General features: G+C 71.8%; 49 protein-coding genes, 2 tRNA genes and 1 pseudogene (1 of these 52 cut by a window edge). 26 read left to right on the top strand and 26 right to left on the bottom strand.

Going from position 1 to position 57,096, the window contains the following annotated elements:
* From BJ971_RS06095 to BJ971_RS06060, 8 genes are all read left to right on the top strand, one after another.
* Positions 1-168, top strand: the 3' end of a protein-coding gene (locus BJ971_RS06095) for a DUF1996 domain-containing protein (protein WP_184990598.1). The gene continues 1,200 nt to the left of window position 1, outside the view; the window shows 168 of its 1,368 coding nt (coding positions 1,201-1,368); its start codon lies beyond the left edge, outside the window; it ends in the stop codon at positions 166-168.
* Positions 169-235: 67 nt separating this feature from the next.
* A complete protein-coding gene (locus tag BJ971_RS06090; protein WP_184990596.1) occupies positions 236-871 on the top strand; it encodes a GntR family transcriptional regulator in 636 nt (211 codons plus the stop codon).
* A 31-nt stretch (positions 872-902) separates the two neighbouring features.
* Positions 903-2,564, top strand: coding sequence for an allophanate hydrolase (atzF, locus tag BJ971_RS06085; protein WP_275411377.1), 1,662 nt, complete (start codon positions 903-905; stop codon positions 2,562-2,564).
* Positions 2,561-3,253: a biuret amidohydrolase gene (gene biuH, locus BJ971_RS06080; RefSeq protein WP_203709315.1), complete on the top strand. Its 693-nt coding sequence runs from the start codon at positions 2,561-2,563 to the stop codon at positions 3,251-3,253. Before atzF ends, biuH begins: the two co-directional genes overlap by 4 nt.
* 1 nt (position 3,254) lies before the next feature.
* Positions 3,255-3,908, top strand: coding sequence for a cysteine hydrolase family protein (locus BJ971_RS06075; RefSeq protein WP_184990592.1), 654 nt, complete (start codon positions 3,255-3,257; stop codon positions 3,906-3,908).
* Positions 3,909-3,917: 9 nt separating this feature from the next.
* On the top strand, positions 3,918-5,540 hold the full coding sequence (locus tag BJ971_RS06070; protein WP_184990590.1) for a SulP family inorganic anion transporter: 1,623 nt from the start codon (positions 3,918-3,920) through the stop codon (positions 5,538-5,540).
* 66 nt (positions 5,541-5,606) lie between these two features.
* Positions 5,607-5,981: an AtzH-like domain-containing protein gene (locus BJ971_RS06065; RefSeq protein WP_184990588.1), complete on the top strand. Its 375-nt coding sequence runs from the start codon at positions 5,607-5,609 to the stop codon at positions 5,979-5,981.
* A gap of 57 nt (positions 5,982-6,038) precedes the next feature.
* On the top strand, positions 6,039-7,772 hold the full coding sequence (locus BJ971_RS06060; RefSeq protein WP_184990586.1) for an IPT/TIG domain-containing protein: 1,734 nt from the start codon (positions 6,039-6,041) through the stop codon (positions 7,770-7,772).
* On the opposite strand, the gene BJ971_RS06055 is transcribed toward BJ971_RS06060, so the two are convergent.
* Positions 7,709-8,605 carry an RNA polymerase sigma-70 factor gene (locus BJ971_RS06055; protein WP_184990585.1) on the bottom strand — a complete coding sequence of 299 codons (897 nt, stop codon included), beginning with the start codon at positions 8,603-8,605 and terminating at the stop codon, positions 7,709-7,711. The two genes, BJ971_RS06060 and BJ971_RS06055, sit on opposite strands and share 64 nt — an antisense overlap.
* 1 nt (position 8,606) lies before the next feature.
* Positions 8,607-9,785, bottom strand: a complete 1,179-nt coding sequence (locus BJ971_RS06050; protein WP_184990584.1) for an NAD(P)/FAD-dependent oxidoreductase — start codon at positions 9,783-9,785, stop codon at positions 8,607-8,609.
* A gap of 158 nt (positions 9,786-9,943) precedes the next feature.
* On the opposite strand from BJ971_RS06050, the gene BJ971_RS06045 reads away from it, so the two are divergent.
* The 3 genes from BJ971_RS06045 (at position 9,944) to BJ971_RS06035 (ending at position 11,570) form a co-directional block, all read left to right on the top strand.
* The gene (locus BJ971_RS06045) at positions 9,944-10,324 is read left to right on the top strand and encodes a MerR family transcriptional regulator (RefSeq protein ID WP_184990583.1); all 381 of its coding nucleotides are present in this window, start codon (positions 9,944-9,946) and stop codon (positions 10,322-10,324) included.
* Complete coding sequence (locus tag BJ971_RS06040) at positions 10,306-10,653, top strand: thioredoxin family protein (RefSeq protein WP_184990582.1); 348 nt, start codon at positions 10,306-10,308, stop codon at positions 10,651-10,653. The genes BJ971_RS06045 and BJ971_RS06040 overlap by 19 nt, the downstream gene beginning before the upstream one ends.
* Positions 10,654-10,883: 230 nt before the next feature.
* Positions 10,884-11,570, top strand: coding sequence for a hypothetical protein (locus BJ971_RS06035; protein WP_184990581.1), 687 nt, complete (start codon positions 10,884-10,886; stop codon positions 11,568-11,570).
* Here BJ971_RS06035 and BJ971_RS06030 read toward each other — a convergent pair.
* The 7 genes from BJ971_RS06030 to BJ971_RS06000 all read right to left on the bottom strand — a co-directional run bounded on the left by BJ971_RS06030 (position 11,567) and on the right by BJ971_RS06000 (position 20,058).
* The gene (locus BJ971_RS06030; protein WP_184990580.1) at positions 11,567-13,654 is read right to left on the bottom strand and encodes an MMPL family transporter; all 2,088 of its coding nucleotides are present in this window, start codon (positions 13,652-13,654) and stop codon (positions 11,567-11,569) included. The genes BJ971_RS06035 and BJ971_RS06030 overlap by 4 nt on opposite strands.
* A gap of 132 nt (positions 13,655-13,786) precedes the next feature.
* Positions 13,787-14,554, bottom strand: a complete 768-nt coding sequence (locus tag BJ971_RS06025) for a hypothetical protein (protein ID WP_184990579.1) — start codon at positions 14,552-14,554, stop codon at positions 13,787-13,789.
* A 56-nt stretch (positions 14,555-14,610) separates the two neighbouring features.
* The gene (gene ligD, locus BJ971_RS06020) at positions 14,611-15,570 is read right to left on the bottom strand and encodes a non-homologous end-joining DNA ligase (RefSeq protein WP_184990577.1); all 960 of its coding nucleotides are present in this window, start codon (positions 15,568-15,570) and stop codon (positions 14,611-14,613) included.
* 17 nt (positions 15,571-15,587) lie between these two features.
* Positions 15,588-17,426, bottom strand: a complete 1,839-nt coding sequence (locus BJ971_RS06015) for a sensor domain-containing diguanylate cyclase (protein ID WP_184990575.1) — start codon at positions 17,424-17,426, stop codon at positions 15,588-15,590.
* A gap of 86 nt (positions 17,427-17,512) precedes the next feature.
* Entirely contained in the window at positions 17,513-18,097 is a 585-nt protein-coding gene (locus BJ971_RS06010; RefSeq protein ID WP_184990573.1) for an antibiotic biosynthesis monooxygenase, read from the bottom strand.
* 87 nt (positions 18,098-18,184) lie between these two features.
* Positions 18,185-18,820, bottom strand: coding sequence for a LuxR C-terminal-related transcriptional regulator (locus tag BJ971_RS06005; RefSeq protein WP_184990571.1), 636 nt, complete (start codon positions 18,818-18,820; stop codon positions 18,185-18,187).
* Entirely contained in the window at positions 18,772-20,058 is a 1,287-nt protein-coding gene (locus BJ971_RS06000) for a sensor histidine kinase (protein ID WP_184990569.1), read from the bottom strand. The genes BJ971_RS06005 and BJ971_RS06000 overlap by 49 nt, the downstream gene beginning before the upstream one ends.
* A 131-nt stretch (positions 20,059-20,189) precedes the next feature.
* On the opposite strand from BJ971_RS06000, the gene BJ971_RS05995 reads away from it, so the two are divergent.
* Positions 20,190-21,221, top strand: coding sequence for a fatty acid desaturase family protein (locus BJ971_RS05995; RefSeq protein WP_184990567.1), 1,032 nt, complete (start codon positions 20,190-20,192; stop codon positions 21,219-21,221).
* Between the two features lie 442 nt (positions 21,222-21,663).
* Here BJ971_RS05995 and BJ971_RS05990 read toward each other — a convergent pair.
* From BJ971_RS05990 to BJ971_RS05975, 4 genes are all read right to left on the bottom strand, one after another.
* Positions 21,664-21,738: transfer RNA gene (locus BJ971_RS05990), tRNA-Met, on the bottom strand.
* A gap of 2 nt (positions 21,739-21,740) precedes the next feature.
* Positions 21,741-21,814, bottom strand: a tRNA-Lys gene (locus BJ971_RS05985).
* A gap of 237 nt (positions 21,815-22,051) precedes the next feature.
* Positions 22,052-23,056: a TAXI family TRAP transporter solute-binding subunit gene (locus tag BJ971_RS05980; protein ID WP_184990565.1), complete on the bottom strand. Its 1,005-nt coding sequence runs from the start codon at positions 23,054-23,056 to the stop codon at positions 22,052-22,054.
* An 89-nt stretch (positions 23,057-23,145) separates the two neighbouring features.
* Positions 23,146-25,311, bottom strand: coding sequence for a TRAP transporter permease (locus BJ971_RS05975; RefSeq protein ID WP_184990563.1), 2,166 nt, complete (start codon positions 25,309-25,311; stop codon positions 23,146-23,148).
* Positions 25,312-25,460: 149 nt separating this feature from the next.
* On the opposite strand from BJ971_RS05975, the gene BJ971_RS05970 reads away from it, so the two are divergent.
* On the top strand, positions 25,461-26,321 hold the full coding sequence (locus BJ971_RS05970) for a CDP-alcohol phosphatidyltransferase family protein (RefSeq protein ID WP_239087466.1): 861 nt from the start codon (positions 25,461-25,463) through the stop codon (positions 26,319-26,321).
* A gap of 19 nt (positions 26,322-26,340) precedes the next feature.
* Here the strand turns inward: BJ971_RS05970 and BJ971_RS05965 are convergent, their stop codons facing one another.
* Complete coding sequence (locus BJ971_RS05965) at positions 26,341-26,994, bottom strand: response regulator transcription factor (RefSeq protein WP_184990558.1); 654 nt, start codon at positions 26,992-26,994, stop codon at positions 26,341-26,343.
* Positions 26,985-28,082, bottom strand: coding sequence for a sensor histidine kinase (locus BJ971_RS05960; RefSeq protein ID WP_239087467.1), 1,098 nt, complete (start codon positions 28,080-28,082; stop codon positions 26,985-26,987). Before BJ971_RS05960 ends, BJ971_RS05965 begins: the two co-directional genes overlap by 10 nt.
* Before the next feature lie 149 nt (positions 28,083-28,231).
* Here BJ971_RS05960 and BJ971_RS05955 point away from each other — a divergent pair.
* The 4 genes and pseudogenes from BJ971_RS05955 to BJ971_RS05940 form a co-directional block, all read left to right on the top strand.
* Positions 28,232-28,969, top strand: a pseudogene (locus BJ971_RS05955) (ABC transporter ATP-binding protein); the annotation flags it as partial.
* A gap of 2 nt (positions 28,970-28,971) precedes the next feature.
* The gene (locus tag BJ971_RS05950; protein WP_184990552.1) at positions 28,972-29,724 is read left to right on the top strand and encodes an ABC transporter permease; all 753 of its coding nucleotides are present in this window, start codon (positions 28,972-28,974) and stop codon (positions 29,722-29,724) included.
* A 551-nt stretch (positions 29,725-30,275) separates the two neighbouring features.
* On the top strand, positions 30,276-31,493 hold the full coding sequence (locus tag BJ971_RS05945) for an alpha/beta hydrolase (RefSeq protein WP_184990550.1): 1,218 nt from the start codon (positions 30,276-30,278) through the stop codon (positions 31,491-31,493).
* Positions 31,490-33,262, top strand: coding sequence for an AMP-binding protein (locus BJ971_RS05940; RefSeq protein ID WP_275411378.1), 1,773 nt, complete (start codon positions 31,490-31,492; stop codon positions 33,260-33,262). The genes BJ971_RS05945 and BJ971_RS05940 overlap by 4 nt, the downstream gene beginning before the upstream one ends.
* Positions 33,263-33,416: 154 nt before the next feature.
* Here the strand turns inward: BJ971_RS05940 and BJ971_RS05935 are convergent, their stop codons facing one another.
* The 6 genes from BJ971_RS05935 to BJ971_RS05910 are packed head-to-tail and all read right to left on the bottom strand — an operon-like array spanning position 33,417 to position 39,537.
* A complete protein-coding gene (locus BJ971_RS05935) occupies positions 33,417-34,607 on the bottom strand; it encodes a glycosyl hydrolase (protein WP_184990548.1) in 1,191 nt (396 codons plus the stop codon).
* A gap of 36 nt (positions 34,608-34,643) precedes the next feature.
* Positions 34,644-35,528 (bottom strand): carbohydrate ABC transporter permease, encoded by an 885-nt coding sequence (locus tag BJ971_RS05930; protein WP_184990546.1) that lies wholly within the window; start codon positions 35,526-35,528, stop codon positions 34,644-34,646.
* The gene (locus BJ971_RS05925) at positions 35,525-36,433 is read right to left on the bottom strand and encodes a carbohydrate ABC transporter permease (RefSeq protein ID WP_184990544.1); all 909 of its coding nucleotides are present in this window, start codon (positions 36,431-36,433) and stop codon (positions 35,525-35,527) included. The genes BJ971_RS05930 and BJ971_RS05925 overlap by 4 nt, the downstream gene beginning before the upstream one ends.
* Positions 36,433-37,854: an N-acetylglucosamine/diacetylchitobiose ABC transporter substrate-binding protein gene (gene ngcE, locus BJ971_RS05920; RefSeq protein ID WP_184990542.1), complete on the bottom strand. Its 1,422-nt coding sequence runs from the start codon at positions 37,852-37,854 to the stop codon at positions 36,433-36,435. Before ngcE ends, BJ971_RS05925 begins: the two co-directional genes overlap by 1 nt.
* 16 nt (positions 37,855-37,870) lie before the next feature.
* On the bottom strand, positions 37,871-38,620 hold the full coding sequence (locus BJ971_RS05915) for a sugar isomerase domain-containing protein (protein WP_184990540.1): 750 nt from the start codon (positions 38,618-38,620) through the stop codon (positions 37,871-37,873).
* Positions 38,617-39,537 carry a MurR/RpiR family transcriptional regulator gene (locus tag BJ971_RS05910; protein WP_184990538.1) on the bottom strand — a complete coding sequence of 307 codons (921 nt, stop codon included), beginning with the start codon at positions 39,535-39,537 and terminating at the stop codon, positions 38,617-38,619. Before BJ971_RS05910 ends, BJ971_RS05915 begins: the two co-directional genes overlap by 4 nt.
* Before the next feature lie 96 nt (positions 39,538-39,633).
* Here BJ971_RS05910 and BJ971_RS05905 point away from each other — a divergent pair, with 96 nt between their 5' ends.
* A complete protein-coding gene (locus tag BJ971_RS05905; protein WP_184990536.1) occupies positions 39,634-40,614 on the top strand; it encodes an N-acetylglucosamine kinase in 981 nt (326 codons plus the stop codon).
* A gap of 208 nt (positions 40,615-40,822) precedes the next feature.
* Positions 40,823-42,001, top strand: a complete 1,179-nt coding sequence (locus tag BJ971_RS05900; protein WP_184990534.1) for a sensor histidine kinase — start codon at positions 40,823-40,825, stop codon at positions 41,999-42,001.
* On the opposite strand, the gene BJ971_RS05895 is transcribed toward BJ971_RS05900, so the two are convergent.
* Positions 41,998-43,614 (bottom strand): AMP-binding protein, encoded by a 1,617-nt coding sequence (locus BJ971_RS05895; protein WP_184990532.1) that lies wholly within the window; start codon positions 43,612-43,614, stop codon positions 41,998-42,000. The genes BJ971_RS05900 and BJ971_RS05895 overlap by 4 nt on opposite strands.
* 72 nt (positions 43,615-43,686) lie before the next feature.
* Here BJ971_RS05895 and BJ971_RS05890 point away from each other — a divergent pair, with 72 nt between their 5' ends.
* Positions 43,687-44,718, top strand: coding sequence for a LacI family DNA-binding transcriptional regulator (locus tag BJ971_RS05890; RefSeq protein ID WP_184990531.1), 1,032 nt, complete (start codon positions 43,687-43,689; stop codon positions 44,716-44,718).
* A 1-nt stretch (position 44,719) separates the two neighbouring features.
* Here BJ971_RS05890 and BJ971_RS05885 read toward each other — a convergent pair whose 3' ends face one another.
* The gene (locus BJ971_RS05885; RefSeq protein ID WP_377885287.1) at positions 44,720-45,721 is read right to left on the bottom strand and encodes a LacI family DNA-binding transcriptional regulator; all 1,002 of its coding nucleotides are present in this window, start codon (positions 45,719-45,721) and stop codon (positions 44,720-44,722) included.
* A 247-nt stretch (positions 45,722-45,968) separates the two neighbouring features.
* Here BJ971_RS05885 and BJ971_RS05880 point away from each other — a divergent pair, with 247 nt between their 5' ends.
* Genes BJ971_RS05880 through BJ971_RS05870 form a run of 3 tightly spaced genes read left to right on the top strand, consistent with a single transcriptional unit; the run spans position 45,969 to position 49,945 of the window.
* Positions 45,969-47,234 carry an RNA-guided endonuclease InsQ/TnpB family protein gene (locus tag BJ971_RS05880; RefSeq protein WP_184990530.1) on the top strand — a complete coding sequence of 422 codons (1,266 nt, stop codon included), beginning with the start codon at positions 45,969-45,971 and terminating at the stop codon, positions 47,232-47,234.
* Positions 47,231-48,250 (top strand): zinc-dependent alcohol dehydrogenase, encoded by a 1,020-nt coding sequence (locus BJ971_RS05875; RefSeq protein ID WP_184990529.1) that lies wholly within the window; start codon positions 47,231-47,233, stop codon positions 48,248-48,250. The genes BJ971_RS05880 and BJ971_RS05875 overlap by 4 nt, the downstream gene beginning before the upstream one ends.
* 39 nt (positions 48,251-48,289) lie before the next feature.
* Positions 48,290-49,945, top strand: coding sequence for a GMC oxidoreductase (locus tag BJ971_RS05870; RefSeq protein WP_184990528.1), 1,656 nt, complete (start codon positions 48,290-48,292; stop codon positions 49,943-49,945).
* Positions 49,946-50,103: 158 nt separating this feature from the next.
* On the opposite strand, the gene BJ971_RS05865 is transcribed toward BJ971_RS05870, so the two are convergent.
* On the bottom strand, positions 50,104-51,246 hold the full coding sequence (locus BJ971_RS05865; RefSeq protein ID WP_184990527.1) for a glycoside hydrolase family 12 protein: 1,143 nt from the start codon (positions 51,244-51,246) through the stop codon (positions 50,104-50,106).
* A 296-nt stretch (positions 51,247-51,542) separates the two neighbouring features.
* Here BJ971_RS05865 and BJ971_RS05860 point away from each other — a divergent pair, with 296 nt between their 5' ends.
* On the top strand, positions 51,543-51,893 hold the full coding sequence (locus BJ971_RS05860) for a histone-like nucleoid-structuring protein Lsr2 (RefSeq protein WP_184990526.1): 351 nt from the start codon (positions 51,543-51,545) through the stop codon (positions 51,891-51,893).
* Between the two features lie 75 nt (positions 51,894-51,968).
* The gene (locus BJ971_RS05855) at positions 51,969-52,694 is read left to right on the top strand and encodes an SDR family NAD(P)-dependent oxidoreductase (protein ID WP_203709765.1); all 726 of its coding nucleotides are present in this window, start codon (positions 51,969-51,971) and stop codon (positions 52,692-52,694) included.
* A 166-nt stretch (positions 52,695-52,860) separates the two neighbouring features.
* Here the strand turns inward: BJ971_RS05855 and BJ971_RS05850 are convergent, their stop codons facing one another.
* Positions 52,861-53,157, bottom strand: a complete 297-nt coding sequence (locus tag BJ971_RS05850; protein ID WP_184990522.1) for a hypothetical protein — start codon at positions 53,155-53,157, stop codon at positions 52,861-52,863.
* 123 nt (positions 53,158-53,280) lie between these two features.
* On the bottom strand, positions 53,281-56,355 hold the full coding sequence (locus tag BJ971_RS05845; RefSeq protein WP_184990520.1) for a putative bifunctional diguanylate cyclase/phosphodiesterase: 3,075 nt from the start codon (positions 56,353-56,355) through the stop codon (positions 53,281-53,283).
* A 78-nt stretch (positions 56,356-56,433) separates the two neighbouring features.
* Here BJ971_RS05845 and BJ971_RS05840 point away from each other — a divergent pair, with 78 nt between their 5' ends.
* Entirely contained in the window at positions 56,434-57,078 is a 645-nt protein-coding gene (locus BJ971_RS05840; protein ID WP_184990518.1) for a class I SAM-dependent methyltransferase, read from the top strand.
* The last annotated feature ends 18 nt before the right edge of the window (positions 57,079-57,096 follow it).

The raw sequence follows: 57,096 nt of genomic DNA, 5'->3' as shown, positions 1-57,096 counted from the left end.
ATCGCGTACCCGACGAGCGGCTCGGCGGACGGCTTCCAGCTCTCCTCCAAGATGGCGTCCTCGATGCACGGCGACGTGTTCCTGGCCTGGGACAATGCCGCGCTCGGGCACCGCGTGAAGAACTGCGTCGTGCAGCGCGCCAAGTGCAACACCGCCGGCGACTTCTGATCCGTACGCCGTGAGCGCCGACCGGACCGGTCGGCGCTCTGCGGCGCGGTGCTGGCACACTCGACGCGTGGGCGACGAGGAGCTGGAGAGTCACAGCCTCGTCGACCTCGCGTACGACCGGCTCAGCCGCGAGATTCTCAGCGGCCGCACCGACCCCGGCGAGCGACTCGTCGAGGAGCAGCTGACCCGCAGGCTCGGCATCAGCCGGGCGCCGCTGCGCGAGGCGCTGCGGCTGCTGGCCCAGCAGGGCCTCGTCGAGCACATCCCGCGGCGGGGAGTCCGGGTCGCCACCCTCTCCGACGACGACGTCCGCGAGCTCTACGAGGTCCGCGACGTCCTGGAGCGGCATGCCGTCGCGTGCATCCCGCCCGATGCCGACCTCGCCGCGGTGCGCGCCGCGCTCGAGGTGATGCGCAAGGCGACCGAGGCGGGCGACCGGCTGGCGATCGCCGACGCGCACCGGCTCTTCCACGTCGCGGTGGTCGCGCTCGGCGGCAACCGTCAGCTGTCCGCACTGTACGAATCGGTGCTGGTCCGGCTCCAGCTCTACATGGCGGTCAACCTGCGCCGCGAGGCCGAGGTCGCCGAGCCGTCCGACGGCGTGCACCGGCACGAGCGCCTGCTCGCGGCGCTCGCCCAGGGCGACACGGACACCATCGTCTCCGCACTGAGCGCACACGGGGCCCGCACCTACCTGCCCTAGATCACTTCACGACATCAGGCCGTTACCTGGCGTGGACTCGACCGAAACAGAACGGTCGACAATCGACAGAATGAAGGAAGTCCTCCAGCGCATCCGCGACCGCGGCGACGACGGAGTCTGGATCAGCACCGTCACCGAGGCGGAGCTGCGGGACCGGGCCGCCGCCGTGAACGCCGATCTCCCCCTGGCCGGGCTCACCTTCGCCGTCAAGGACAACATCGACGTCGCCGGCGTGCCGACCACCGCGGCCTGCCCCGACTTCGCCTACGTTCCGGAGCGGACCGCGCCCGTCGTGCGGCGGCTGCTCGACGCCGGCGCGCTGCTGGTCGGCAAGACCAACATGGACCAGTTCGCCACCGGGCTGACCGGCGCCCGGTCGCCGTACGGTACGCCGGAGAGCGTCTTCGGCGGCGGACTGATCTCCGGCGGCTCCAGCTCCGGATCGGCCGTCGCGGTCGCCGCCGGGCTCGTCGACTTCTCCCTCGGCACCGACACCGCGGGCTCCGGACGGGTGCCCGCGGCGCTCAACGGCATCGTCGGCGTCAAGCCGACCCGCGGGCTGCTCAGCACCAAGGGTGTCGTGCCGGCCTGCCGCTCGCTCGACTGCGTGTCGATCTTCGCGCCGGACGTGGCCCGGGCCGCGGCCGTCCTGCGGGTGGCGAAGGGGCCGGCCACCGGCGACGCGTGGGGCCGCACTGGCTCGTACCCGCTGCGGAACCCGGCCGAGCTGCGCGTCGGCGCGGCCCGCGGCCTCGACTTCCTCGGCGACGCCGGCCAGGAGAAGGCGTACGCCGCCGGGCTCGACCGGTTCGGCGGCGACGTCCGGACCGTTGACGTCGAGCCGCTGCTCGAGGCGGGCGACCTGCTGTACCGCGGACCCTGGGTGGCCGAGCGGCTGGCCGACCTCGGCGACTTCCTGAGCGCGCATCCCGGCTCGGTGCTGCCGGTGACGCGCCAGGTGCTCGAGACCGGGCTGCGGTTCACCGCGGTCGACGCCTGGCGGGGCCTGCACCGGCTGCGGGAGCTGAAGGCGTGGACCGAGCGGCTCTTCGAGACCGTCGACGTGCTGGTCCTGCCGACCGTGGCGACGACGTACACGCACGCCGAGATCGCCGCCGACCCCATCGGCCGGAACCTGAACCTGGGCCGGTACACGCAGTTCGCGAACCTGCTCGACCTCGCCGCGGTGACCGTGCCGAACGGGTTCACCGCGGAGGGCCGGCCCGCCAGCCTGACGCTGTTCGGCCCGGCCTTCAGCGACGAGACCCTCGCCCTGCTCGCCGAGGAGCTCGGCCGGACGCAGGACCTCATGACCGTCGCCGTCGTCGGGCTGCACCTCAGCGGCGAGCCGCGCAACGCCGAGCTGACCGACCGCCGGGCGACGCTGATCGGCGCGGCCCGCACGGCGCCCTGCTACCGGCTCTACGCGCTGCCCTCGGGCGCGCCGGGCCTGGTCCGCGACGACACGGGCGCCGCCATCGACATCGAGCTGTGGCAGCTACCGGCCGCGACCGTCGGCAGCCTGCTCGCCGGCATTCCCGCGCCCCTGTCGCTCGGCCGGGTCGTGCTGGCCGACGGCACCGAGGTGACCGGCTTCCTCTGCGAGGCCTACGCGGTCGCCACGGCACAGGACATCACCGCCGGCGGCGGCTGGCGGGCACACCGTTCCACACCGGAAAGGCAGGACATATGACCGCGATCATCGGCCCGGTAAAAGCCACCCCCTATCTATGGCCCTACGACGGCTCGGTTCCGGTCGAGCGCACCGCCTTGATCTGCATCGACTGGCAGACCGACTTCTGCGGCCCCGGCGGCTACGTCGAGTCGATGGGCTACGACATCGCGCTGACCCGGGCCGGCCTGCCGGCCACCGCGCGGCTGCTCGCACACGCCCGCGGCCTCGGCATGCTCGTCGTGCACACCCGCGAGGGCCACGACCCCGACCTGTCCGACCTGCCGGCCAACAAGCGGTGGCGCTCGGCGCAGGTCGGCGCCGAGATCGGCGCACCGGGACCGTGCGGCCGCATCCTGGTCAAGGGCGAGCCGGGCTGGGAGATCGTGCCCGAGGTCGCACCGGTGGCCGGCGAGGTGATCGTCGACAAGCCCGGCAAGGGCGCCTTCTACGCGACGAATCTCGACCTCGTCCTGCGTACCCGGGGAATCACGCATTTGATCCTGACCGGGATCACCACCGATGTCTGCGTGCACACGACCATGCGGGAGGCCAACGACCGCGGCTACGAGTGCCTGATCCTCTCCGACTGCACCGGCGCCACCGAGGCGTCGAACCATGCCGCCGCGCTGCACATGGTCACCATGCAGGGCGGCGTGTTCGGCTGCGTGTCCACCTCGGACGACGTCATCGCCGCGACGGAGGCCTGAGATGCCGACCGTCGAGGCACAGCCCGCACCCTTCACGTTCGCACCGGAGAGCACCGCGCTGCTGGTCATCGACATGCAGCGGGACTTCCTCGAGCCCGGCGGCTTCGGCGAGAGCCTCGGCAACGACGTCTCCCAGCTGCGCCGCACGATCGCACCGCTCGCGGCGTTCATGACCACCTGGCGGGCCGCCGGCCTGCCGATCATCCACACCAGGGAGGGTCACCTGCCCGACCTGACCGACTGCCCGCCCGCCAAGCTCGAACGCGGCGCGCCCAGCAAGCGCATCGGCGACCCCGGCGCCTTCGGCCGCATCCTCATCCGCGGCGAGTACGGCCACGACATCATCGACGAGCTGCGGCCGCTCCCCGGCGAGGCCGTCGTCGACAAGCCCGGTAAGGGCGCCTTCTACGCCACCGAACTTCAGGAACTGCTCGACAAGGGCGGCATCCGCAGCCTGCTCGTGGCGGGCGTGACGACCGAGGTGTGCGTGCACACCACGGTGCGCGAGGCCAACGACCGCGGCTACGAGTGCCTCGTGCTCGCCGACTGCGTCGGCTCCTACTTCCCCGAATTCCAGCGGGTCGGCCTGGAGATGATCGCCGCACAGGGCGGCATCTTCGGCTGGGTCGCCGATTCCACCTCCGTGCGTCTCTAGGAGCGAGCCATGAAACTTCCCTACTGGGTACGCGGCGACACGAACGCGTTCTTCGGCTTCGGCGTCAACGTCCTCGTCAACGTGCTGACCCTGACCGGCCTCTGCATCGGCGTCATCGGGATGGCGCCGGGCAACGTCTTCGGCGTCATCCTGCCGGCGCTGGGCATCGCCCTGGTGCTCGGCAACATGTACTACACGTACCTGGCGCGCCGCCTGGCCGCCAAGGAGAACCGCACCGACGTCACGGCGATGCCGTACGGGCCCAGCGTCCCGCACATGTTCATCGTCATCTTCGTCATCATGCTGCCGATCTACCTGCGCACCAAGGACCCGATCCAGGCGTGGACGGCCGGCATCGCCTGGGCGTTCATCATCGGCGTCATCGTGCTGATCGGCGCGTTCGTCGGTCCGTACATCCGCAAGTACACGCCCCGCGCGGCCCTGCTCGGCACGCTGGCCGGCATCTCCATCACCTTCATCTCGATGAACCCGGCCGGGACGATGTGGAGCGCCGCCTGGATCGCACTGCCGGTCTTCGGCCTGCTGCTCGTCGGCCTGCTCACCGACGTCAAGCTGCCCTTCAACCTGCCGATCGGCCTGGTCGCCCTGCTGGTCGGCAGCGCGATCGGCTGGATCGGCGGCGCCATGTCGGTGCCGGACGTGACGGCGGCCGCCAAGGACATCGCGTTCGCCTTCCCGCACCTGAAGGTCGACCTGCTCATCGACGGCCTGCGCGACATGGCCCCGCTGCTGGCCACGGCGATCCCGCTGGGCGTCTACAACTTCACCGAGGCGATGACCAATGTGGAGAGCGCGGCCAGCGCGGGCGACCGCTACAACCTGCGCAGCGTCCTGCTGGCGGACGGCGGCGGCGCGGTCGTCGGCTCGATGCTCGGCTCGCCGTTCCCGCCGGCCGTGTACGTCGGCCACCCCGGCTGGAAGGCGGCGGGCGGCCGCACCGGCTACTCGATGGCCACCGGCGTCGTCATCGCCCTGCTCTGCTTCTTCGGGATGTTCGGGCTGCTGGGCACCCTCTTCCCGACCGCGGCGATCGTCCCGATCCTGCTCTACATCGGCCTGCTCATCGGCGCACAGGCGTTCCAGGCCACGCCGCGGGCGCACGCCGCGGCCGTGGTCGCCGCCCTCATCCCCAACATCGCGAGCTGGGCGACCGGCCAGATGGACAACGTCCTGGCGGCGGCGGGTACCTCGGCGGCCGAGGTGGGCGTCAGCACCCTGGCCGGCGCGGGCGTCGTCTACGACGGCCTGAAGACGCTCGGCGAGGGCGCGATCCTGGCCGGCCTGGTCCTGGGCGCGATCGTCGCCTTCATCATCGACAAGCGCTTCTGGCACGCGGCGATCTTCTCCGGCACGGGCGCGGTGCTGACCTTCGTCGGCCTGATCCACGCGGAGAAGGTGCAGTTCAACGCCGACGGCCCGGTCAGCCTCGGCTACCTGCTGCTGACCGTGGTCTGCGTGCTGTTCGCGCTGACCAGGCCGGAGCCCCGGCAGCCGGACGCCGACGAGATCGAGCTGGAGCGCCTGCACGCCGGCGGCGACCAGCCCGCCGAGGCGCCCGCGGCGCCCGAGGGCGACGTGCCCGCACCCCGCAAGGAGACCAGCACGGTCTGACCGGCCCGTCCACCCGGCGGCCCGGCGCGTCACGCGCCGGGCCGCCGAACACCGCCAGGAGGCGCCATGGAGATCAACCGGCCCGACGTCGTGTCCGAGGTCGCCGCCGCGTTCGCGGACTACGAGGACGCCCTCGTGGCCAACGAGGTCGAGCGCATAGTCGGCTTCTTCGCCGACGGCGCGGTGCGCTTCGGCGTCGCGGACCGGCAGACCGGCCTGCCCGAGCAGGCCGCCTGGCGGCGCGCGCAGCCGCCACTGCCGCCGGGCCGCCGGCTCAAGGAGACGACCATCACCGCGTACGGCCGGGACGTCGCGGTCGTGACGACGCTTTTCGGATATCCGGGCACAGACGCCCTCGGCCGCCAGTCGCAGACCTGGGTACGCCTCCCGCAAGGCTGGCGCATCGTCACCGCGCACGTGAGTCATGAATTGATCTCATGACCCGTATCACCCTGCCGATGGGGATGGCCTCGTGCCGGCCCCTCGGAAGGACCACGGATGCGCCTCAAGCCCAGAGCCCTGACCCGGGGCTGGCTGGCGCTCGCCACGGCCGTCGTCGCCGCGCTTCCCGCCGCCACCCCGGCGGTGGCCGCCGCACCCTCGACACCCGCAGCGCTTCCGCACGCCGTCGGCGGCTATCTACCCAGCCCGGTCCTGACCTCGGCGAAGACCAAGCTCGGCGACGCGTCCGCGTTCGAGGTGCTGCCCGACGCCGTCGACCTGCGCCAGTACGCCCCGCCCGCCGGCGACCAGGGGCAGATCGGCTCCTGCGTCGCCTGGACCATCGGGTACAGCATCATGGGCTACTACGCGAACCGCTCCGGCGGCTCCGGCGCGCCGTACGCCCCGCTCTTCCTGTACATGCGCAACGTCGCCGCGAACGGCGCGCCGAACGCCGGGCTCAACCCCGACGCCGTGCTGACCAACGCGCAGGCCGCGGGCGTCGACACCCAGGACCACTACTGGCAGGGCACCACGAACTGGCAGTCGCCGCCGACCCAGGACGAGATCGACAACGCCCGTGACTACCGGGTCGACGGCTGGAGCCGGCTGTTCGTCGGCGGCAACCAGGGCACCGCCGCGCAGACGCTGATCCAGCGGACGCTGGCGTCCGGCCGCCCGGTCGCCCTCGCCATCCCGGTCTACCAGGACTTCATGTACCTGCGCGGCCACAGCCTCTACGACACGCTGACCGGCTCGAGCCTCGGCGGGCACATGATCGCCGCGTACGGCTACGACGGGCAGGGCGTGTACATCCGCAACTCGTGGGGCACCCGCTGGGGCAACGCCGGCGACGCGAAGCTCTCCTGGGCGTTCATCAACAAGGCCGCCACCGGCGGGTACGCGGTCGACGGCATCGCCACTCCGGCCGCTCCGGCCACTGCCGCCCCGGACGTCACCGGGCTGGAGCCGAGCAGCGGCCCGACGTACAAGGCCACGCCGGTCGTGGTCCGGGGCGCCGGCCTCGCCGGCGCCACCAAGGTCACCATCGGCGGCACGGGAGTGGCGTTCACCGAGGTGTCCGACACCGAGCTCCGGCTGTCCCTGCCCGCGCGCCCGGCCGGCGGCCTGGGCCTGCAGGTCACCACCCCGGGCGGGGTGAGCACGATCGACGCCGCCACCACGTTCACCTACGTGGCGCCGCCGGCACCCGCGATCACCTCGATCAAGCCGAGCGGCGGGTTCACCAACGCGCGCACCGCGGTCGTGGTGACCGGCGTGAACTTCACCGACTCCACCAAGCTGACCGTCGGCGGGGTGAGCGTCGCGTACACGAAGGTCTCGGCCACCCAGGTCAAGGCGACCCTGCCGGTGCACGCGGCGGGCGCGGTGGACGTCCGGCTGACCACACCGGGCGGTGTCACGGCGCCCGGGGCGTACGCGCGGTTCACCTACCGCGCACCGGTCCCGGTGATCAGCAAGCTGAGCGTCACCAAGGCCGCCCTGCGGACCGCGACGCCCGTGCGGATCACCGGTAGCGGGTTCACCGGCGCCAGCCGGGTCACCGTCGGCGGCGTGGTGACCGCCTTCACCCGGGTGTCGGACACCGAGATCAGGATGACCCTGCCGGCGCGGACCAGGGCCGGTCAGGCACCGGTCGTGGTGACCGCACCCGGCGGCAGGAGCGCGGCGGTGGCCTTCACCTTCGTGGCGGCCGGCACCGGCCTTCAGCGCCGGGCGAGCGGCGTCTCCGACTCCACCCGGGTCAGCTTCGCCGGGTTGCGTACGTAGTAGAGGCCCGCGATGCGGGCGTCCTCGACCCGGACCGCGAGAATGCCGTCGAGCTCCCCGTCCAGGCGCAGCAGCAGCGCCGGGTTGCCGTTGACCATGCCGGCCTCGGTGGTGACCGTGGCCGTCACCTTGGCGAGGCCGCCGAGGATGATGCGGCCCACCTTGTCGGCGCCGACGATCGGCCGCAGCGCGGCCTGCTTGACGCCGCCGCCGTCGCCCACCAGGACCACGCCGGGCGCGAGCACCTCGACCAGGCCCTTCAGGTCCCCGGTCTCCACCGCGGTGCGGAACGACTCCATGGCCGCCCGGGTCTCGTCCGCGGAGACCGCGGCGCGCGGGCGACGGGCGTCGACGTGCCGGCGGGCGCGGTGCGCGATCTGGCGCACGGCCGCCGGGCTCTTGTCGACGGCCGCCGCGATCTCGTCGTAGCCGACGTCGAAGGCCTCGCGCAGCACGAAGACGGCGCGCTCGGTCGGCGACAGCGTCTCGAGCACGAGCATCAGCGCCATCGACACGCTCTCGGCGAGCTCGACGTCCTCGGCGACGTCCGGCGCGGTGAGCAGCGGCTCGGGCAGCCACGGGCCGACGTACGCCTCCCGGCGGCTCTTCAGGGCGCGCAGCCGGTTGAGCGCCTGCCGGGTCGTGACCCGGACCAGGTAGGCACGCTGGTCGCGCACCTGCCCCAGGTCGACCTTCACCCACCGCAGCCAGGTCTCCTGGAGGACGTCCTCCGCGTCGGCCGCCGACCCGAGCATCTCGTACGCGACGGTGAAGAGCAGGTTGCGGTGTGCCACGAAGGCCTCGGTCGCCGGGTCCGCGGCCCTGTCGCTCATCTCAGGCCGTCCGCTCGGCGGTGGCACGCAGCAGCTCCTGGCGCTTGGCGTCCCGGACCGGCCAGGCGTGCGAGCCGGGCCTGCGCGCCTCGTCCGCGAGCTGCTTCACCGGGCTCTTGCAAGCGGCCTCCTTCAGCCTCGCGCCGAGCCGTCCGCCGACGTACAGCCGCGTCGCGGTGTCGTTGCGGTGTGCGACCTGGAACACGCCGGCCCGCCGACCAAGGCTGACACACATGGCGGCGATCCCCCGGCTGAAGTCCGCGGGTCGAACACCCGCGATCCGGCTGAGCACCGTGTCGGCGGCGTGCGAGCCCAGCGGAAGCGCGGCCTGGCAGCTCATCCGCAGCGGCAGGTCCGAAGGGGCGGCCGAGTCGCCCGTCGCGACGATGCGCTCGTCATCCACGCTGGTCAGCGTCTCGTCGGTGAGCAGGCGCCCGACGGCGTCGGTGCGCAGCCCGCTGCGGGCGGCCAGGTCCGGCACGCCGAAGCCGGCGGCCCAGATCGTCACCGCGCTCGGCACCTCGCGGCCGTCGGCGAGCCGCACGGCATCGCGCGTCACCGCCGCCGCCCGGGTGCCGGGGCCGTCGAGCACGGTCACGCCGAGCCGGGACAGCGCCTTGGCGACCGAGCGCCGGCCCCGCGGGTGCAGGTACGGGCCGAGCACCCCGCCGCAGACCAGGGTCACGGCGCGGCCCAGCTCCGCCAGCTCGGCGGCGGTCTCGATGCCGAGCGGGCCGCCGCCGACGACCGTCACCGGCGCCGTCGCGGGCGTCGCGCCGAGGACCGAGCGCAGCCGCTGCGCCTCCTCGAGGCCGGCGATCGGATGGGCGAACTCGGCCGCGCCGGGCACGCCCGGGTCGGCGCTGCCGCTGCCCACCGCGTAGACCAGGTAGTCGTAGCCGGCCGTGCCGCCGGTCGCCAGCGTCACCCGGCGCCCGGCCACGTCGATCCGGGTCACGGTGTCGACCACCAGCCGGACGCCCCCGGCCAGGACCCGCCGGTAGTCGACGACCGCGTCGTCGGACCCGCCGAGCAGCTGGTGCAGGCGGACCCGCTCGACGAAGACCGGGCGCGGGTTGATCAGGGTCACCGTCACGTCGTCGCGCTGCGTCAGCCGATTGGCCGCCAGCACGCCGGCGTAGCCACCGCCGATCACGACGACGTCGATGTTCGCGCTCATGGTGTCTCCCTCGTTCGCATCCGTTCGGCCTCAAGACACCCCGGGCCGGGCCGTTGTGACAGCCGTGAGCCGGATCACCCGCGCCGGCCCGGAACGCTTGCCTTGACGCCGGTGGCAGGGCCTAGCGTGCGAACAGACCTACGGACGGGGTGAGCGGGATGCTGATCGGAGAGCTGGCCGGACGGGCCGGCACGAGCACACGCACGCTGCGCTACTACGAGCAGCACGGGCTGGTCGAGCCGCGGCGCGACGCGAACGGATACCGCCGCTACGACGAGGCGGAGCTGCGCGTCGTGCACGAGATCCGGGCCCGGCTCTCCGCCGGCTTCGCCCTCGACGACATCCGGCCGTTCGTGGCCTGCCTGCGCGCCGGCAACGCCGCCGGTCACGTCTGCCCCGACTCGGTGGCCGTGCTGCGGCGCAAGCTCGCCGAGGTCGAGACCTACCTGGACCGGCTCGCCGACGTCCGCGACCGGTTGCGCGGCCAGCTCGCCCAGGCCATCGAGGAGCGGGAGACAAGATGCCTGAAGATTCGCTGATGACCGTCACCGACGACACGTTCGCCGAGCTGGTGCTGGGCAGCCGGCTGCCGGTGGTGGTCGACTTCTGGGCCGCGTGGTGCCCGCCGTGCGGGCCGCTGGCGAAGACCCTCGCCGAGCTGTCCGGCGAGTTCACCGGCAAGCTGGTGATCGCGACGCTGAACATCGACGAGAACCCCGCGGCGGGCCGCGACTACCGGGTGATGTCGCTGCCGACCCTGATGTTCTTCAAGCGCGGAGCCGTCGTGCACACCATCGTCGGCTCCCGGCCCAGATCCCAGCTGCGGTCGGCGCTGGCCGGCACCTTCGAGGCGTACGCGAACCGCTGACCGGACCGCCGCCGGGCGGGTCGGCTACCCGACACCGGCCCGGTTCCCGCGGGGTATCAGCGCGCCGCGCCCAATGGTCTGTTTGATGGACGCGGACGAGGGGGACGCGTCTGCGCCGCCCGCCCCCGGCGGGGCGGGCGGCGACCCGCGCGCGAACGCGCTCAGTAGCGGCCAGAATACGCAGCACCGGTGACGGCGCGTGAGCGCCGGGCGTCTGCCATCATGGCCGGATGCTTGTGATCGGCAGGGTCTTCCGGGTCGCCGTCGCCGCGTGCGCCGTCGCCGCTTTCGCCGGGTGTTCGTCGGACGACCCGCCCGCACCCGACACCTTCAGCGTGGACGCCATGCGGAATGCCCTGCTCAAGGCCGCCGACATCGGCCCGACCTGGACGGCGCCGGGCGAGTCGGCGGCACCGAACCAGCTGGTCAGCATCTGTGGCGCGGACACCCCGCCGGTGGCCGTCCCGGGCAGCCCGGCGATCGTGTCGGCGCCGCTGTCCGACGAGGGCAAGGAGGGCGTGCAGAGCCTGACCCAGCACGCGCTCGTCTACGAGGACGCCGTCTCCGCCGCCACCGCCCTCGCCTCGCTGCGCACCGTCGCCGACGCCTGCGCGCCGAGCGTCTCGCGGCCCGCGAAGACCGGCGACCGGGAGGAGCCCGCGTACACGGAGACGGCCTCGACGACGCCGCTGGAGGAGGGCGACTGGATCGGCTTCGTGACCGCCCGAAACAAGCAGTACGACAAGGCGCACCCGGCGACCGCCGACATCGCCGTGGCGGCCCTGGCCCGGGGCAACGTGGTGCTGCTCGACCAGTACGCGATCTACCGCCTCGGCCGGTCCGACGCGAGCGCCAACCCCCAGTTCTCCAGCGACTGGCAGAAACTGGTTCGCACCACCCTCAACCGGATCGGCTAGGCGACCGTTTCGAGGTCGCGGTCGGGCTCGGCCGGGGTCGGCTCGTCGCGGACCTTCGTCAGCTTGCTCGGCCACCACATCCACCGGCCCAGGTCCAGGTTCAGCGCCGTCACCAGCACCGAACGCACGACCAGGGTGTCGAGCAGGACGCCGAACGCGACCGCGAAGCCGATCTCCGCGAACGCCACGAGCGGCAGGCTGCCGAGCGCCGCGAACGTCCCGGCCAGCACCAGGCCCGCCGAGGTGATCACACCGCCGGTCGCGGCCAGGCCGATCAGGGCGCCGCGGCGGGTGCCGTGCTGATGCGCCTCCTCGCGTACCCGGGTCATCAGGAAGATGTTGTAGTCGATGCCGAGGGCGACCAGGAAGACGAAGACGAAGAGCGGGAACGCGCTGTCCTCGCCGGCGAAGCCGAAGAGGTGCCGGAAGGCCAGCGCGCTGACGCCGAGGGCGGCGCCGAAGGACAGCACGACGGTGGCGATCAGCACGATCGGCGCGACGATCGCGCGCAGCAGCAGGCCGAGGATCACCAGCACGACGAGCAGGACCAGCGGAATGATCACCCGGTTGTCGCGGTCGTTGGCGTTGTGAATGTCCAGCGTCATCGCGGTCAGGCCACCGACCTGCGCGTCGCCGACCGGATGCACCGCGTCGCGGACCCGTTCGATGGTGTCCATCGCCGCGTCGCTGTCCGGTGCGGCGGTGAGAATGCCCTCGATCAGCGCCAGGTCGCCCTTGATCACGGGCTCGCCGGCCTCGCTGATGCCGGGCGTGGCGGCGACCGCCGACCGGATGGCCGGCGCCGACGCGGCATCCCCGATCACCACGATCGGCTGGCCCTGCCCGGCCGGGAAGTGCCGGGCGAGCGTCTCCTCGCCGACCACCGCCGACGTCTTGCTGGTGAACTGGTCGGCCTGCGAGAGGCCGCTGGCGTCCAGCTGGAACAGGCCGAGGGACATGACGCCGAGCGCGGCCGCGGTGCCGATCCAGACGGCACGCGGCCGGCGGGCGATGCGGTCGCCGAGGCGGGCGTAGACGCCGTTGGCGGTCGGCTCGACCGAGCCGGCCTTTGGGCGTACCGGCCAGAAGAGCCAGCGTCCGAAGATGACGAGCATCGCGGGCAGCAGGGTGATCATGGCGAGTAGGCCGACCACGACGCCGATCGCGGCGACCGGGCCGAGGCCGCTCGTCGCGTTCACCTCGGCCAGCGTCAGGCAGGACATGCCGACGGCGACCGTCGCGGCGCTGGCGATGATGGCCGGACCGGCCCGGTGCAGGGCGAGCGCCATCGCCTCGTGGCGATCCTCGTGGCGGCGCAGCTCCTCGCGGTAGCGGGCGACGAGCAGCAGGGCGTAGTCGGTGCCCGCGCCGAAGACGAGCACCGTCAGGATGCCGGCGCTCTGCGCGTTGACCACCAGCCCGGCGTGCTTGGCCAGCAGGTAGATGACGGCCTGCGCGGTGGTGAGCGCGACGCCGGCGCTGATGATCGGCAACAGCCACAGGACGGGGCTGCGGTAGGTGATCAGCAGGATGACCGCGACGATCACCAGCGTGGTGTACAGCAGCGTGCTGTCGATGCCCTCGAACGCCTCGGCGCTGTCGGCGGCGTTGGCCGCCGGCCCGGCGAACTGGATATTCATCCCGTCGGCCGGCGTGCCCGTCGCGGCACGCAGATCGTCGACGACGTCGACGATCTTCTCCCAGCCCTCGGCGTCGACCTTGATCGGAACCAGGGTTTGCAGTGCCTGGCCGTCCTTGGCGGGCAGCGGGCCGATGACGTCCCCGCTCACCCCGTCGACCTGCCGCATCGCGGCGGCGTCCTGAGTGGCCTTCGCCGTGTCGGCCGGCGTGATGCCGCCGGTGCGTTCGTAGACGATGACCGCCGGGGCGATGTCGTCGGGCTGGAACCGCTTCTGGAGTTCCGAGACCTTTGTGGCCTCGGCGTTACCGGGCAGCCAGGCGGAGTTGTCGTTCTTCTCGACGCCGGTCAGCTTCCCGGCCAGCGGGCCCGCGACGGCGAGCACGACCACCCAGAGGCCGAGCACGACCCACTTCGTCCATCGTCCGCACACCAGCCAAGCCATCTCGCGTCCCCCCAGGTCGCCCGACCCTCGGGAGCGTAGGCCGTACGGGTGGCGCACCGAAAGCGGATTGTCGACCGTCCGGGGTATCTCAGGGGTATCTCAGGGTCGATACCGGACGTTCGACCAGGCCGGTCAGGGCTGGGTGTGCAGCCAGCCACAGTCCGAACAGACGTCGAAGCCGCGGAACTGCGCGAGCCGGCGGCGGCCGCACACCGGGCAGACCACCCGGTACGTCTCGTGGTGGCCGGCGCCGCGGCGGGCCGGGTGCAGGAGCGTGAAGAAGATTCGGCGCTGCCAGACTCCGTCGCCGGCGTCGACGGCGACCACGCCCGAGCGACCGGGCACGTCGACGCGGAGCAGCAGCCGGGTCTCGGCGCCGACGGCGGGCTCGGCGAGCAGCAGGGGCGCGACGTCGGCGGGCTTGACGTCCTCGATCGCGCTGATCGTCACGGCACCGGCGCGGATGCCCTCGGCGCCGAGCGGGCCGAGGGGCAGGTCGGCACACCAGCCGGGGCGCGGGCCGTGATCCGACTGCCCGAGCCGGCAGCGCAGGACCGCCCAGAGCCCGAGGTTCTCCGAGCCGATCAGGCCGATCTTGACATCGGACCCGCGTCCGTCGTTGAGCCCGACCAGGGTGGGTCCCCACTTGGTGGCCCGCCGGGCGCTGCCGACCGCCGGCCCGATGCCGGGGAAGAGCACATCGGCGACGCCCTCGGTGAACCGCCAGAGTCCACCCCGGATGTCGCCGACGATCTCGTCGCAGCGGGCCGCGGCCCACTCGGCTATCCGGCTCGGCTCGGCGCTCGCCGTCAGGGCGGGACGCCGCGGCGGGGCCGCCGGCTCAGCCGGCTCGAACCAGGACGGTCGGTCGCTCGGGGTTTCGTGGGGGCCGAAGCGCATTGACACATGCTGTCACTGAGCGGCTACGGCGGCCACCCGGCGCCCCCATCGGGCGGCTACTCCACGTCGGCGGGGCCCGCCAGACCGGCCCGCTCGTCGCGCTCCGCCCATTGCAGCAGCGGGGCCAGATCGAAGGCGGTGTCGTCGATGCCCGCGTGCAGATCGCCCAGTTCGGCGAAGCGGGCCGGCACGGTCAGCAGGGTCAGGTCGTCCGGCCGCACGGCATCGATCTCGTCCCAGCGGATCGGCGTGGAGACCGTGCCGCGCTGGTTGCCCCGCACCGAGTACGCGCTCGCGATGGTGTGGTCGCGGGCGTTCTGGTTGTAGTCGACGAACAGCGCCTCGGGGTCGCGGTCCTTGCGCCACCACGTCGTCGTCACGTCCCGGGGCGAGCGCCGCTCGACCTCGCGGGCGAAGGCCAGCGCCGCCCGGCGGACGTCGCCGAAGCCGTGCTCGGGCGCGATGCGGACGTAGATGTGCAGGCCGCGGCCGCCGGAGGTCTTCGGATAGCCGGTGATGCCGAGCTCGTCGAGCACCTCGTGCGCGACGTGCGCCACCCGGCGCACGGTGTCGAACCCGCACTCGGGCATCGGGTCCAGGTCGATGCGCCACTCGTCGGGCTTCTCGGTGTCGGCGCGGCGCGAGTTCCACGGGTGGAACTCGACCGTGGACATCTGCACCGCCCAGATGACCTCGCCGAGCTGGGTCACGCACAGCTCGTTGGCGTGCCGGCCGTACCGGGGGAACTCCACCCGGACCGTTTGCAGCCACGGTGGCGCGCCGTGCGGCACTCGCTTCTGGTGCACCTTGTCGCCCGCCAGGCCGTCGGGGAACCGGTGCAGCATGCAGGGCCGCTCGCGCAGCGCCCGGACGATGCCGTCGCCGACGCTCAGGTAGTAGTTGACCAGGTCGAGCTTGGTCAGCTTGAGCTCCGGGAAGTACACCCGGTCCGGGTTGGAGACCCGGACGGTGTGCTCCCCCGCGGCGACCTCGATCGCGGGCGGCTTGGTGGCCATGGACTCAACCTAACGGTTCAGGCCTCGGCGCGGTGGCGTCCTACCCGGGCCGGCTCATGCTGATCGTTGGCCGCGCGACGGCCGCCGCCGAGGTGCTTGACCGCGTACATCGCGTGGTCGGCGGCGCGCAGCGCCTGGTCCGGGTCGTCGCTCGGCGTCGCCAGGTGCACGCCGACGCTCGCGCCGATGGTCACCTCGTTGCCGAACACCAGGAACGGCCGTTCGATGGCGGTCCGCACCCGGCTGCTCATCGCGTCGGCGTCGGACTGCAAGGTGATGCCGGGCATCAGCACGACGAACTCGTCGCCGCCGACCCGGGCCAGCACGTCGCCCTCGCGGACGCAGGTGCTGAGCCGGTCCGCGACCTGGCGCAGCAACTCGTCGCCGGCCTCGTGCCCGTGCGCGTCGTTCACCGGCTTGAACCCGTCGAGGTCGACGAAGAACACGGCCACCGCGTCGCCCTGCAGCGAGGAGCCCAGCGCGTCCTGCATCCGGCGCCGGTTCGGCAGCCCGGTCAGCGCGTCGTGGGTGGCCTCGTGGTGCAGCCGCTCCTGGAACGCCCGGTTCTCGGAGATGTCGCGGGCGTTGATGACGATGCCCGCCAGCGAGGGGTTGTGCATCTGGTTGGACGCGGTGAAGTCGAACCAGGTGGCCTGCCCCGTCGCGTTCAGGATCCGGGTCTGCAGCCGCAGCACGCCATCACGCTCGGTGACCAGCTTGGCGAAGGCCTCCACCATCCGCGGGCGGTCCTCGGCGTGCACCAGCGCGAACACGGTCGAGCCCTGTAGCGAGCCGGCCGGGAAGTGCAGCAGGGACGCGGCGCTGGGGCTGGAGTAGGCGACCCGGCCCTCGGCGTCGAGCACGGCCACCATGTCGGGCGCGTGCTGGAACAGTGCCTGGAACCGCTCGTCCGCCCGGCGGCGCTGCACCTGGGTGCGGTACCCGAGCAGCGAGATGCCGACGGCGCCGATGATGAGCATGGCGAGCAGCGTCAGGTTGATGTTCTGGCTGCGGGAGTGCACCGGGCCGTCGAAGGAGGCCATGGTCTGCGTGCGGATGTACGCCCAGCCGCCCGGCAGCGCCTCGTCCCTGACTACGACGGAGATCATGTCGGTCTTGCCGACCCTGTACTCGACGAACTCGAACCCGTTGGTGATCCGCTGGACCGCCGAGACGACCGTGGGGTGCACCACAGTGCCGATCTTGTCGGCATCGCTGGTGGGGCCGACGCGCCCGGTGGAGTCGACGAAGGTGGTGAGGCTGCCCGCCGCCCGCAGCCGCACGGTGTAGTTCTGCAGGGTCCCGGATGCGATCTCGGTGTAGCCGATGAGGATCGCCCGCGGCGCCCCGGCGACCTGGATCGGCACCGCGTACGCCATGACCGCGACGGTAGCGCCGGAGCTGACGTCGGCGGAGTCCTTGACGAGCATGACCGAGGAGAAGCCCGGCTTGGCGCTCTGCAGCGCCTTGCGCATCGGCTCGTAGCCGGCGTCGGTCGGCGCGGGCAGCACGTGGGTCCGGGTGGCGTTCAGGACGGTGCCGTCGAGAGAGGTGATCGCGGCCCCGTACCTGAAGCCGGACTTCGCCACGTAGCCCTCGAGGGCCTTCAGGTCCTTCTCGCTGCCGACGCCGAGGTCGAAGCTGTGCGCGTCGGCGAAGGCCTTGAGCTCCTTGGCGGAGAGCAGCTGCATCTGCCCGGCCAGGGTGGCGTTGTTCTTGGCGAGGGCATGCGTGTCGGTGCGGTGCACCGTGTCGGCAGCACGAAGTGCCGAGCGGTTCACCAAAACACCGACGATGCCGACCGTCACCAGCAGTAGTACGCTGGTGACCACAGCGATCCAGTTACGCAGCCGCATCTGATTGCCTCCTCGCCGGACTCCATCGGGTGCCGGAGGGGTCACCTGAAGAATTCAGAGGAGATGTTGAGGAGCGGCCACGCCGCCTAGCGCCGCCAGGGCGGGGGCTGACCCTGCAACCACCACTGCAGCATCTTCGTCACCTGTGGCAACACCAGATATGCCATGAGTGGCGTCAGACACAGCGTGGTCACCAGCGTGCGCACCACAGCGTTCTGCCCGGCGATCAGGTGCCCCAGCGTCACCGTCGCCAGCAGGCTGACCGGGAAGAAGCCGAGCCAGATCGTCACCGCCTGCTTCCAGCGCGGCGGCGCCGCCGGGGTGAGATCCGACACCGAGTGCTCCCGCGGCGGGTCGAACCAGCCCTCGATGCCCGTGCGCCGCTCGACCCGGGTGTGCTCGACCATGCCCTGCGCCGACGACAGCCACCACCGCCGCTGCGGCGACTCCTCCCAGGCGTGCAGCGCGTCGGCGTCGGCGAAGCGGTACAGCATGTGCCACTCGGTCGAGCCGAGCACCGGCCGCATCCAGCCCACCCCGAGGAAGCCGGGGAAGTCCTCGGCCAGGGTCGTCCCCGCGCGGACCCACGCCAGCATCTCCGAGTTGCGCGACGGATCGGCCTTGCGGGTGATCGCGACGGTCACGGCGAGCGGCTGTGAAGCGGTTTCCATACCCCGATACTTCATTCCGGGCGTCACGACTGGGCGGCAAACAGGCGTTCCGGGCTGTGACGAACGGCGCGGTGTGACCGCGCTCGCTCAGCCGTTGAGGTAGGTCAGTACGGCGAGCACGCGCCGGTTGTCGTCGTCCGACGGCGGCATGCCCAGCTTGGTGAAGATGTTGTTGATGTGCTTGCTGACGGCCTTCTCCGTGACGAAGAGCTTCGCCGCGATCGCCGCGTTCGACCGGCCCTCGGCCATCTCGCCGAGCACCTCGCGTTCGCGGGCGGTCAGCACCGCCAGCGGCTCCCGGCGGGCGAGCAGCTGCGAGACCACCTCCGGATCCATCGCCGTGCCGCCGTCTGCTACCCGGCGGACCGCGTCGATGAACTGCGCAACGTTCGAGATCCGGTCCTTGAGCAGGTAGCCGACGCCGCCGTTGCGGTCGCTCAGCAGCTCCCGGGCGTACAGCGGCTCGACGTGCTGCGAAAGGACCAGGATCGGAAGGCCGGGCACCTCGGTGCGGGCCGCGATCGCCGCCTGGAGTCCCTCGTCGGTGAAGGTCGGCGGCAGCCGCACGTCGACAACGGCGACGTCGGGGCGGTGCTTGATCAGGGCCGGCAGCAGCGCCGGGCCGTTGTCCACGGCCTCGACGACCTCGAACTCGAACGCCTCGAGCAGCCGGGTCAGACCGTCCCTGAGGAGGGCGAGGTCTTCGGCGAGGACAACACGCACGGTAACTCCATGGTCACGACTGTCGGCCCACTCGGCGGGGAGGAGACCGTCATCGTGCCATCGAAGGCGGCCAGGCGGCGATCTATGCCCCGCAGCCCCGTGCCGCGGGCCGGCTCGGCACCGCCCACCCCGTCATCGCTGACGGTAATCGCCAGCAGGCCTTCGGAGTACCGGATCGACACCGCGGCCGTCCGGGCGCCGCTGTGCCGGACCACGTTCGCCAGCGCCTCCGCGGTGGCGAAGTAGGCCGCGGACTCGACCGGCGTCTGCGGCCGGCCCGGCAGCTCCACCTCCACCGTCACCGGCATCGGCAGGCTCAGCGCCAGCGCGCGGACCGCGCCGTCGAGGCCGCGCTCGGCGAGCACCGGCGGGTGTATGCCGCGGACCAGGTTCCGCAGCTCCAGCAGGGCCGCGCCGCTCATCTCCCGGGCCTCGGCGAGCAGCTTGCGGGCCGCCACCGGATTCCGCTCGATCATCTCCTCGGCCAGGCCGATGGTCATGCCCAGCGACACCAGCCGGGCCTGCGCGCCGTCGTGCAGGTCCCGCTCGATCCGGCGCAGCTCGGCGGCCTGCGCGTCGACGGTGTCGGCCCGGGTCTCGGTCAGCTGGGCCACCCGCAGGCGCAGGTCGGCGGCCTTCGTCGGGGCCAGGAAGAGCTTGGCGAACTTCGCGTTGACCTCGAGCAGCCAGGGCGCGGCGCCGAGCCCGAGCGCCATGAACAGCACGCCCTGCGGCATCGAGAGCATCGCCTCGCTGAAGTTCGCGATCGGCCAGAAGACGCCGTAGCCGTACCAGTCGACGCTCAGGTAGAGCCAGAGCGGCAGCAGCGTGATGCCCTCGAGGCCGTACAGCGGGATGGCCACGGCGAGCAGGCCGAGGCAGAAGCCGACGATGGCGCCCGGCACCAGCCACGCGAGGTCGCGCCACGTGGCCGGGTCGGTGGCGATCCACCGGAATCGCTTCCAGCCGCCGGGCAGCGCCCGCTCCGGCGGCGGCTGGTACGGGCAGGCGATCGCGACCCCGGCCCGACCGGCCAGCCGCCGCTCCAGGTTGGCGCGCATCCGGACGAGGTCGGTGACCCACGGCAGCAGGGCGAGGCCGAGGAAGGGCACGGGGCTGAGCGCCAGCGCCACCACCGAGACCACAAGCAGCGGCAGGTTGGTGATCGCGAGGCCGACCGCGTAGACGCCACCGGCGATGGCCAGCAGGCCGTCGCGGACCCACGATCGCGTCTCCATGTCCCCATTCTCCTCGGCCGCACCGATGGGCCACCTGCACATCTTGATCAACTAAACCGGGGTGCTAGCACCACCATCCGCGGGGATCTGGCACTCCTGACCATTCGGCCACCGACCTTGAGTCTGTACGTATGACGACAACCACGGAGCGGCCGCGATCGACGGCCGGCAGTGACTTCGCCGAATTGAACCGGCGGATCACCCGCTCGGGACTGCTCGAGCGCAAGCCCGCGTACTACGCCGTGCGGCTCACCGCCGTCTCCCTGGCGCTCGTGGGTGGCTGGACGGCGTTCTTCCTGGTCGGCTCGTCCTGGTGGACCCTCGCCGTCGCCGCGTTCCTCTCCGTGACCTTCGCACAGGTGGCGCTCGTCGCGCACGACCTGGCCCACCGGCAGGTCTTCCGCACGAAGCGGCCCGGCGAGATCGCCGGGCGCATCGCCGGCAACCTGGCCGTCGGCATGAGCTACGGCTGGTGGATGGACAAGCACACCCGCCACCACAACAACCCGAACCACGACGACCTCGACCCGGACGTCGCACCCGAGGTGCTGATCTGGGCCACCGAGTCCGCCTGGGGCCGGCGCGGGCTGAAGGGCTTCATCACCCGCCACCAGGCCGGGCTGTTCTTCCCGCTGCTCACCCTGCTCGGCATCGACCTGAAGGTGTCAAGCGTCAAGGCGCTGATCCGCGGCGACATGAAGCGCCGCAACCTCGAGGCCGGACTGCTGATCACCCACGCGGTCGGCTACCTGACCGCCCTGTTCCTGGTCCTGTCCCCGCTACAGGCGATCGCGTTCCTCGTGGTGCACCAGGCCCTCTTCGGCGTCTACCTGGGCATGACGTTCGCACCGAACCACAAGGGCATGCCGCACCCCGACGGCACCGAGGACTACCTGCGCAAGCAGGTGCTGACCTCCCGCAACGTCAACGGCGGCTGGCTGACCGACGCGGCGCTCGGCGGCCTGAACTACCAGATCGAGCACCACCTGTTCCCGGCCATGCCGACGCCGAACCTGCGCAAGGCACAGCCGATCGTCAAGGCGTACTGCGCCGAGATCGGCGTGTCCTACGAATCGACAAGCCTGGTGGAGTCGTACCGCCAGGCACTGCGCCACCTGCACGAGGTCGGCGCCCCCCTCCGCGAGGCCGCCCGGGCGAAGTAACGACCCCTCCGCAGGCGCGGCTCCGAACGCGGTACGCCCGCGACGAGCGGCGCCTGCGGTCCGTCGCGCAACGAGGTCGAGGTACGCGACTGCACCGTGCTACCAGGACCTACCGCGGAGTCGGCACGCGGTGCTGCAGTGTGCAGGAGCTGTCCGCGGAGAACCGCTCGTCCTTCGCGAACGCCGCCGCGGAGTTCGCCGCCACACCGGTGAGCAGACGAGACTGACGACGGGGACATCGCAGGTCGTTCCCAGCGCAAGGCGAGGCGGCGGAACCGGTGCGCCATGGTGAAGGGTCCGCTCGGTTCCTGACCGCCCGGCGCGGGCGCCCAGCCGGCAAGTCACCGGCGCTGAAGGTCGCAGGCCCCGGTGTCGAACCGGGCGGGCCGCCCTTATGAGGGGCGGATGAGCAGCCAGCGCTCAGCCTGCGGAACTGCTTTCGTTGCAGGGACGGGATTTGAACCCGCGACCTCAGGCATATGAAACCTGCGAGCACTCCGAACTGCTCCACCCTGCGCGTGCGCCGCCGGGGAATCGAACCCCGAACCCTCCGGGTAAGAGCCGGATGCTCTGGCCAATTGAGCTAGCGGCACGCGTGCATCAAAAAGAAAGCCGCCCTCTCCCGTGCGGGATGGGCGGCAGTGTCGTCGCGGTGTCAGCCGCGTCGCCGGCCCAGGTCGGGGCGCTTCATCCGCTTGTTGCGGAGCATTTCGAACCCCCTTCGGCCGGTCGCTTCGTGCGGTGTGCTTCATAAGGTAGAGATCCGGACCGGGACGCTCAACGCATTTAAATGAGCGGTCGTGCGCCGGGGCGCACGACCGCTCACCGCGTCACTGTGGCGCGTTCAATTCGTCCAGTGCCGTCACCGCGCCGCGGTGCAGGACCACCGGGTCCGTCTTGCGCGCCGTCTCGAGCTTGATCTCCTTGGCCGCCGCGTTCGCCTGCTCCAGCTGGGCCTTGCGGTCGAAGAGCGTGCGGGTCAGCACGCAGGCCACGTTCGCGTCCAGGTTCTCGCGGACCAGCAGCAGGTTCGGCACCACGATGGTCGGCACGTCCGCCGGCGTCTTGTAGGCGGCGGCCGGGATGGTGCCCGTCTCGTAGACCTGGTTGATCTTCTGGAGCTCGGGCAGCAGCGGGGTGACGTCGAGGAAGGCGACCTGGTCCGCAGAGGTCGTCAGCAGGTCGGTGATGCCCGGCGTGGGCAGGCCGCCCGACCAGAACAGTGCGTCGATCGAGCCGTCCTTGATGCCGTCGACGGTCTTGGCCAGGTCCAGCCGCTGCGCCTGCACGTCCTTGTCCGGGTCCAGCCCCGCGGCCGTGAGCATCCGCCGGGCGATGACCTCGGTGCCGGACTTCGGCGAGCCGGTCGAGACCCGCTTGCCCTTCATGCCCGCCACGTCGGTGATGCCCGCCGCCTTGCGCACGATGACCTGCGTGTAGTTGGTGTGTATCCGGGCGAGCGCCTGCACCGGCTGCCGCGCGTTGAAGCTGTTGGTGCCGTTGATCGCGTCCGCCGCGCTGTCGGCGAGCGAGAAGGCGACGTCGAACTCCCCCGCGACCAGTTGCTGGATGTTCTGCACGGAGGCGCCGGTCTCGGAGGCGGTGGCCTTGAGCTTGCCGCCGACGGAGTTGATCTGTTCGGCGTAGGCGTTGCCCAACGCGAAGTACACGCCCGTCGCGTTGCCGGTGGCGATGCCGACCCGGGTGTCGTCGGCGACCTCACAGGTCACCTCGCCGCCCGCGTCCTGCTTGGCGGCGTTCTGCTTGCCGCCGCAGCCCACCAACGCGGACGCGGCCAGCGCTCCGGCCGCGGCCAGGGCGATTGCCTTCCTCATCGAGCTTTTTTCAACGCGGCCCGGGCTGCGCCTCCCGGCGGGGGACGACGGCCCGGATGCCTCTGGCCCGTGGACAGGTTGAAAATTGCTCATAGCGTGGTCCTCCCTGTTCGATGGATGAACGCGATTCCGGCGGCGAGGACGAGCGCGACGGCGCCCATCACGATCGTGAGCGGGGCGAGGTAGAGCAGCAGCAGCCCGGCGGCGCCGCCGAGGATCCGGCTGGCGGGGCCGGCCGCGCCGACGCCGGGTACCCAGGCGCCGGTCGCGATCGCCAGGCCGAGTACCGCGAAGGCCGCGACGATGCTGGCCCAGACGATGCCGATCGCCGGCCCCCGGGCCAGCAGGTACTCGCCGGGCTCGGTGAGCACGAACGCGATCGGGACCAGGAAGGCGGGAAGCGCGTACTTGAGGGCCTGCCACATTGTTGCCACCGCGCGGCCACCGGTGATCGCGCTGGCGCCGACCGCGGCGAGCGCCGTCGGCGGGGTGACCTCGGAGAGCACCGAGAAGTAGAAGACGAACATGGCGGCGGCGGCCGGGGAGACGCCGAGCGCGAGCAGCGCCGGGCCGATGATCACCCAGCCGATGATGAAGCTGGCGGTGACCGGCACGGCCAGGCCGAGGATCGCCAGGGCGATCGCGGCCAGCACGACGGTCAGCGCGAGCACCGCGGTCGGGTTGTCGGTGACCGCCTGTGCGCCGCTGACCAGCAGCGAGGCCAGTTGGGCGCCGAGGCCGGTCTTGGTGGTGGTCGCGGTGATGATGCCGGCCGCGGTGCAGACCGCGACGACCGGCAGCACACCGCGGACGCCCGACGACAGGGCCGCGAACAGCCGCCGCGGCGTCAGCCAGGCGCGCCGGTCCAGGAAGGAGAGCGCCGCGGCCAGCAGGGTCGCGTAGACGACGGCGCGGGTCGCGCTCTGGCCGACGGCGAGCAGGACGACGATCAGCACCAGCGACGAGAAGTGGTAGCCGAACCGCAGCAGCAGCCGCCCGGCGCTGGTCTGCGGCACCTCGACCGCGCGCACCCGGAACCGCCGCACGTCGATCTCGACGGCGAGCAGGATGCCCAGGTAGTAGAGGACGGTCGGGATCATCGCCCAGCCGAGCACGGTCAGGTACGAGACGTCGAGGTACTCGGCCACGATGAACGCGGCCGCGCCGAGGGTCGGCGGGGAGAGGATCGCGCCGACGCCGGCGGCGGCGAGCATGCCGCCGGCCTGCTCGGCGGGGTAGCCGGCCCGCCGCAGCATCGGCCAGGTGACGGCGCCGACGCTGACCGCGGTCGCGGTGCCCGATCCGGAGACGGTGCCGAGCAGGAAGCCCGCGGCCACCGCCGTACGCCCGGCGGCGCCCCGCGACCTGCGGAAGGCGGCGACGGAGAGGTCGACGAAGAACCGGCTGGCGCCGGAGAGGTCGAGGACGGCCCCATAGATGGTGAAGAGCACGATGTAGGTGGCGGCGACGTCGAGCGGCGTGCCGTAGAAGCCGCTGCCGGAGTTGTAGAGCGCGTCGACGATCTGGGCGAAGTCCAGGCCGGAGTGGGCGATCGACCAGTTCTGCGGCAGCAGGCCGCCGTAGTAGCCGTAGGCGAGGAACGCCAGGCAGACCAGCGGCAGGGCCAGGCCCGTGGTGCGCCGGCAGGCCTCGACGACGAGCACCAGCATGATCGCCCCGGCGATGACGTCGGCGGGTTCGAGCAGCCCCTGCCGGTCGAGGAACCCGTCGTAGCCACCGTTGAACGGGTTCACCGGGTAGAGGCAGACCAGCAGGGTCACGGCGGCGAGCACCCAGTCGGCCACTGTCGGCCGGTCGGCCACGGTCGGCCGCTCGGCCACGGTCGGCCGCTCGGCCACGGTCGGCTGGTCGGGCACAGGGGGCCGGTCGGGCGCCTTCGGCCGGTCGGCGGCGGGCCGGGGCCGGGCGCGCGCGGGCCATCCCGAGCGGTAGACGAGGAAGACGAGCGGGAGCGTCAGGGCCAGGAAGATGATCAGGTAGAACTGGCTGCCCTGAGCGAGCGGCCGGAAGACCTGCCAGAGCGCGAGCAGGGCCGCGACGAAGGCGACCACGGCTACGCCGGCCCCGATCGGGCCGGTCAGCGCGCGGGCCGGGCGCTCCTCGTCGTCGAAGTGGACGGCCGCGGGATCGGCGAGCGCACCCGGTGCCGGCAGGCCCGGATCCACCGTGGACGCCGGACCAGGCGTGCCGCCCTCGGCCTCCGCCCGGTCGACCGGAGATCGACCGTTGACCATGAACGGACGTTACTATGCGGGCTGCTCTTTGTAACCTCTCAAACACGCAGACCTGCATAACGATGCGGCCAATTCGTCACAAATAGTGCAAAGGTAGTGTCCACTGCCGGATCGCTCCGTTGACACGGGTTATGGTGCGTCGTTCTTCATTGCAGGAAATCCGCGAGCAGACCTACAAGGTCCGCGACGCGTGGTGGACCGTCCTGCTCGTCGATCCGCTCGCGGCGAGGCTGGTCCGCCTCGTCGCCCCCTACCGGTGGATCACCCCGAACCTGCTTACCGGCCTGGCGACGCTGCTGGGCGTTGCCTCGGCGGCCTGCTTCCTGGCCCCGTGCTTCCTGGCCGGCGAGCGGTGGTGGCTCGCCGCCGGCGCGGTGTTCTTCCATCTGAGCTTCGTCGTGGACTGCATGGACGGCAAGGTCGCCCGGCTGAACGGCACCGGGTCACTCTTCGGCGCCTGGTTCGACTTCATGTTCGACCGGCTCCGCGTCTTCATGTGCGCGGTCGCGCTCTTCGGCGGCGGGTACGCCCGGACGGGCGAGGTCGCGTACCTCTGGACCCTGATCGTGGTGACCTTCCTGGACCTGTTCCGCTACGTCAACTCGCAGCAGATGGCCAAGACCCGCGAGACCATGCGCGCGGAACTGACGGAGGCGGCCGGGCCGGCGCCGCGCACAGCGCCGGACGCCGCGCTGGCGCCACCGCAGGGTCCGCGTGCCAGGCTGCGCGCGGCCCTGCTGCGGCACCGGATCCGCACGCACCTGGTCAGCGGCATCGAGTTCGAGATGGCGGTCTTCATCATCGGCCCGCTGACCGGCTGGGTCATCGCCACCTCGCTGGTGGCGGGCGCCCTGCTGCTGGCATTCGAGCTCCTCCTGATCGTGAAGCTGTGGCGCGCGACGCGCGGCTTCCCGGTCGCCCTGGCGAAGGCCCAGGCGGCGGCCGCGTGCGGCCGGACCCTCCAGAACGCGGGGTCGGTGCCGGACTCCGAGGTGGGGATCAACGTCTGACGGGGCGGCGTCTCGCGGATCATGATGGCCGGCCGTCGCCCAGGTACTTGAGGACCGCCAGGACGCGGCGGTGGTCGGTGTCGGTCGGCGGCAGGTCGAGCTTGGCGAAGATGTTGCCCACATACTTCTCGACCGCGCTGTGGCTGACGCCGAGGGCGTCGACGATGCCGTTGTTGGAGCGTCCCTCGGCCATCAACCGCAGCACCTCCAGCTCGCGGGGCGTGAGCCGGGACCGCGGATCCGGCCGGCGCCGCACCATGAGCTGGGTGACCACCTCCGGGTCCAGGGCGGTGCCGCCGGCGGCGACGCGGCGCAGGGCGTCGAGGAAGTCGCCGACCCGGGCGACCCGGTCCTTGAGCAGATAGCCGACCGAACTGGTGGCCGCCGACAGCAGGTCCGTCGCATACCGCTCCTCGACGTACTGCGACAGCACCAGGATCGCGATGTCCGGCCGCAGCCGCCGGATCGCCAGCGCGGCGCGGATGCCCTCGTCGGTGTGGGTCGGCGGCATCCGCACGTCGACGACCACCAGGTCGGGCCCGTGCTCGGCGACCGAGCGAAGCAGTTCCTCGCCGTCGCCCACCGCGTCGACCACGTCGAAGCCGCCGTCGGTCAGCAGCTTCGTCAGCCCGGCGCGGAGCAGCACCGAGTCCTCGGCCAGGATCACCCGCACGGCAGCACCGCCTCGACGATCGTCGGCCCACCGGCCGGGCTGTCGAGACTCAGTTCGCCGTCGACCGCGGCGGCGCGCTGAGCGAGGCCGGCGAGACCACCACCGGGCCTGGTGGTGGCACCACCACGGCCGTCGTCCCGCACCGTGACGGCCAGCCGGCCGCCGTGTCGCCGCACGTCGACCGACGCCTGGGTCGCCGAGGCGTGCCTGGTCACGTTCGTCAGGGCTTCGGAGACGATGAAGTAGGCGATGGCCTCGATGGTCCCCGGACAGCGACGTCCGATGTCGACGGACACCTCGACCGGAATCGGGGAACGCGCGGCGATGCCCGAGATGGCGGCGTCGAGACCCCGATCCTCGAGCACCGCCGGATGCAGCCCGCGCACGAAGTGCCGCAGCTCGGTCAGGGCCAGCATCGCCTCCTCGTGCGCCGCCACGATCGCCTCCCGGGCCGGCGACGGTTCGGTGATCGCCTCTCGGGCCATGCCGAGGTTGAGGGCCAGGGACATGAGCCGCTGCTGTGCCCCGTCGTGCAGATCGCGCTCGATGCGGCGGCGCTCCTCGTCGGCGGCCAGCAGCACCTCGGCGCGGCTGCTCCGCAACGACTCCAGCCGCCGGTTGAGCACCTCGATCCTGGTGGGGCCGAGCATGTCCTCGGCAACCGCCGAGTCTCGCCGAGCGAGCCACCGGGCGGCCGGGGGCGCCACGAACAGCACCACCGCCGGCAGGGCGACCGCCAGCGCCCACATGTGATAGGCCGCCTGCCGGGCCGTGCTGCGCAGCGTCCAGGACGGCTCCGCGATGTCGACACCGAGCAAGTGCCGGAAGCGCGACCGTTGCAGCACGCCGATCTCGTGGACGAACCAGGCCGTCACGATCGGCAGTGCCAGAACTGTCACGACGTAGAGGACGATCAGGCCCCATCCGCCCTCGGGCCCGGTGAGCAGGCTGAAGAGCGCCGTGCCCCACAGGATCACCAACGTGGCAAGCAGGCCGGCGGCGAGGGGCGACAGCAGGGCGCCGACAAGCAGATGCCGGGCCGACCGCCCGGCACCCGGCTGAGCCTTCGCATGAATCCAGGAGTCCACGGGTCGACCGTAGGCAGGCGGGCGGTGCCTGACCATCCGGAAATCCCCTGGCTCGGGGTGGGGAAATCCACACCCTCGGCGGCGCGCACACCCCACTGACCGGACGCCTCCCGGCCGGAAGCCTGGGAGGCGACCACCGAGGGGGACACATGATCGAGGCAAAGGGCCTGACCAAGAGATACGGCGACAGCCACGCCGTCCAAGACCTGACCTTCACGGTACGGCCGGGAGTGGTGACCGGCTTCCTCGGCCCGAACGGCGCCGGCAAGTCCACCACGATGCGGATGATCCTGGGGCTGGACGCACCGACCCGCGGCTCGGTGAGCGTGAACGGCAAGCCCTACGCCGCACACCGCACGCCGCTGCGCGAGGTCGGTGCGCTGCTGGAGGCCCGGGCCGTGCACCCGGGCCGCAGCGCCTATCACCACCTGCTCGCGCTCGCACAGTCCAACGGCATCCCACGCTCGCGGGTGCGCGAGGTCATCGACGCGGTCGGCCTGGACGGGGTCGCGAACCGGCGGGCCGGACGGTTCTCGCTCGGCATGCAGCAGCGGCTCGGCATCGCCACCGCGCTGCTCGGCGACCCGCGCACGCTGATCCTCGACGAGCCGCTCAACGGCCTGGACACTGAGGGCATCCGCTGGGTCCGCGGCCTGCTGCGCGACCTCGCCGCCGAGGGCCGCACGGTCTTCGTCTCGTCACACCTCATGACCGAGATGGCGCTGACCGCCGACCACGTCGTCGTCATCGGCCGGGGCCGGCTGATCGCGGACACGAGCCTGGACCGGCTGGTCGCGGACTCCGGGCACGGCTCGCTCGAGGAGGCCTTCCTCGAGCTCACCGCCGGGGCGGCCGAGTTCCGCACGGCCACCACGAGGGGTGACGACCGATGACCGTCGTGCTTGCCGAGCTGACCAAGCTGCGCTCCGTCGCCTCCACCGCCTGGTCGCTGCTCAGCGCCGTGTGCCTGATCGTCGGCTTCGGCATCCTCTACTCGACGGCGCGGGCGAGTCACCCGCCGGCCGCGGGGTCCACCTTCGACGCCGTCGCGGTCAGCCTGGCCGGGGTGCAGGCGGCACATCTCGCGGTGGGCGTGCTCGGCGTCCTGGTCGTCACCAACGAATACGCGAACGGCCTGATCCGCACCACCCTCGCGGCCGTGCCGCGGCGCACCCCGGTGCTCTGGGGCAAGGCGGCGGTGCTCGGGTGCGTGACGTTCGCGGTGAGCCTGCCCGCCGTCCTCGCCGCCTTCCTAGCCGGCCAGTCGGTGCTGGCCGCGGAGCACCTCGACACCTCGCTCACCGAGCCGGGCGTGGCGCGCGCGGTCGTCGGCGGCGCCGGCTACCTGGCGCTCGTCGCGCTGCTCGGCCTCGGCCTCGGCACCGTGGTGCGGCACACGGCCGGCGGCATCGCGGCGGTGTTCGGCGTCCTGCTCGGACCGCAGATGCTGACCGGCCTCCTGCCGACCGGCCTGGCCGACGACGTCTACGGCTGGCTGCCGTCGCCGGCGGGCCTGGCCGTCACGACGGTCCGCCCGGACTCGGCGCTGCTCCCGCCGTGGGCGGGCGCGGCCGTCTTCTCGCTCTACATCGCGATCGCGATGTGCGCCGGCGCCTGGTGCCTGCGCCGCCGCGACGCCTGATCGGAGGCCCACCCATGAAACCCGTCCACTGGTCCGCGATCCCGCTCGCGGCAACCCTCTGCATCATCACCACCCCCGCCACACCCGCGACCGCAGTACCGACGACCACAAGAACCACGGTCGCAAGAACCACAGCCGCAGGGACCACGGCCACAGGCACCACGGTCGCAGGCACGACCATCGCTGGGACCACCGTCGCAGGCACCACGGTCGCAGGCACGACCGTTGCAGGCACGACCGCCGCAGGCACGACCGCCGCAGGGACCACCGCCGCAGGCACGACCGTTGCAGGCACGACCGCCGCAGGGACCACCGCCGCAGGCACGACCGCCGCAGGCACGACCGCCGCAGGGACCGCGGTCGCGGGACGGATCGCCTGGCATTTCTGTGCGCTCGGGCCCGGAGACGCAGCGGGGGCGGCCCTTGACCGGGCCGGCGTTGAGTGCGGCGACGTCGCCGTCCCGCTCGACCACTCGCGGCCGCGTGGCCGGAGCATCAGCGTCGCCATCGCACGCAGCCGGGGCGCGGACACCGCGCACCGGATCGGCTCAATGGTCATCAACCTGGGTGGTCCGGCCAGTCCGGTGCTGGACGCCGTCCCGTTGGCCCGCGCCGCGATGGGTGAGACCGGCGAACGGTTCGACCTGATCGGCATGGACCCGCGCTTCGCCGGGCGCAGCAGCCCGATCGACTGCGGCTGGCCCGCGCGCTGGCTGCCGCGCTCCGCCGGCGCCGACCGGGCCGGCTTCGACGCGATGGTGGCGCTCACCCGCGACCTCGCCGCGCGCTGCGGCCGTACCGAGGCGGCCTTGCTGCCGTACGCCTCGACGGCGAACATCGCCCGCGACATGGACGTCGTGCGCGCCGCGCTCGGCGAGCCGAGGCTCTCGTACCTCGGCTACTCGCAGGGCTCGCTGCTCGGCGCCGCGTACGCGCAGCTCTTCCCGGACCGGGCCGACCGGATCGTGCTGGACAGCGCCATCGATCCGGCGCTGCCCGGCACCCTCGCCCTGCGCGACACCGCCGCCGGGCGCGAGGCCGGGCTCCGGGACTGGGCGGCCTGGGCCGCCGCCCGCGACGCCGAGTACCACCTCGGCGCGAACGCCGACGCCGTGCTCGGCGTCGTGCGGGGCGTCTACGCCGCCGCGGCGCGCCGCCCGCTGCGGGTCGGCACGTACTCGGTGGACGACACCCTCGTGCCCGGGCTCATCGTCACGCCGCTGACCGACGACTCGGGCGACGACGAGTTGGCGCGGGTCGTCGCCGCGCTGGCCCGGGCCGCGGAAGGCCGACCGGCCGAGCCGACGGAGGAGATGGCGCGGACGCTGGAGGGCCTGGTCGGCGGCGTCGGCTCGGCGCAGCACAGCGCGCAGACCGCCGTCCTCTGCGGCGACGCGGAGGTGTCCCGCGACCCGCGGGTGTACTGGCGGGACATCCGCGCGCACCGGGCGGCCTCGCCGCTCTTCGAGCCGCTGGCCCGCACGATCACGCCGTGCGCCGCGTGGCCGAACACGCCGAAGGAGCCGGCGGTGCGGATCGGCAACGCGGTGCCCGCGCTGATCGTCCAGGCGGAGAAGGACGTCAACTCCCAGCTGCCGGGCGCGCGGGCGCTGCACCGGGCGCTGACCGGCTCGCGGATGATCGTGCTCGACGGCGCCCGCACGCACGGCGTGTACCTGTTCCGGGGCGCGGCCTGCGTGGACCGGGCCGTCGACGCGTACCTGGCGAGCGGGGTGCTGCCGGCCGCCGACCGGAGCTGTTCGGAGTGAACACGCGGTCCGCCACCCCGGCCCGGGTGGCGGACCGCCCGGCGGAGGGGCAGGCTGATTCGGACGACCGGGAGGCAGACATGGCGGCGAGTGCGGGTACGGCGGCGTTTCGCGAGGCCCGGGACTTCCTGCTGGCGCACCGGGAGGACTACGCCGGCGCGTACGCGGATTTCGCCTGGCCCCGGCTCGGCGCGTTCAACTGGGCCCTCGACTGGTTCGACGTCATCGCCGAGGGCAACGACAGCCCGGCGCTCTGGATCGTCGAGGAGGACGACTCGGAGCGGCGCTACTCGTTCGCGGAGCTGGCGCGCCGGTCCGATCAGGTCGCCAACTGGCTGCGCGACCGCGGGGTGCGCCGCGGCGACCGGGTGGTGCTGATGCTCGGCAACCAGGTCGAGCTCTGGGACGCCATCCTCGCGGTGATGAAGCTCGGCGCGATCATCATCCCGGCGACCCCGCTGCTCGGCCCGGCGGACGCCCGCGACCGGGTGGCGCGCGGCGGTGCCCGGCACGTCATCGCCCTTGCCTCGGCGGCGGAGCGCTTCGCCGGGATCGGCGACGATGTCACCCGCATCGCGGTCGGGCCGGCGGCCGACGGCTGGCACGCCCTCTCCGACGCGTACGCCGGGCCGGCGGACTTCACTCCCGACGGGGTCACCGACGCGGGCGACACGCTGCTGCTCTACTTCACGTCCGGCACCACCGCGCGGCCGAAGCTGGTCGAGCACACCCACGCGTCGTACCCGGCCGGGCATCTGTCCACGATGTACTGGATCGGGCTGCGCCCCGGCGACGTGCACCTGAACATCTCGTCGCCGGGCTGGGCGAAACACGCGTGGAGCAACGTCTTCGCCCCGTGGAACGCCCAGGCGTGCGTGTTCATCCACAACTATTCGCGGTTCGACGGTCCCCGGCTGCTCGCCGCGATGCAGCGCTGCGGGGTGACGAGCTTCTGCGCGCCGCCGACCGTGTGGCGCATGCTGATCCAGTCCGACCTGACCGCGTGCACGAACCCGCCGCGGCTGGTCGTCGGCGCGGGCGAGCCGCTGAACCCCGAGGTGATCGAGCAGGTGCAGAAGGCCTGGGGCGTCACGATCCGCGATGGCTTCGGCCAGACGGAGACGACGGTCCAGATCGCCAACACCCCCGGTCAGACGGTGCGACCGGGCTCGATGGGCCGGCCGGTGCCCGGCTACCGGGTGGCGTTGATCGACCCGGCCTCCGGCGGGCACGCGGACGAGGGCGAGATCTGCCTGGAGCTCGATCCCCGCCCGCTGGGCCTGATGGTCGGGTACCACGGCGACGCCGAGTTGACCGCGGCGGCGACGGCCGGCGGCTACTACCACACGGGCGACATCGGCTCCCGCGACGCGGACGGCTACATCACCTACGTGGGGCGCACCGACGACGTGTTCAAGGCCTCCGACTACCGGATCTCGCCGTTCGAGCTGGAGAGCGTGCTGATCGAGCACGAGGCGGTGGTGGAGGCGGCGGTCGTGCCCTCGCCGGACGCGCTGCGGCTGCACGTGCCGAAGGCGTACGTCGTGCTCGCCGCGGGCTGGGCCGCCGACGAGGAGACCGCCCGGTCGATCTTCGCGCACTGCCGGGCGCACCTGTCGCCGCACCAGCGGGTGCGGCGCCTCGAGTTCGCGGACCTGCCGAAGACCATCTCGGGAAAGATCCGCCGGGTGCAGCTACGCGAGGCGGAACGCGCCAAACACGCGTCGCCGGACGCCGCACCACCCGGCGAGTTCCACGACCGCCCCTGAGCCGGCACCACCGGGGACGGGGCGCCGGCTCAGGGCCGTGCGGGACGGGGCGCCAGGTCAGGGCCGTGACTGACAAGGCACCAACTCAAGGCCGTGACTGACAAGGCACCAACTCAAGGCCGTGACTGACAAGGCAACGACTCAGGGCGTGCGGTCAGCAGCGGCCGAGGTCCTGCCACTGCTGTGTCCAGCCGGGCTCGGAGCCCTGCGTCCAGTACCGCGCCCGCCACAGGTGCTTGCCGTCGCCCGAGGGCGGCCCGCTCGGGTCGCCGTACCGGCTGCGCTCGTGCTTGACCGTCTGCCCACCCGTGTAGACCGTGGCGAATGACCACTCCGGCGCCGTCGCACAGTTTCCGGCCGGCGGCGGAGAGGTCGGCGGGGCCGTGGGCGGGGTCGTGGGCGGCGTCGTTGGCGGGGTCGTCGGGGTGGTGCATCCGCCCGTCGCGTCGACTGTGTCCGCGAACGTGCTGCCCGCGGTGCGGTACGCCGCCGCCTTCGACGTCACCTGTGCCGGGGTGAGCGCCTGGTTCTTCGCGAACAGCACCCAGTCCACCTGCTGCACGTACGTGCTCAGCCCGCCGGTGTGCGCCGCCGTGTCGATGAACCACAGGTTCCAGTTGATGGTCATCGTCTGCCGGGGATAGAACTTGCCCGAGTGGTCGCCGACCAGCACGCCGTCGATGTAGTACCGGACGTGGCCGCCGGACACCGTCGCCACCAGGTCGTGCCAGCCGGCCAGGCTGCTGCGCTGCTCGGAGTGCACGTTGTCGGCGTACCAGGGATCGTTGCGGTAGGTGTACCAGGTGGTCTGGTAGTTGATCGGGCCCGTCTCGCCCCACCCGCCGTTGGGCAGGTACTCGGAGATGTCCAGCTCGCTGTAGGTCGGGTCGAGGTCGCCGTTGAGCGGGCTGATCGTGAAGAACGTCTCGTTGATGTGGTCGCCGTCGTTGCCGCCGGACGGGGTGTCGGTGAAGTGGACCCGGCTGGCGTACGTGCCCTCGAAGTAGCGCTTCTGGGTGCTGTACAGCTCCGCGTGGTTGGTGCCCGCGCCGGTGCCGTCGGTCGAGGCGGTCAGCTGGAGGACCTTCTGGCCGCCGGAGGTGGGAAACGTGATGCTGTTCGGCGACCAGGTCGCCCCGGGCACGCCCGGACCGCCCGGATAGCTGCGCGCCGTCCAGCCGTGCGAGGACAGCAGCCCGTCGCTGGAGGAGTTGTAGGAGAAGTCGTCGAACAGGTAGCCGCAGTCGGCGGCCGAGGCGCTCGGCGCGCCGCTGAAGACCGCCAGCGAGCCGAGGAGGGCGACCGCCCCCGCGAAACATAGGGATTTACGTTTGTCGATGGACATGAGCAGGGTCCTCCGAATTGGGGGATGAAAGGGGACCTACTTGACCGCGCCGGCGGTCATACCGCCGCGGATGTGCCGTTGGAACGCGACATAGGCGATGAGCACCGGCAGCATGGCGATGGTCAGGCCGGCGAACAGACCGCTCCAGTCACTGCGATACCCCTGGCTGACCGACAGGGCGGCCAGACCCTGCGCCAGGACGTACCGGTCCGGGTCGGGATTGAGAACCAGCGGAAGCAGGTACTGGTTCCAGAGCCCGAGGAAATTGAAGATGCCGACGGCGACCAGGCCCGGCCGGGCCATCGGCAGCATCACGCGGAAGAAGACCGCGCCGTGCGAGCAGCCGTCGATGAACGCCGCCTCCGCCACCTCACCGGGCAGCGAGCGGAAGAACGCGTGCAGGAAGAAGACGGTGAAGGGCACGGCGTACGCCGCGTACACCAGGATCAGCCCCTGGTAGGTGCCGAGCAGCCCGAGCTGCCGCACGACGAAGAAGAGCGGCACCAGGGCGAGGAAGACCGGGAAGAACATGGCCGCGACGAACGTGTAGTAGATGAGCCGGTTGCCGCGGAAGGAGTACCGGGCCAGCGCGTAGGCGACGAGCGAGCCGAGCAGCATGGTGAGCAGCAGGGCGCCGCCGACCACCAGGACGCTGTTGAGGAAGTAGCGGCCGATGTTCGCCTCGGTCCAGGCCCGGGTCCAGTTGGAGAACCGCGGCGACGCGGGCAGCGACCAGGGCTCGTTCAGGATCTCGTCGTCGGTCTTGAAGGAGCTGATCACCGCCCAGATCAGCGGCAACGTGGTGACGACGGCCCAGGCCAGCATCGCCAGGTGCACGCCGGCGACCGAGCCGGGGCGCCGTCGGTCGCGGGCGGGCTCCGGCGGGGCGGCCACCACGGGTCGTTCACGCAAAGAGGTCATGCCGGCACCGCCCGCTCCTCGCGGCCCGGCCGCAGCGCGAGCACGGCCAGGGTCAGGGTGGCGAAGAAGAGGGCGACGCCCATGGCCGAGGCGTAACCGAACTTCCCGTACTGGAAGGCGTTGCGGTACAGGGAGAGTCCGATCACCTCGGTCGCGCCGTCGGGGCCGCCGGGACCGACGGTCATCACCTGGACGACCGCGAAGGCGTCCAGCGCCGCGATGCCGAGGTAGACGAACGCGACCTGCACGCTCTGGCGTACCAGCGGAAGGGTGACCTTCCGGAACGTCGCCCAGCCACCGGCGCCGTCGATCAGCGCCGCCTCGAACAGTTCACGGGGAATGCCGTCGATCGCCGCGCTGAACAGCACCACGTAGAAGCCGACCGACGACCAGATCAGCACCGCCATCACGGCGGGCAGCGCCAGCGACGGCGACGCCAGCCAGCTACGCGCCAGCCCGCCCAGCCCGGCCGCGCGCAGGGCGCCGTTCAGCAGGCCGTTGTTCGGGTTGTAGACGAAACCCCACAGCACCGCGATGACGACGAGCGACAGCAACTGCGGAAAGAAATAGACGATCTGGTACGCGCCGGAGCCGGCGATCCCCCGCCGTCCGCCGCGGCCGCCGAGGTGCATCATGCTGGCCAGGAAGAGCCCGATCCCGATCGTCACCAGCGGGACCACGACCAGCATGACGGCGTTGTTGCGGACCGCGTCGAGGAAGAGCGAGTCGCCGCCGAGGCGGGCGTAGTTGCCCGCCCCGACGAAGTGCGCCTCGCCGGCCACGCCGGTCCAGTCGGTCAGCGACAGATAGAAGGCCTGCGCGTACGGCGACAGCACGAGCACGACGTGCAGCGCCAGCGCGGGTATCAGCGCGCCGGCCAGGAACCGCCACCGACCGTGTCTCATCAGCGGGTGTACTTCGTGACCGAGGTGTCCCCGGCCAGCGCGTCGGCCGCCTTCTGTATCCGGTCCGACCACTGCGCCGCGGTGACGCGCCGGTTGACCAGCTCACCGGTGGCGTCGTCGACGGCCTTGGCCAGCGGCGCGTACCAGGTGCGGAACCGGTACGTGAAGGTCTGGCGGCCGGCCGCCGCCACCGCGTCGCGCACCGAGCCGAGGCCGCTGGACAGGGTCAGCCCCTCGGTCGCGCCGGCCACCGAGGGCAGCGTGCCCGCCGACTCGGCGAACGCCTTCGCCGACTGCTTCGAGAACAGGATCCGCAGGTACTCCATGCCGCCGGCTGGGTTCTTCGCCTTGGCCGGCACCAGGAACGACTCGCTGCTGGCCGCCTGCACCGCGGTCTGCTTCAGCGCGTCGGCGGCGGTCCGCGACGGCACCGGCGCCATCACCATGTCGAAGTTCGGCCGCGTGACGCCCTGCTGCTCGCTCTCCAGCCACGAGCCGCACGGGATGATCGCCGCCTTCCCCTGCGACCAGGCCGCCTGCGCCTCGGTGTGCGACAGCGCCTCGGAGCCGGACATGATGTATCCCTTGCCGGCCAGCTCGGCGAACGCCTCGGCCGCGCCGATCAGGCCGGGCGCCTTCCAGGCGTTCGGCTCGAGGTTGTCGACGGCCTGGATCAGCGCCGGCCCGCCGGTCTTGGCGGCCATGGACAGCAGCGGGTCGTTTATGTACTCCGGGTACTTGCCCTGGTAGGTCCAGGGCGCGATGCCGGCGGCCTTGATGCTGGCGCAGAGCGCGAGCATCTCGTCCCAGGTCTTCGGGAAGGCCCAGCCCTTCGCCGCGAAGAGCGGCTTGGAATACCAGAGACCCCAGACCGTGTACGTGAGATTGAGCGTCAGCGGCACCTTGTCGAACGTGCCGTCGTCGACAACGCCGGGCAGCAGGGTGTCGCGCACGGTCTTGCCCGGCTGGTCGAGCGCGGGCGCGTCCAGCAGCTGGCCCAGGTCGCCGACCTGCTTGGCCGAGACGAGGGTGGCGATGTCGAGGCGGCTCGCGCCGGTGTTGTCCACGACGTCCGGCGGGGTGTTCGCGACGAACCGGGGCTGGAGCGCCTCCCCGATCTTCTGGATGCCCTGATGGTCGACCTTCGCGGCGTACTTCTGTGCGTAGACGGCCTCGGCGCGCTTGGCGTACTCGTCGCCGTACCCGCCCTTGAAGATCACGACCTCGAGCGGCGCGCCCGTCTTGACCCCGAGGGGGTTGTCGGCGCTCTTGGCGCCGGTGTTGCCGGCGGCCGGGTCGGCGTCGTCGCCGCCGCCGGTCACGCACGCGCTCAGCAGCGGCGCCGCGACGCCCGCGGTCACCGCCGTGCGCAGCAGGGTTCGTCTCGTGGGGTACGGTCCTGGAAGGGGTGAACGGTTCATCAGCTGGGCCTTTTCCCTAAGCGGTACGCCGGATGCGCCCGGCGTACCGCGCTTCGATTTCTCGGTTGTGTTCCCGCCCGCCCGGCACGTTGTCGGACAGGTAGACCGGCGGGGTGACGCCGAGCGCCAGCAGCCGCGCCACCACCTCGACGACGATCTGCTGCGCGAGCAGCGCCGCGGTGATCGAGGAGACGGCACCGACGGCACCGTCGCCGTATGCGAGGGACGCGTCGCCGTAGGGCGCGCCGTTGTCGAGGACGACGTCGGCGAGGTCGCCGAGCTTGAGCCCGCTGTCGTGCCGCGAGCCGGCCCGGGCCGAGTGCGCGCTGGAGGTGATCGCGATCAGGGCGTGCCCGCGCTGCTTCACCAGGTGCGCCATCTCGACCACCGCGCCGTTGACGCCGGAGTTGGAGGCGATGACGAACGCGTCGTCGGGTTTGATCGGTGCTAGGTCGTAGAGCCGGTGCGCGACGCTGGGCGTGCGCTCGAGCTGGGGGTCGCTGAGCACGCTCGCCGGCTCGCCGCCGTACAGGACGAGGTCGCGCAGCGCGATCTTGTTGGTCGGCACCAGGCCGCCGGCCCGGCCGGCGATCTCCATGGCGAGCGCCTCGGAGTGCCCGCAGCCGAACGCCTGAATCACCCCGCCCGCCCGCAGCGTCCCGGTCAGCAGGTCGGCGGCGCGCGCCACCCGGTCGCCCTGCCCGGTGCCGATCCGCGCGATGGCCTCCCCGATGACCTCGGCGTAGGCGGCGCTCGTGATGGTCACAGCGGCTTCTCCCTCCGTGCTCGCTTGCGGTTGGCGGTGCCGTTCTCCGGTACGCGGTGCGCGTCGACGGCCCGCACGGTGAGCTCGAGCGCCTCCGCGGTCCGCTCGTAGGTGCGCTGCGCGACGGCGACGTAGATGAGGTCGAGGATCAGCAGCTGCGAGTGCAGCGCGGACAGCGCGGCGAGCCGGAACGTGGTCTCGTGCACCGAGGTGGTGAAGACGACGTCGGCCACCTCGGCGAGCGGCGAGCGCCCGAACGAGGTGACGGCGACGGTCAGCGCGCCGTGGTCGGCGGCCTCGGCGAGCGTCTCGATCGCCTCGCGGGTCCGGCCGGAGTGCGACAGCCCGATCGCCACGTCGCCCGGCCCGAGCAGCGCGGCGTTGGTCAGGGCGGTGTGCGTGTCGGCGCGGTACCGGACCGGGATCCGGATCCGCTCGAGGCGGAACGCCATCTCGCTGCCCGCGGTGCCGCTGCTGCCCAGCCCGAAGATCTCCACCCGGCCGGCTGCGGCGATCGCGGTCGCGACCCGCTCGATCGCGGCCGTGTCCAGGCCGGCGGCGGTCGCCTGGATGGCCCGGGTGTCGGCGGCGGTGATCACGTCGAGCACGCTGCCGAGCGGATCCTCCGGCGAGATGTCACCGCTGATGTCGGTCTCCCAGCGCGCCTGCTCGGCCCGGCCGGTCTCGGTCGCGACGGCGACGCGCAGGTTCGCGTACCCCTTGAAGCCGAGCGCCCGGCTGAACCGGGTGACCGTGGCGGTCGACGTGCCCGATCGCTCGGCCAGGTCGACGATGCTCGCGTGCGCGGCCGTCTCCGGGTCGCCGAGGATGGTCTCGGCGATCTTCGCCAGCGCCTCCGGCATTGTCGGTCCCTCGATGCGCAGCCGCACCAGCAGCCCGCCGCTCTCACCCGTCACCAGTGGTTGTCCTTTTCATCGATTGGTTATGACGATGAAAATTACGACCACTTCATCGTCTGGTCAATAAGAAGTTTCTATGTTTCGATCTGACGCATGGTCCTGGTGCTGGGAGTCGACGCCGGCGGCACGGCGTCCCGGGCGGTGGTGGCGGACGCCGACGGCACCGTCGTCGGCCGCGGCCGCGCCGGCCCGGGCAACCCCACGACCGCGGGCCCGGCGGCCGCACGCGCCATCGGAACGGCGGTGCGCCGGGCGCTCGGCGACCACGACCCGGCGACCGTCGCGGCGGGCGTCGTCGGGGTCGCCGGCGCGGCGGTCACGGCGGACCCGCGGATCGCGGCGGCGTTCGCGGACGAGTGGGCGGCGACCGGCCTGAACTGCCCGGTCACCGTGGTCGGGGACGCCGTTACCGCGTTCGCGGCGGGCACCGCGGCACCCTCGGGCGCGGTGCTCATCGCCGGCACCGGAGCGGTCGCGGCCCGCATCGGCGACCGGCGGGTGTGCCGCACGGCCGACGGCCTCGGCTGGCTCCTCGGCGACGAGGGCTCGGGCCTGTGGCTGGGCCTGCGCGCGGTCCGCGCGGCGGCCCGCGCCTGGACCGGGCCGGTCGTGCCGGCCGGCCTCGCCGCCCGGATCGCCGAACACGCCGCGGTGGACTCCCGCGACGCCCTGGTGCGGTGGGCCGGTGGCCGGCCACCGGCGGCGTTCGCCGAGCTGGCCCCGCTGGTCTGCGCGGCGGTCGCGGCGGGCGACCCCCTCGCCGAGCGGCTGACCGCCGAGGCCGCCGCCCGCCTGGTCGCCACCCTCGCCGAGCTCGGCCCGGCGGACGGCCCGGTCGTGCTAGCCGGCGGGCTCCTTACCCGGGAGACCCCCGTGCGGACCGCGGTCCTCGCGGGCGTGCGCACCCCGGTCACGACCGCCCGGGACCCGGCGGCGGGAGCCGCCTGGCTGGCGCTGCGGACCACCACCGACCCCGGACGGGCGAGCCGCCTGCACGCCCGGATGTGTCCCGTCTCAGGGAGTCTGTCCGCGTCCCATCGGGTCTGTCCTGGCCGTCAGAAAGATTCCGGCTGATGCACCGGATGTTCGGTCTGGGCGATTCGGGGTGGGGCGGCGACGGGGCTTCCGCCGGTCACCGATCATCGGCACGGGGTACGTTACGAACGGGGCCCTCGTCGGCGACAAGCTGTCTCGCCGACGGCATATCTTCACACCCGGCGCCGCGTTGACGAGCGTTGTCCCCCGCACCACCTGGACAACGAGAATCCAACCGGGGGGATTGATGGAAACCGATTCCGCGTCCGATCCGGCAGCGGCGCTCGCGTGCCACGCACACGATACGCAGATCGGAACGGAGCAGTTGCTCGCGCTGATCGACAACACCTCGGCCGTCATCTACATACACGACCAGAGCGGCCGATACGTGCTCATCAATCACGAGTACGAGCGGCGGTTCGATGTTCGACGTGAAGACGTCGTCGGGCGCACCGACCACGAGCTGTTTCCCTCGCACATAGCCGATGCCTTCCGAGCCAATGACCGATTCGCGGTCCGAGCCGGCGGCCCGGTGCAGATGGAGGAGATCGCCCCCGGACCGGACGGGCCGCACACCTACCTCACGGTCAAGGTCCCCTTGATGGACAGGGCGGGGCAGGCCTGTGCCGTCGCGGGCATCTCCACCGACATCACCGAACGCAAACGGGCCGAGGAGAAGGTACGCCGGCTCAACGCCGAGCTGGAGCAGCGGGTGCGAGAACTCGAGGTATCCACAAAGGAGCTCGATACGTTCGCGTACTCGGTGTCCCACGACCTGCGGGCCCCGCTGGGGTCGATGGCCGGCCTTGCCGAGATCCTGATCCAGGACCACGCCGACGGGCTGGACGAGGAGGCGCGGCACTACCTGCGCCGCATCCACGACAACGCGGCGCGCATGTCCCAACTCATCGACGACCTGCTGCGCCTCTCCCGCGTCACGCGCGCGGAACTGCGCTGCGAGCGCGTCGATCTCAGTCGACTGGCGCGCGCGGCCGTGGCTGACCTGCGCGACGCCGACCCGCGCCGCGAGGTGAACGCCACGATCGACGACGACCTGGTCTGCACGGGCGACACGCACCTCGTCCAGCTCGCCCTGAACAACCTGATCGGCAACGCGTGGAAATTCACCGGCGGGCGTCCCGACGCCCGGATCGAGGTCGGGGCCACGCTATCGGAAGGGGACGAGGTCTTCTTCGTGCGCGACAACGGTGCCGGTTTCAGCATGCGCGACTTCGACCGGCTCTTCCAACCGTTCCAGCGACTGCACGCCGCCGGCGACTTCGCCGGCCACGGCATCGGTCTGTCGATCGTCCACCGCGTCGTGTCCCGGCACGGCGGCCGCATCTGGGCCGACAGCACCCCCGGGGCGGGCGCCACCTTCTTCTTCACCCTGACCGACGGGCACGCGGAGCCTCCGTCGGGCTAGGCGTTGCGGGTGCCCGCCACGTCCTGGAGGCCGAGGAGCTCCACGGCCATCTCGCGCATCTCCACCTTGCGGACCTTGCCCGTCACCGTCATCGGGAAGCCCTCCACCACGTGCACGTAGCGGGGCACCTTGAAGTGCGAGAGCCGGCCCGCGCAGAACCCGCGCACGGCGTCGGCCGTCAGCGGCGTCGCGCCCGGGCGCATCACCACCCAGGCCATCAGCTCCTCGCCGTACCTGGCGTCGGGCACCCCGATCACCTGGACGTCGGAGATGTCCGGGTGTGAGTAGAGGAACTCCTCGACCTCGCGGGGGTACACGTTCTCGCCGCCACGGATGACCAGGTCCTTGATCCGGCCGACGATGTTGACGTAGCCGTCCGCGTCCATCGTGGCCAGGTCGCCCGTGTGCATCCAGCGGGCCGCGTCGATCGCCTCCGCGGTCGCCTCGGGCTGGTCCCAGTAGCCGAGCATTACCGAGTAGCCGCGGGTGCACAGCTCACCGGCCTCGCCGCGCGGCACCGGCAGGCCGGTCTCCGGGCCGATCACCTTCGACTCCAGGTGCGGCATCACCCGGCCGACCGTCTCGGTACGCCGGTCCAGGCCGTCGTCGCGGCGGGTCATCGTGGACACCGGCGACGTCTCCGTCATGCCGTAGCAGATGGCGACCTCGACCATGTTCATCTCGGCGACCACCCGCTTCATCACCTCGACCGGGCACGGCGAGCCCGCCATGATCCCGGTACGCAGCGAGGACAGGTCGTGGTCCGCGAAGTCCGGCAGGCCCAGCTCGGCGATGAACATGGTCGGCACGCCGTACAGGGAGGTGCAGCGCTCGCCCGCGACGGCCCGCAGCGTGGCCGCGGGGTCGAAGCCCCGCGCCGGCAGCACCATGCACGCGCCGTGCGAGGTGGCCGCCAGGTTGCCCATCACCATGCCGAAGCAGTGGTAGAGCGGCACCGGGATGCAGATCCGGTCGGCCTCGGTGTAGCCGACCAGCTCGCCGACGAAGAAGCCGTTGTTGGCGATGTTGTGATGCGAGAGCGTGGCGCCCTTCGGGAAGCCGGTCGTGCCCGACGTGTACTGGATGTTGATCGGGTCGTCGAACGCCAGCGTCGCGGCCCGTTCGGCGAGCGAGAGCCCCTCGCCCGCGGCGATCAGCGCGTCCCAGTCCGGCGTACCGATGAAGACCGTTTCGGTGAAGCCGATCTCGGCGATCATGCCGCGGTAGTCGCTGCTCTTGAACTCGACCGCGCTGACCAGCAGGCTCAGCCCCGCCTGCGCGACGACGTAGGCGAGCTCGTGCGTCCGGTAGGCCGGGTTGATGTTGACCAGGATCGCGCCGACCTTGGCCGTCGCGTACTGCGTGATGACCCACTCCGCGCAGTTCGGCGCCCAGATGCCGACCCGGTCGCCCTTGGCGATGCCCCGGGCCAGCAGGCCGCGGGCGACCTCGTTCACGGCGCCGTCGAACTGCGTGTAGGTCCACCGGCGCCCGGACGGCACGTCGACAAGCGCCTCGCGGTCACCGAAGGCCGCGACGGTGCGTTCGAGGTTGGCGCCGATCGTCTCGCCGAGCAGGGGCACGTCGGAGATCCCGCAGGCATAAGAGGACATTTCTGCATCATGGGCCGGGCAGGCGGGCCGCGCTACCCCGTTCAGGGGAACCACACCCGGTTCCCCCGTGACATGCTGCCGAGGGTGAAGCGAACGACGATCGCCGATATCGCCCGCGAGGCCGGCGTCTCCAAGGGCGCGGTGTCCTACGCGCTCAACGACCGCCCGGGGGTGTCCGACGCGACCCGGGCGCGGATCCTGGCCATCGCCGAACGGCTGGGCTTCCGGGCCAGCGCGGCGGCCCGGGCGCTGGCCGGCGCGCCGGCGAAGGTCGTCGGGCTGGCACTTCAGCGGCCGGCCAGCACCCTGGGGGTCGAGCCGTTCTTCATGGAGCTGGTGAGCGGGGTCGAGGCCGAGCTGTCCACCCGCTCCTATGCGCTGATGCTGCGGATGGTGCCGGACGACGACGCGGCCTCGGAGATCGACATCTACCGGCGGTGGTGGGTCGAGGGCCGCGTCGACGGGGTGCTGCTCTGCGACGTGCGCGCCGACGATCCGCGGGTGCCGGCGGTCGAGGAGATCGGCCTGCCGGCGGTGATCGTCGGACCGCCGGCGGCCGGCGGCGGGTGCGCGAGCGTGTGGTCCGACGACGCCGTCTCGGTGGCGGAGGCCCTCGAGCACCTGGCGGACCTGGGACACCGGCGGGTCGCCCGGGTCGCCGGCATCGCGGACCTGGCGCACACCGCCGCGCGGACGCAGGCGTTCGCGCAGGCGTGCGCCCGGCTGCCGGTCACCTCGTCGAACACGGTCTGGACGGACTACACCGGCGAGGCCGGCGCCCGGGCGACCCGGGACCTGCTCAGCGGCGACCCGAGGCCGACGGCGATCGTGTACGACAACGACATCATGGCGATCGCGGGGCTGGCGGTGGCGCGGGACATGGGCTGCTCGGTTCCGGCGGATCTGTCCATCGTGGCCTGGGACGACTCGCCCGTCTGCGGGCTGGTGCACCCGCCGCTGACCGCGCTGACCCGCGACATCTCCGCGTACGGCGCGCACGCGGCCCGGCTGCTGCTGTCCGTCATCGGCGGCGAAGAGGTCGGCAGCCGACTGCACGAGCCCGCCCGCCTGATCGCCCGCGGCAGCACCGCTCCCCCGCGGTAGCTCAGGGGCCGGTGCTGCGGCGCACCTCGAGGCGGCCGCTCTCCGCCTGGACCGGCCGCCGCACCTCGCCGTCGAGCGCGGCGAAGAGCTGCGCGGTGGCCAGGCTCCCGAACGCCGCGATGTCGCGCCGGATCGCCGTCAGCGGCGGGCCGACGACCTGGCAGAGCGGCGAGTCCTCACAGGCAACGACCGACAGCTCGGCCGGAACGGCCAGGCCGAGCTCGTCCGCGACCCCCAGGCCCGCGACGGCCATCACGTCGTTGTCGTACACGATCGCGGTCGGCCGGGGTTTTCGCCGCAGCAGCTCGCGGGTGCGGGCGGCGCCGTCTGCGCCGGTGTAGTCGCCCCGGACGACGGTGAGCCTGATGCCGCGCCGGGCGCAGGCCTTGCGCATCGCCGCGTCGCGCAGCGTCGTGTGCACCATCCCGGCCGGCCCGCTGACCCGGGCGATCCGCGCGTGGCCCAGCTCGCCCAGGTGGTCGACCAGGTCCCGGGTCCAGCCGGTGTCGTCGCACCAGGCGCCGGGCAGGTGGTCGCGCGGCGTGCCGCCGACGAGTGCGGCCGGCAGGCCGAGCCGGCGCACGACGGGTATCCGCGGGTCGTCGAGGCGCGGGTCGCAGATCAGCACGCCGTCGACCCGGCGCTCGGCGGCCCACCGCCGGTAGACCTGCACCTCCTCGGCCAGGTCGGCGACGAGTTGCAGCGCCAGCCCGAAGCCGCGCGCCGACAGCTCGGCCTGGATGCCGGCGATGAGCTGCCGCCGGAACACCTCGACGGTCAGCGCCGCCGACGAGCGCAGCAGCACCAGCCCGACGGCGCTGGCCGCGGCGCCGTGCAGGGCGAGCGCGGGGCCGTTCGCGCGGTAGCCCACCTCGCGGGCGATGACCAGGATGCGCCGGCGCAGGTCGGCGGAGACGCCGGGACGGCCGTTTATCGCATAGGACACCGCGATCCGGGACACACCCACGCGCCGGGCGATGTCGGCCATCGTCGCTGCACGCACGGACCTACGGTAGTACCCCGCGCTACCTGAATGCGGGCAAGTGCTCCGGCAGGGGCGGAAGGCCCGCGCTGGGAGGGCCGCCAACGCCCGAGCCCTGCGATAAGCCGGACAGTCGGCTGCTCGATGTACTGCTTCACGACGCTCGGTGGTGCTCTGCCCACGGAGCCCGCGAGGTATAGGTGGAGGTGGTTGTTCTCGCCGTTGCACTCGAGCAGTTCGGTTTCGAAGTCCATGTATGGTGCTCTTTGTGCAGCTGCGGTACAACTTCCGCGTGTATCCGACGCCGGGCCAGCAGATCGAGCTGGCGAAGGCGTTCGGGTGTGCGCGGGTCGTGTTCAACGACGGGCTGCACCTGCGCCAGACGGCGCGGGAGGCAGGCGAGAAGTACATCTCCGACGCCGAACCGTCCCGGCGGCTGATCACCGAGGCGAAGGCCACCGAGGAACGTGCCTGGCTGGGCGAGGTGTCGGCGGCGGTGTTGCAGCAGGCCTTGGCGGACCTGAACACCGCCTACCGCAACTTCTTCGCCTCTATCTCGGGCAAGCGCAAGGGCCGCAAGGTGGCCCCGCCCCGGTACCGGTCGCGCAAGGACAACCGGCAGGCCATCCGGTTCACCAGGAACAGCAGGTTCAAGGTCTTGGACAACGGCCGGCTGCGTCTGCCGAAGATCGGAGACGTGGAGGTCTGCTGGTCGCGTCCGCTGCCGTCCGATCCGTCCTCGATCACCGTGGTCAAGGATGCGGCGGGGCGGTACTTCGCCTCGTTCGTCGTCACCACGGCCGAAGACCGAAGGTTGCCGCCGGTCGGCTCCCAGGTGGGTATCGACCTGGGGTTGACCCACTTCGCGGTGTTGTCGGACGGCACGAAGGTGGCCGCGCCGAAGTTTCTGCGCCGTGCGGCCCGCAAGCTCAAGCGGCTGCAACAGGCCCTCTCCCGCAAGCAGCGCGGGAGCAACAACCGCAAGAAGGCCGTCGTCAAGGTCGCTCGTGCTCATGCGCGGGTGGCCGACTCCCGGCGGGACTGGCAGCACAAACTCTCGACACGGATCATCCGCGAGAACCAAGCGGTATACGTCGAGGACTTGTGCGTGGCCGGTCTCGGCCGGACCCGGCTGGCGAAGTCCGTGCACGATGCGGGCTGGGCCGGCTTCATCGGCATGTTGGAGTACAAGGCCGCCCGTTACGGGCGCACGTTCGGCCGGTTGGACCGGTTCTTCCCGTCCACCCGGATGTGCTCGCAGTGTGGCCGCATCAACGAGAAGATGGCCATCAAAGTCCGGTCGTGGGACTGCCCCTGCGGGGCGTCCCACGACCGGGACGTGAACGCGGCACTGAACGTGTTGGCCGCCGGACAGGCGGACAACTCAAACGGCTGTGGAGCGCAGGTAAGACCGGGCCCCGTCCCGGCACGGCGCGGCGAAGCGGTAACTCACCCGGACGTCGCGTGTTCCACACGCGGCGTGGAGGGAATCTCCGTCATTCAAGGCGGAGAGGATGTCAACCTCCAGCCATGATGCGCAGGGTCGTGGTGACCGCCGGCGGGGTGCGGGTCGTCGAGGCGCCGGAGCCCGCACCCGGCCCGGGCGAGGCGCTGATGCGCATGGTCGCCGCCGGCGTCTGCGGCTCGGACACCCACGCGCTCCGCGGCCGGCACCCGAACGTCACCGTCCCGTACGCACCGGGCCACGAGGTGGTCGGCGTCGTGACCCGGGTGGCGCCGGAAGTCACGGCCGTGAAGGTGGGGCAGCGGGTGGTGGTCGAGCCCTATTTACCGTGCTGGGAGTGCAAGCAGTGCCGGGCCGGCCGGCAGAACCTCTGTGAGCGCCTGGGCTTCTTCGGCTGCGGCTCGGCGCAGGGCGGCATGGCCGAGGCGTTCACCATCGACGCCCGGCGCTTGCACGTCGTGCCCGGCGAGCTGGACGACGTGGCGGCCGCGCTTGTCGAACCGGTGTCCACCGCCGTCCACTCGATACGGCTGGCCGGCGATGTCGCGGGCCGCACGGTGGCGATCCTCGGCGCGGGCACGATCGGCCTGCTGACCCTGACGGTGGCCCGGGCGCGCGGCGCGCGCCGGGTGGTGCTGACGGCCCGGAGCGCCAAGAGCCGCGAACGGGCGATCGCTTTCGGCGCGGACGCGGCGGTCGACGCGACCGCGTCCGACGCCGCCGACCGGGTACGCGCGGAGCTGCGCGAGAGCGCCGACGTGGTCTTCGACTGCGTCGCGGAGCAGTCCACGATCCTCCAGGCGCTGGCGATCGCCGACAAGGGCGGCACCGTCGTCGTGGTCGGCGTGCCGGTCGGCGACGTGCGGATTCCGCTGGCGCTCGTGCAGGACAGCCAGCTCCGCGTGCAGGGCAGCGCGACCTACCTGCCCGAGGACTACGCGGACGCAATGGGCCTGCTGGCGGACGGCACGGTCCCGGCGGCGGACCTCGTGACGGCGATCCACCCGCTCGCCGAGGCCGCGGAGGCGTTCGCCGACGCGGCGAGCGGCGATCACATAAAGGTTCTCCTCGCCTCGGGTCTTTAGCTCTGGCCTGGCGCCGTTCCACGTGATGAGGTGGGCGGCATGACGAACTACGACATCGTCGTCGTGGGCAGCGGTTTCGGCGGCAGCGTCACGGCGCTGCGGCTGACGGAGAAGGGCTACCGGGTCGGCGTGCTCGAGGCCGGCCGGCGCTACACACCGCAGACGCTGCCGAAGACGTCCTGGGACCTGCGGGCGTTCCTCTGGGCGCCCGCGCTCGGCCTGCGCGGCATCCAGCGGATCACGCTGCTCAAGGACATCGTGGTGCTCTCCGCGGCCGGCGTCGGCGGCGGCTCGCTGGTGTACGCGAACACGCTCTACCAGCCACCCGCCCCGTTCTTCGCCGACCCGCGCTGGTCCGGGATCACCGACTGGGCCGCCGAGCTCGAGCCGCACTACGCGCAGGCGACCAGGATGCTGGGCGTCACGGTCCAGCCGTCGATGACGCCCTCCGACGAGGTGGTCAAGTCGGTCGCCGAGGACATGGGCGTCGGCGGCACGTTCCGCCGTACCCCGGTGGGTGTCTTCTTCGGCGAGCCCGGCAAGACGGTGCCGGATCCCTACTTCGGCGGTGCCGGTCCCGAGCGGACGGGGTGCACCGAGTGCGGCGACTGCATGATCGGCTGCCGCACCGGCGCGAAGAACCGGCTGGACCTGAACTATCTCTACCTGGCCGAGCGGGCCGGCGCGGTCATACACCCGGAGACCACGGTCAAGGCGCTGCGCCCGGTCGACGGCGGCTGGCTGCTGACGACGTCCAAGGGCAGCTTCACCGCGCGGCAGGTCGTGCTCTCCGCCGGGGCGCTCGGCACCCAGCGGCTGCTGCACGCCATGCGGGACACCGGCGTGCTGCCGAGGCTGTCCGCCCGGCTCGGTGCCCTGACCCGGACCAACTCGGAGGCGCTGCTCGGCGCGCAGGCGCTGAAGGTGCCGGAGAAGCCGTTCTCCGCCGGGGTCGCCATCACGTCGAGCTTCCACCCGGACGCCGACACCCACATCGAGCCGGTCCGCTACGGCCCCGGAAGCAACGCCATGGGCCTGCTCACGACCCTGCTCGTCGACGGCGGCGGAAGAGTGCCGCGGCCGGTCCGCTTCCTCGGCCAGGCGCTGCGCCACCCGGGCCTGCTGCTGCGCTCGCTCTCCAACCGGCGGTGGTCCGACAAGACCATCATCGCGCTGGTCATGCAGACCCTGGACAACTCCCTGACGGTACGCAGAACGCGCCGCGGGCGGCTCACCACCGGGCCGGGACACGGGCCGGCCAACCCGACCTGGATCCCGGTCGGCCACGAGGCGGTGCGCCGGATGGCCAAGAAGATCGGCGGCCACCCGGGCGGCGCGATCGGCGACGTCTTCGACATCCCGATGACCGCGCACATCCTGGGCGGCGTCACGATCGGCGACTCCCCCGAGACCGGCGTTGTCGACCCGTACCAGCGCGTATACGGCTACGAGGGGCTGCACGTCGTGGACGGCTCGGTGATCCCGGCGAACCTCGGCGTGAACCCCTCGCTGACCATCACGGCGCTGGCGGAGCGGGCGATGTCGCTGTGGCCCAACGCCGGCGAGGCCGACGCACGCCCGGCGCCGGGCGCGGACTATCGACGGCTCGCGCCGGTCGCGCCGCGCTCCCCCGCCGTGCCCGCGCACGCGCCGGCGGCGCTGCGCATCCTGCCGACCGCCCCGCCGGCGACCTGACGCGCCGCCGCCGGGGTCGACCGGCGGCGGCGTGAATCAGCCGGGAGTGTGCCGGCCACCCGCGCCGCCGGGTTGGCCGACGGCGCGGACGCACATGCCAGCCGCCCCGCCATCGGGTTGATCGATGACGAGGCGGGGCCGTTCGGTGAGCGGTACCGCTAGGCGCGGGTGCAGGTCGCTCCGTTGAGGGTGAAGGTGGACGGGGTGGCGAAGCCGCCGCTGTAGGTGCCCTGGAAGCCGAAGGACGCGCTGCCGCCGGCCGGGATGCTGCCGTTGAAGGCGACGTTGCGGGCGGTCAGCGCGCCGCCGGTGCCGGAGAGCGTCGCGTTCCAGGAGTTGGTGATCGCCTGGCCGCTGGGGAGCGTGAAGCCGAGCGTCCAGCCGTTGATCGCGGCGCTGCCGGTGTTGCCGACCGTCACGTTGGCGACGAAGCCGTTGTTCCACGAGTCCGCCGCGTAGGTGACCCGGCAGGCCGAGGTGCCGCCGGTGGGCGGAGTGGTCGGTGGCGTGGTCGGGGGCGTGGTCGGCGGAGTGGTCGGGCCGCCGCCGTTGACCGTCGCCGAGAAGCTGGTGACGGCAAGGCCCGCGCCGCCGATCCACGGCTCGAATCCGGCCTGGATGCTGGTCAGGTACCAGGAGTTGGTGATCGCGCCGCGGTTCCTCACGTCGTTGATGAAGTCCAGCACGCTGAAGTTCCAGCTGGTGATCGCCGACGGTGCCACGTACGAGATGACGTTGTTGGAGCCGTTGCTGCCCTGCCAGACCTGCCAGGTGCGGCCGCCGATCGTGGTGTTGCCGATGGCGGAGCCGATCGGCTGGATCGAGCCCTGCCGGTTGAACCAGATCATGATCTCCATGGCGTTGACGCCGTCCTTGCGGGGCGACGGGTCCAGCCAGATGTCATAGGCGGCGTCATAGGTGGCACCGGATACATAGGTGTAGCCGATGCTGCTGTTCGCGCTGCTGATCGAGCTGACCTGCATCGGCAGGTTGGAACCGGGAGAACAGTTCGTGTAATGGCAGCCGAGGTAGACCGCCGGGTAGGACACCGGCGCCCCGCTCGTGTTGCCGACGCCCTGCTGTCGGGTGATCGAGAAACCGCTGCCAGTGACATTGATGCACTGTTCCGCGGAGGTGCCCCAGCGGTTGTTCATCACGGTGTAACGGCCGCCGATCGTGGTGGACCCGTACTGCTCGCAGATTTGCGTGTCGGCGTGCGCGGGACCGGCGACCACGAATGTGGTGATCGAGCCCGCGGCGAGCAGAGCGGCCGCCGTGATGGCGCGGATGGCGCGTCTCATGACTGCTCCTGGGTGGTGGGGGAACCCCTGGGGGTAGGGGCTATGGGAGCGCTCCCACGCACGCTACAACAGATTGATAGGCATGAGAAGTGTTGCGGGAAAGTTTCGGACATGCGTCGAGGTGACGGCCGCCCCGGGCCCGATTACGGGCGCGCGGCCGGTGGCCGGTCGCCCGAATGCGGCGGATGACGTTCGCGACATGCAGGCCGGACAATTTGCACTCGACATCATTCAAGGACAGAATGAATGCGCAGGAATTCTTAAGACAATGGCACCGTCACGGGAGCAACCACATCATGGCCAAGCAGGTAATTACCCTTCTGACCGATGACCTCGACGGCGGCGAGGCCGACCGCACCGTCGAGTTCGGACTCGACGGTGTGAACTACACGATTGACCTGTCGGAAAAGAACGCCGGCAAGCTGCGTAAGGCGCTCGACCCCTACCTGGCGGTCGCCACCCGCATCGGCCGCTCGGGCGTCGAGGCCCGGGCCGCCCGGCGCGGGGCCGCACCGGTGAGCACCGGCCGGGCCAGCCGCGACCAGAATCAGGCCATTCGCGAGTGGGCGAGCAAGAACGGCTACGAGGTTTCCGAGCGCGGCCGGATCCCGAGCTCCATCGTCGAGGCGTACCACAGCAAGCGATAGATTCACCCAGCACCGGAATATCGGCGTCGCCGCCCACCGGCGGCGCCGATATTCCGCTTTATGGGAGGTATGGACATGCCGGTCGTCATCATCACGGGCGCTTCCAGCGGCATCGGCCGCGCCACCGCGCTGCGGCTGGGCCGGCCGGGCACGACGGTCGTGCTCGCGGCCCGGCGCGGCTCGGAGCTGGCGGAGGTGGCCGCCCAGATCGAGGCGAACGGCGGCACCGCCCTGCCCGTGCCGACCGACCTCGCCGACCCGGCGCAGATCACCGCCCTGGTCGAGAAGGCCGGCACGGTCGACGTGCTGATCAACAACGCGGGCCTCGGCGGGGCGTCGTCGGTGCTGACCGACGACGCGACGGTCACCGCCATGGTCGACGTGAACCTGCAGGCGCCGATCCGGCTCATGCGCGCGGTGGTCCCGTCGATGCGGGCGGCCGGATCCGGTTCGATCATCAACATCGGCTCGGTGGCCGGCGAGATCGGCATCAGCGGCGCCTACTCGGCGACGAAGTTCGCGCTGCGCGGCATGACCGACTCGGTACGCCGGGAGCTCGCCGGCACCGGCATCGGCGTCACCCTGATCGAGCCGGGATACATCGCGACGGAGCTGACAGCCCACCGCAAGAGCCGGCTGCCGGGTCCGGAGATCGTGGTCGACGCGATCGAGCGGGCGCTGCGCCGGCCGCGGCGGCGCATCGTGGTGCCGCTGCGCTACCGCCTCGCGATCGCGGCGGCGAGCGCCCTGCCGCAGATCGTCGACCGCGCCTACGCCGGCAAGGCGGCCCGCGCCCGGTAGGCGGCGGCCGCACGACAATGAGCAATTTTCGGGGAAACAGGACCGACCCGGACACCGCCGCGGAAAGCTCCGCGATCGGTGCCCGGGTCAGCGATCCGTTTCAGACAGGGATCAACCGGGGCGCCTCTGAGGGTGCCCCGACAGGGCGATCCGCTACAGACGACCGTCAATAGATGCCGACACCGACACCGACACCGACACCGCCACCCCAGAGGCCGCCGTAAGCTCCGCCGTAGACACCCCAGGGATTGCCCACCCCGTACCACGGGCGGTAGTAGTTGTAGCCGCCGTAGATGCCGTACCAGCAGTCGTTGCCATTGTCCCAGTACCAGTCACCGGGGTAGTAGGCACTGCTGGCAACGGCGGAGCCGCTTGCAGGAGTAGCCGACGCGGGTGCCGAGATGGCGAGGCCCGTACCGGTTGCTAGAAGGGCACCGGCGAGAAGAAGGCCAGTACGTCGCATGATATGTCCTTTCAGGTGAGGATCTGTCACCCGAAATACTGACCCCCGCTTCGGACTTTTTCTCGCGTTTGCGGATTTAATACGATCCAACGTAAAACTCGGACTTTTGATTGCTCAGACCGGTCAGGCGGCGGCGAGTGGCATAGGTGCGCGCAGCCAGGCCAGCGCCTCGGTCGGGTCGAGCGGCGCCGAGTAGTAGTAACCCTGGCCCAGCGGGCAGCCCAGCTGCGCCAGCATCTGCCGGTGCGTCGCGTCCTCGATGCCCTCGGCCACCACCGTCAGATTCAGCGTCTGCGCCAGGCTCACGATGCCCGCGACCAGCGCATGCTGCTGCGCGCTGCCGATCATGTCGTCGATGAACGTCTTGTCGATCTTCAGGACGTCGATCGGCCGCTGCCGCAGGTAGCTCAGCGACGAGTAGCCGGTGCCGAAGTCGTCGATCGCGATCCGCACGCCGAGGTCCTGCAACACGGCGAGGTCGGCCCAGATCTGCTCGTCGTCGCCCATCAGCAGGGTCTCGGTGATCTCCAGCATCAGCGCCTGCGGCGGCACCCCGGCGTAGTCGAGCGAGGCCCTGACCTGATCGACGAAGCCCTGCTGGCGGAACTGCCGTACCGAGACGTTGACGCTCACGTACGGCTGCCGGGCGCGCGGCAGGATGCGCCGCCACTGCGCCACGGTGTGCAGCGCCTGGTCCAGCACCCAGCGGCCCATCGGCACGATGAGCCCGCTCTCCTCGGCCACCTCGATGAACTGGTCCGGCGCGATGACACCGCGGGACGGGTGGTGCCAGCGCACCAGCGCCTCGAAGCCGACCGCCTCGTCGGTCTCCAGGTCGACGATGGGCTGGTACTGGAGCAGGAAGTGCCCCTCGTTGACGGCGTGGTCCAGCGCGGAGCGCAGCTCGAGCCGCTGCACCATGACGTCGTGCAGGTGCGACTGGTAGCGCCGCCACTGGTTCTTGCCGGCGCCCTTGGCCACGTACAGCGCGAGGTCGGCCTGGCGCAGCAGCGCGTCGGCGGTGTCCGCCTCGGGCGTGGTGGTGATGCCGATGCTGGCCATCGCCTGGAGCGATTCGCCGTCGATGACGATCGGCTCGGCCAGCGCGGCCAGGATCCGGGTGGCGGTCTCCTCGACCGCGCCGGGGTCCTGCACGTTCTCCACCAGCGCGGCGAACTCGTCGCCGCCGAGCCGGGCGGCGGTGTCGTCAGCACGCAGCGCGCCGGCGATCCGCGCGGCGACGGCGATCAGCAACTGGTCGCCGACCGCGTGACCGAGCGTGTCATTGATGATCTTGAAGTCGTCCAGGTCGATGAAGAGCACGCCGACCACCGCGCTGTCGCGGACGCCGCGGGCCAGCGCGTGCTGTAGCCGGTCGGCGAAGAGGACCCGGTTGGCCAGGCCGGTCAGCGAGTCGTGGAACGCCTGGTGGGTGAGCTCGCGCTCGAGCTGACGGCGCTCGGTGACATCACGCAGGGTGACGACCAGCCCGGCGACGGTCTGATCCGCGCGCAGGTCCCGGCAGTGCATCTCCAGCATCACCTCGGTGCGCCGGCGCCCCACCGCCCGGAAGTCGAGCCCCTGCTGGGTGCCCGCGCCGCCGCGCACGGAGGCCAGCACGTCGGCCAGCCGGAGCCGGTCGCCCGGGTGGATGATGTCCGGCAGGCGTACGCCGACCGGCTCGGCGCCGAGCACCTGTACGGCGGACGGGCTGGCGTACCGCACCCGGTCCTCGTCGTCGACGATCAGGATGACGTCGGAGGTGTTCTGCACCAGGGTGCGGAAGTAGGTCTCGCTGTTGCGCCTGGTCACCTCCTCGCTCAGCGCGATCCGCTCCAGGGCGAGCGCGATCTGGGTGGCCAGCACCTCCAGCGTCCGCTGGAGGCCGCGCAGGGCCCAGGACGGACCGCCGACGTGCAGCACGCCGACCAGCGGGTCGCCGGTCGGGCGGTCCTTGAGCACCAGCGGGCAGCGCAGCACCGTGTTGAACTGGGTCAGCCGGACCGCGACGGCCCAGTCGACCTCGCGGGTGGCGACCAGACGGGCGGTCGTGCCCGTGCTGCGGTCGTGTGCGGACTGCGCCGCCGCCTCGGGCGATACCGGCTGCTCGGGTTCGGTGAACGCCATGGCGAGCACCACCTTGTGCGGCACGTCCGCGGGCAGCAGCTGGGCCACCGCCGTGCGGACCGCGTCGCCGACCTCGTCGGCGTCGGCCGCCGAGACCAGCGCGGCCGAGGCGCCGCGCAGCCCGCGCTCGCGGGCCATGGCCTGCCGATGGCTGGCCATGACGCCCGCCATCCGGGCCAGGACCAGCAGGAACGTGCAGGCGCTCAGCACCGCGACCACGTTGAGGTCGAACACCCCGCCGTCGACGCGGGCCTGGAACACCAGCACGGCGGGCGCGGCAAGGGAGGCCAGCGCCAGCAGCGCCAGCCGGACCCGGCCGAGCTCGGCGGAGGGCGCCGCGGCGGGCCGGGTCAGCTCGGTCATCGACGCGCTCATGGCGGCGAGGCCGGCGGCCGCGTACAGGGGTATCCGCCCGAAGGCGGACAGGAACGCGACGTCCTCGCGGAAGGAGACAAGGGTCACGACGTCGGTCAGGAGCAGCGCCAGGATGCCGCCGGCCAGCCACAGCGCGGCCCGGCCGCCCCGCCCCGGCGTGGTGAGCAGCCGGGTCAGCAGGGCCAGGCAGACCAGGTCGCCGACCGCGAACGCCATGGTGACCCACGCCTCGTCCGCCGACAGGTCGGCGTGGCGCAGGTACGGGCCGATCACGAACGTCCAGGCCAGCAGGGCCATGCCGGAGGTGAGGGTGAGCGCGTCGAGCAGGCCGCCCCGGTCGCGCCGACCGCCGGTGCGCAGCCGGACGAACCAGAACAGCGTCACCGCCAGCAGCGGGCGGGCCGCGAGCATGATGCCGACGCCGATCTCGTCCAGGCTCGCGAGAACGCGCTCGGCCGCGGGGCCCGCCCTGCTGGCGGTCGTGCCGATCGCCGAGAGGGCGACCGCGACGGCGAGCAGGTGCCAGGGCACGCGCGAGTCGGGCCGGTGCCGCCGGATGCCGACGGTGATCATCAGGATCGCGGCGAGGCCGGCGAGCAGGAGCAGGGGCAGTTGCCAGGCCGGTACCGCGTGGTAGGCCACGCCGAGCGAGACCATGCCGGTGCCGAAGAGAGCGGCCGCGAGTTTGGTCGGCATGCGGCTCCTCTCCCGAAAATCCTTCCGACGCTGCCCCCTGATCGGTCCCCGCCACGGTCAACTGAGCAGAATCGGTGTGTGTCCACCGACTTCGTGCGCTCCAACACGCGACTCGCGCCCGTGCCCTTCCTTCCCGAACTCGTCCTGCACCAGGCCGAGGAGCCGATCGAGCTCTGGGAGCGGACGGAGGCGGCCGGCGCCGAGCAGCCTCCGCCGTTCTGGGCGTTCGCGTGGGCCGGCGGCCAGGCGCTGGCCCGGCACGTGCTCGACGACCCGGATCTGGTCGCCGGCCGGTCCGTGCTCGACCTGGCGACCGGCTCGGGCCTGGTCGCGGTCGCCGCCGCCCGCGCCGGGGCGCGGCCGGTGACGGCGAACGACATCGATCCGCTCTCGCTCGCGGCCGCCGAGGCCAACGCGCAGGCCAACGGCGTCGAGGTCCGGACCGTCGAGGGAGATCTGTTGGAGGACGGGTACGCAGAGGCCGACGTGATCCTGGCCGGCGACGTCTTCTACAGCCGCGAGATGGCCGGCCGGGTGCTTCCGTTCCTGCGGCGGGCCGCGGGCCGGGGCGCGCTGGTGCTGGTCGGCGACCCGGGGCGGGCATACCTGCCGATCGAGGCGATGATCCTGCGCAGCACCTACGACGTGCCCGTGATCGAGGCGCTGGAGAGCGTGGCGGTACGCCGGACGAGCGTCTGGCAGGTGGTCATCCACCCCCGGTAACGTCGGTGCTGCCCTTCG

Origin of the sequence: Amorphoplanes digitatis, assembly GCF_014205335.1 — a bacterium.
In the GTDB taxonomy this organism is placed as follows: domain Bacteria; phylum Actinomycetota; class Actinomycetes; order Mycobacteriales; family Micromonosporaceae; genus Actinoplanes; species Actinoplanes digitatus.
This window is presented reverse-complemented; position numbering and strand designations above follow the sequence as displayed.

Bases quoted from the DNA above. Each gene is read 5' to 3' on its own strand.
- BJ971_RS06075 (WP_184990592.1), top strand. From the start codon at position 3,255: ATGCCGACCGTCGAGGCACAGCCCGCACCCTTCACGTTCGCACCGGAG.
- BJ971_RS05930 (WP_184990546.1), bottom strand. From the start codon at position 35,528: ATGACCTCTTTGCGTGAACGACCCGTGGTGGCCGCCCCGCCGGAGCCC.
- BJ971_RS05845 (WP_184990520.1), bottom strand. From the start codon at position 56,355: ATGCCGACCAAACTCGCGGCCGCTCTCTTCGGCACCGGCATGGTCTCG.
- BJ971_RS06030 (WP_184990580.1), bottom strand. From the start codon at position 13,654: ATGGCTTGGCTGGTGTGCGGACGATGGACGAAGTGGGTCGTGCTCGGC.
- BJ971_RS06055 (WP_184990585.1), bottom strand. From the start codon at position 8,605: ATGAGCGACAGGGCCGCGGACCCGGCGACCGAGGCCTTCGTGGCACAC.
- BJ971_RS05895 (WP_184990532.1), bottom strand. From the start codon at position 43,614: ATGTCCTCTTATGCCTGCGGGATCTCCGACGTGCCCCTGCTCGGCGAG.
- BJ971_RS06010 (WP_184990573.1), bottom strand. From the start codon at position 18,097: ATGGAAACCGCTTCACAGCCGCTCGCCGTGACCGTCGCGATCACCCGC.
- BJ971_RS05855 (WP_203709765.1), top strand. From the start codon at position 51,969: ATGCCGGTCGTCATCATCACGGGCGCTTCCAGCGGCATCGGCCGCGCC.
- BJ971_RS05870 (WP_184990528.1), top strand. From the start codon at position 48,290: ATGACGAACTACGACATCGTCGTCGTGGGCAGCGGTTTCGGCGGCAGC.
- BJ971_RS05875 (WP_184990529.1), top strand. From the start codon at position 47,231: ATGATGCGCAGGGTCGTGGTGACCGCCGGCGGGGTGCGGGTCGTCGAG.
- ngcE (WP_184990542.1), bottom strand. From the start codon at position 37,854: ATGAACCGTTCACCCCTTCCAGGACCGTACCCCACGAGACGAACCCTG.
- BJ971_RS06070 (WP_184990590.1), top strand. From the start codon at position 3,918: ATGAAACTTCCCTACTGGGTACGCGGCGACACGAACGCGTTCTTCGGC.
- BJ971_RS05995 (WP_184990567.1), top strand. From the start codon at position 20,190: ATGACGACAACCACGGAGCGGCCGCGATCGACGGCCGGCAGTGACTTC.
- BJ971_RS05975 (WP_184990563.1), bottom strand. From the start codon at position 25,311: ATGGTCAACGGTCGATCTCCGGTCGACCGGGCGGAGGCCGAGGGCGGC.
- BJ971_RS06015 (WP_184990575.1), bottom strand. From the start codon at position 17,426: ATGCGGCTGCGTAACTGGATCGCTGTGGTCACCAGCGTACTACTGCTG.
- BJ971_RS05935 (WP_184990548.1), bottom strand. From the start codon at position 34,607: ATGTCCATCGACAAACGTAAATCCCTATGTTTCGCGGGGGCGGTCGCC.
- BJ971_RS05905 (WP_184990536.1), top strand. From the start codon at position 39,634: ATGGTCCTGGTGCTGGGAGTCGACGCCGGCGGCACGGCGTCCCGGGCG.
- BJ971_RS05980 (WP_184990565.1), bottom strand. From the start codon at position 23,056: ATGAGGAAGGCAATCGCCCTGGCCGCGGCCGGAGCGCTGGCCGCGTCC.
- BJ971_RS05945 (WP_184990550.1), top strand. From the start codon at position 30,276: ATGGTCATCAACCTGGGTGGTCCGGCCAGTCCGGTGCTGGACGCCGTC.
- BJ971_RS05860 (WP_184990526.1), top strand. From the start codon at position 51,543: ATGGCCAAGCAGGTAATTACCCTTCTGACCGATGACCTCGACGGCGGC.
- BJ971_RS06000 (WP_184990569.1), bottom strand. From the start codon at position 20,058: ATGGAGACGCGATCGTGGGTCCGCGACGGCCTGCTGGCCATCGCCGGT.
- BJ971_RS05850 (WP_184990522.1), bottom strand. From the start codon at position 53,157: ATGCGACGTACTGGCCTTCTTCTCGCCGGTGCCCTTCTAGCAACCGGT.
- BJ971_RS06045 (WP_184990583.1), top strand. From the start codon at position 9,944: ATGCTGATCGGAGAGCTGGCCGGACGGGCCGGCACGAGCACACGCACG.
- BJ971_RS05925 (WP_184990544.1), bottom strand. From the start codon at position 36,433: ATGAGACACGGTCGGTGGCGGTTCCTGGCCGGCGCGCTGATACCCGCG.
- BJ971_RS05950 (WP_184990552.1), top strand. From the start codon at position 28,972: ATGACCGTCGTGCTTGCCGAGCTGACCAAGCTGCGCTCCGTCGCCTCC.
- BJ971_RS06060 (WP_184990586.1), top strand. From the start codon at position 6,039: ATGCGCCTCAAGCCCAGAGCCCTGACCCGGGGCTGGCTGGCGCTCGCC.
- BJ971_RS06040 (WP_184990582.1), top strand. From the start codon at position 10,306: ATGCCTGAAGATTCGCTGATGACCGTCACCGACGACACGTTCGCCGAG.
- BJ971_RS06025 (WP_184990579.1), bottom strand. From the start codon at position 14,554: ATGCGCTTCGGCCCCCACGAAACCCCGAGCGACCGACCGTCCTGGTTC.
- BJ971_RS06065 (WP_184990588.1), top strand. From the start codon at position 5,607: ATGGAGATCAACCGGCCCGACGTCGTGTCCGAGGTCGCCGCCGCGTTC.
- ligD (WP_184990577.1), bottom strand. From the start codon at position 15,570: ATGGCCACCAAGCCGCCCGCGATCGAGGTCGCCGCGGGGGAGCACACC.
- BJ971_RS05865 (WP_184990527.1), bottom strand. From the start codon at position 51,246: ATGAGACGCGCCATCCGCGCCATCACGGCGGCCGCTCTGCTCGCCGCG.
- BJ971_RS05890 (WP_184990531.1), top strand. From the start codon at position 43,687: ATGCTGCCGAGGGTGAAGCGAACGACGATCGCCGATATCGCCCGCGAG.
- biuH (WP_203709315.1), top strand. From the start codon at position 2,561: ATGACCGCGATCATCGGCCCGGTAAAAGCCACCCCCTATCTATGGCCC.
- BJ971_RS05900 (WP_184990534.1), top strand. From the start codon at position 40,823: ATGGAAACCGATTCCGCGTCCGATCCGGCAGCGGCGCTCGCGTGCCAC.
- BJ971_RS06050 (WP_184990584.1), bottom strand. From the start codon at position 9,785: ATGAGCGCGAACATCGACGTCGTCGTGATCGGCGGTGGCTACGCCGGC.
- BJ971_RS06035 (WP_184990581.1), top strand. From the start codon at position 10,884: ATGCTTGTGATCGGCAGGGTCTTCCGGGTCGCCGTCGCCGCGTGCGCC.